Origin of the sequence: Nonomuraea sp. PA05 (genome assembly GCF_008086045.1) — a bacterium.
GTDB classification, from domain to species: domain Bacteria; phylum Actinomycetota; class Actinomycetes; order Streptosporangiales; family Streptosporangiaceae; genus Nonomuraea; species Nonomuraea monospora.
In genome coordinates, this window is sequence record NZ_VSEY01000016.1 from 169,855 (window position 1) to 224,548 (window position 54,694).

54 protein-coding genes (2 of these 54 running past the window's edge) are annotated in these 54,694 nt (G+C 71.7%); 25 read left to right on the top strand and 29 right to left on the bottom strand.

All coding sequences use genetic code 11. The features are described 5' to 3' along the window. The 3 genes in view from FXF51_RS25455 to FXF51_RS25465 are tightly spaced (at most 52 nt apart) and all read right to left on the bottom strand, a layout consistent with a single transcriptional unit that may run on beyond the window. Positions 1-1,412, bottom strand: the 5' portion of a protein-coding gene (locus FXF51_RS25455; RefSeq protein ID WP_148437167.1) for a CYTH and CHAD domain-containing protein. The gene continues 67 nt to the left of window position 1, outside the view; 1,412 of the gene's 1,479 nt are visible here — the first part of the coding sequence; the start codon lies at positions 1,410-1,412; its stop codon lies beyond the left edge, outside the window. A 52-nt stretch (positions 1,413-1,464) separates the two neighbouring features. Beyond that, entirely contained in the window at positions 1,465-1,815 is a 351-nt protein-coding gene (locus tag FXF51_RS25460) for a VOC family protein (RefSeq protein ID WP_148437168.1), read from the bottom strand. Further along, positions 1,812-2,582: a trans-aconitate 2-methyltransferase gene (locus FXF51_RS25465; protein ID WP_262379829.1), complete on the bottom strand. Its 771-nt coding sequence runs from the start codon at positions 2,580-2,582 to the stop codon at positions 1,812-1,814. The genes FXF51_RS25460 and FXF51_RS25465 overlap by 4 nt, the downstream gene beginning before the upstream one ends. 57 nt (positions 2,583-2,639) lie before the next feature. Between FXF51_RS25465 and FXF51_RS25470 the strand changes: the two genes are divergently transcribed. Continuing rightward, the gene (locus FXF51_RS25470; RefSeq protein WP_148437169.1) at positions 2,640-3,146 is read left to right on the top strand and encodes a MarR family winged helix-turn-helix transcriptional regulator; all 507 of its coding nucleotides are present in this window, start codon (positions 2,640-2,642) and stop codon (positions 3,144-3,146) included. Between the two features lie 26 nt (positions 3,147-3,172). Here the strand turns inward: FXF51_RS25470 and FXF51_RS25475 are convergent, their stop codons facing one another. From FXF51_RS25475 to FXF51_RS25485, 3 genes are all read right to left on the bottom strand, one after another. Continuing rightward, positions 3,173-4,978: an ABC-F family ATP-binding cassette domain-containing protein gene (locus FXF51_RS25475; RefSeq protein ID WP_148437170.1), complete on the bottom strand. Its 1,806-nt coding sequence runs from the start codon at positions 4,976-4,978 to the stop codon at positions 3,173-3,175. Between the two features lie 346 nt (positions 4,979-5,324). Continuing rightward, on the bottom strand, positions 5,325-6,227 hold the full coding sequence (locus FXF51_RS25480; RefSeq protein ID WP_148437171.1) for a 4-(cytidine 5'-diphospho)-2-C-methyl-D-erythritol kinase: 903 nt from the start codon (positions 6,225-6,227) through the stop codon (positions 5,325-5,327). Between the two features lie 155 nt (positions 6,228-6,382). Beyond that, entirely contained in the window at positions 6,383-7,105 is a 723-nt protein-coding gene (locus tag FXF51_RS25485) for a TetR/AcrR family transcriptional regulator (RefSeq protein WP_148437172.1), read from the bottom strand. Between the two features lie 88 nt (positions 7,106-7,193). Between FXF51_RS25485 and FXF51_RS25490 the strand changes: the two genes are divergently transcribed. Further along, complete coding sequence (locus FXF51_RS25490) at positions 7,194-7,934, top strand: SDR family NAD(P)-dependent oxidoreductase (protein ID WP_148437173.1); 741 nt, start codon at positions 7,194-7,196, stop codon at positions 7,932-7,934. Positions 7,935-7,995: 61 nt separating this feature from the next. Here the strand turns inward: FXF51_RS25490 and rsmA are convergent, their stop codons facing one another. Further along, positions 7,996-8,856, bottom strand: coding sequence for a 16S rRNA (adenine(1518)-N(6)/adenine(1519)-N(6))-dimethyltransferase RsmA (rsmA, locus tag FXF51_RS25495; RefSeq protein WP_222871450.1), 861 nt, complete (start codon positions 8,854-8,856; stop codon positions 7,996-7,998). A 46-nt stretch (positions 8,857-8,902) separates the two neighbouring features. Between rsmA and FXF51_RS61990 the strand changes: the two genes are divergently transcribed. Together FXF51_RS61990 and FXF51_RS25505 are read left to right on the top strand one after the other, a co-directional pair. Next, a complete protein-coding gene (locus FXF51_RS61990; RefSeq protein ID WP_411268377.1) occupies positions 8,903-11,131 on the top strand; it encodes a serine/threonine-protein kinase in 2,229 nt (742 codons plus the stop codon). Further along, positions 11,131-12,459 (top strand): FG-GAP repeat protein, encoded by a 1,329-nt coding sequence (locus tag FXF51_RS25505; protein ID WP_148437174.1) that lies wholly within the window; start codon positions 11,131-11,133, stop codon positions 12,457-12,459. Before FXF51_RS61990 ends, FXF51_RS25505 begins: the two co-directional genes overlap by 1 nt. Before the next feature lie 169 nt (positions 12,460-12,628). On the opposite strand, the gene FXF51_RS25510 is transcribed toward FXF51_RS25505, so the two are convergent. From FXF51_RS25510 to FXF51_RS25525, 4 genes are all read right to left on the bottom strand, one after another. After that, positions 12,629-13,549, bottom strand: a complete 921-nt coding sequence (locus tag FXF51_RS25510) for a resuscitation-promoting factor (RefSeq protein WP_148437175.1) — start codon at positions 13,547-13,549, stop codon at positions 12,629-12,631. Positions 13,550-13,630: 81 nt separating this feature from the next. After that, the gene (locus FXF51_RS25515) at positions 13,631-14,488 is read right to left on the bottom strand and encodes a TatD family hydrolase (protein WP_148437176.1); all 858 of its coding nucleotides are present in this window, start codon (positions 14,486-14,488) and stop codon (positions 13,631-13,633) included. Positions 14,489-14,563: 75 nt separating this feature from the next. After that, entirely contained in the window at positions 14,564-16,348 is a 1,785-nt protein-coding gene (gene metG, locus FXF51_RS25520) for a methionine--tRNA ligase (RefSeq protein WP_148437177.1), read from the bottom strand. A 92-nt stretch (positions 16,349-16,440) separates the two neighbouring features. Then, positions 16,441-17,661 carry a glycosyltransferase family 2 protein gene (locus FXF51_RS25525; protein WP_148437178.1) on the bottom strand — a complete coding sequence of 407 codons (1,221 nt, stop codon included), beginning with the start codon at positions 17,659-17,661 and terminating at the stop codon, positions 16,441-16,443. A 99-nt stretch (positions 17,662-17,760) separates the two neighbouring features. On the opposite strand from FXF51_RS25525, the gene FXF51_RS25530 reads away from it, so the two are divergent. Then, positions 17,761-19,308, top strand: coding sequence for a hypothetical protein (locus tag FXF51_RS25530; protein ID WP_262379830.1), 1,548 nt, complete (start codon positions 17,761-17,763; stop codon positions 19,306-19,308). On the opposite strand, the gene FXF51_RS25535 is transcribed toward FXF51_RS25530, so the two are convergent. Further along, the gene (locus FXF51_RS25535; protein ID WP_262379831.1) at positions 19,244-20,830 is read right to left on the bottom strand and encodes a dolichyl-phosphate-mannose--protein mannosyltransferase; all 1,587 of its coding nucleotides are present in this window, start codon (positions 20,828-20,830) and stop codon (positions 19,244-19,246) included. The genes FXF51_RS25530 and FXF51_RS25535 overlap by 65 nt on opposite strands. A 10-nt stretch (positions 20,831-20,840) precedes the next feature. Further along, positions 20,841-21,710, bottom strand: a complete 870-nt coding sequence (gene rsmI / locus FXF51_RS25540; protein WP_148437179.1) for a 16S rRNA (cytidine(1402)-2'-O)-methyltransferase — start codon at positions 21,708-21,710, stop codon at positions 20,841-20,843. A gap of 57 nt (positions 21,711-21,767) precedes the next feature. On the opposite strand from rsmI, the gene FXF51_RS25545 reads away from it, so the two are divergent. Beyond that, positions 21,768-23,402: a dolichyl-phosphate-mannose--protein mannosyltransferase gene (locus FXF51_RS25545; RefSeq protein WP_148437180.1), complete on the top strand. Its 1,635-nt coding sequence runs from the start codon at positions 21,768-21,770 to the stop codon at positions 23,400-23,402. Positions 23,403-23,514: 112 nt separating this feature from the next. Then, positions 23,515-24,729 carry a hypothetical protein gene (locus FXF51_RS25550; protein ID WP_187414560.1) on the top strand — a complete coding sequence of 405 codons (1,215 nt, stop codon included), beginning with the start codon at positions 23,515-23,517 and terminating at the stop codon, positions 24,727-24,729. Positions 24,730-24,747: 18 nt separating this feature from the next. Here FXF51_RS25550 and FXF51_RS25555 read toward each other — a convergent pair whose 3' ends face one another. Beyond that, on the bottom strand, positions 24,748-25,146 hold the full coding sequence (locus FXF51_RS25555) for a MerR family transcriptional regulator (RefSeq protein WP_148437181.1): 399 nt from the start codon (positions 25,144-25,146) through the stop codon (positions 24,748-24,750). 47 nt (positions 25,147-25,193) lie between these two features. Here FXF51_RS25555 and FXF51_RS25560 point away from each other — a divergent pair, with 47 nt between their 5' ends. Both FXF51_RS25560 and FXF51_RS25565 read left to right on the top strand, forming a co-directional pair. Then, positions 25,194-25,988, top strand: a complete 795-nt coding sequence (locus FXF51_RS25560; RefSeq protein WP_148437182.1) for an MBL fold metallo-hydrolase — start codon at positions 25,194-25,196, stop codon at positions 25,986-25,988. Between the two features lie 41 nt (positions 25,989-26,029). After that, on the top strand, positions 26,030-26,965 hold the full coding sequence (locus tag FXF51_RS25565; protein WP_148437183.1) for a DUF5996 family protein: 936 nt from the start codon (positions 26,030-26,032) through the stop codon (positions 26,963-26,965). A gap of 196 nt (positions 26,966-27,161) precedes the next feature. On the opposite strand, the gene FXF51_RS25570 is transcribed toward FXF51_RS25565, so the two are convergent. Then, a complete protein-coding gene (locus tag FXF51_RS25570) occupies positions 27,162-27,602 on the bottom strand; it encodes a MerR family transcriptional regulator (protein WP_148437184.1) in 441 nt (146 codons plus the stop codon). Between the two features lie 71 nt (positions 27,603-27,673). Between FXF51_RS25570 and FXF51_RS25575 the strand changes: the two genes are divergently transcribed. Continuing rightward, a complete protein-coding gene (locus FXF51_RS25575; protein ID WP_148437185.1) occupies positions 27,674-28,273 on the top strand; it encodes an AAA family ATPase in 600 nt (199 codons plus the stop codon). On the opposite strand, the gene FXF51_RS25580 is transcribed toward FXF51_RS25575, so the two are convergent. After that, positions 28,220-29,494 carry an RNA polymerase sigma factor gene (locus tag FXF51_RS25580; RefSeq protein ID WP_148437186.1) on the bottom strand — a complete coding sequence of 425 codons (1,275 nt, stop codon included), beginning with the start codon at positions 29,492-29,494 and terminating at the stop codon, positions 28,220-28,222. The two genes, FXF51_RS25575 and FXF51_RS25580, sit on opposite strands and share 54 nt — an antisense overlap. 5 nt (positions 29,495-29,499) lie before the next feature. Continuing rightward, complete coding sequence (locus tag FXF51_RS25585; RefSeq protein ID WP_148437187.1) at positions 29,500-29,907, bottom strand: YciI family protein; 408 nt, start codon at positions 29,905-29,907, stop codon at positions 29,500-29,502. Between the two features lie 91 nt (positions 29,908-29,998). On the opposite strand from FXF51_RS25585, the gene FXF51_RS25590 reads away from it, so the two are divergent. From FXF51_RS25590 to FXF51_RS25610, 5 genes are all read left to right on the top strand, one after another. Next, on the top strand, positions 29,999-30,775 hold the full coding sequence (locus tag FXF51_RS25590) for an alpha/beta fold hydrolase (RefSeq protein ID WP_148437188.1): 777 nt from the start codon (positions 29,999-30,001) through the stop codon (positions 30,773-30,775). Between the two features lie 241 nt (positions 30,776-31,016). Continuing rightward, positions 31,017-32,189: a Cmx/CmrA family chloramphenicol efflux MFS transporter gene (locus FXF51_RS25595; RefSeq protein ID WP_148437189.1), complete on the top strand. Its 1,173-nt coding sequence runs from the start codon at positions 31,017-31,019 to the stop codon at positions 32,187-32,189. Positions 32,190-32,194: 5 nt separating this feature from the next. Continuing rightward, the gene (locus FXF51_RS25600; protein WP_148437190.1) at positions 32,195-32,992 is read left to right on the top strand and encodes a maleylpyruvate isomerase family mycothiol-dependent enzyme; all 798 of its coding nucleotides are present in this window, start codon (positions 32,195-32,197) and stop codon (positions 32,990-32,992) included. A gap of 15 nt (positions 32,993-33,007) precedes the next feature. Further along, a complete protein-coding gene (locus FXF51_RS25605; RefSeq protein ID WP_148437191.1) occupies positions 33,008-33,808 on the top strand; it encodes a helix-turn-helix domain-containing protein in 801 nt (266 codons plus the stop codon). A gap of 38 nt (positions 33,809-33,846) precedes the next feature. Continuing rightward, positions 33,847-34,482 carry a LysE family transporter gene (locus tag FXF51_RS25610; RefSeq protein ID WP_148437192.1) on the top strand — a complete coding sequence of 212 codons (636 nt, stop codon included), beginning with the start codon at positions 33,847-33,849 and terminating at the stop codon, positions 34,480-34,482. Positions 34,483-34,498: 16 nt separating this feature from the next. Here the strand turns inward: FXF51_RS25610 and FXF51_RS25615 are convergent, their stop codons facing one another. After that, complete coding sequence (locus tag FXF51_RS25615; protein ID WP_148437193.1) at positions 34,499-34,951, bottom strand: DUF2000 domain-containing protein; 453 nt, start codon at positions 34,949-34,951, stop codon at positions 34,499-34,501. A gap of 114 nt (positions 34,952-35,065) precedes the next feature. Here FXF51_RS25615 and FXF51_RS25620 point away from each other — a divergent pair, with 114 nt between their 5' ends. After that, positions 35,066-35,560, top strand: a complete 495-nt coding sequence (locus tag FXF51_RS25620; RefSeq protein WP_148437194.1) for an Lrp/AsnC family transcriptional regulator — start codon at positions 35,066-35,068, stop codon at positions 35,558-35,560. Between the two features lie 62 nt (positions 35,561-35,622). Here the strand turns inward: FXF51_RS25620 and FXF51_RS62765 are convergent, their stop codons facing one another. Genes FXF51_RS62765 through FXF51_RS25630 form a run of 3 tightly spaced genes read right to left on the bottom strand, consistent with a single transcriptional unit; the run spans position 35,623 to position 37,368 of the window. Then, entirely contained in the window at positions 35,623-35,754 is a 132-nt protein-coding gene (locus FXF51_RS62765; protein WP_262379834.1) for a hypothetical protein, read from the bottom strand. Positions 35,755-35,803: 49 nt separating this feature from the next. Beyond that, entirely contained in the window at positions 35,804-36,766 is a 963-nt protein-coding gene (gene pip / locus FXF51_RS25625; RefSeq protein WP_148437195.1) for a prolyl aminopeptidase, read from the bottom strand. Between the two features lie 44 nt (positions 36,767-36,810). Continuing rightward, complete coding sequence (locus tag FXF51_RS25630; RefSeq protein ID WP_222871451.1) at positions 36,811-37,368, bottom strand: DUF6624 domain-containing protein; 558 nt, start codon at positions 37,366-37,368, stop codon at positions 36,811-36,813. A 120-nt stretch (positions 37,369-37,488) separates the two neighbouring features. On the opposite strand from FXF51_RS25630, the gene FXF51_RS25635 reads away from it, so the two are divergent. Both FXF51_RS25635 and FXF51_RS25640 read left to right on the top strand, forming a co-directional pair. Next, a complete protein-coding gene (locus tag FXF51_RS25635) occupies positions 37,489-38,718 on the top strand; it encodes a hypothetical protein (RefSeq protein ID WP_148437196.1) in 1,230 nt (409 codons plus the stop codon). An 88-nt stretch (positions 38,719-38,806) separates the two neighbouring features. Continuing rightward, a complete protein-coding gene (locus FXF51_RS25640; RefSeq protein ID WP_148437197.1) occupies positions 38,807-39,844 on the top strand; it encodes a hypothetical protein in 1,038 nt (345 codons plus the stop codon). 36 nt (positions 39,845-39,880) lie between these two features. Here the strand turns inward: FXF51_RS25640 and FXF51_RS25645 are convergent, their stop codons facing one another. Further along, complete coding sequence (locus FXF51_RS25645) at positions 39,881-40,270, bottom strand: RidA family protein (protein WP_148437198.1); 390 nt, start codon at positions 40,268-40,270, stop codon at positions 39,881-39,883. Between the two features lie 72 nt (positions 40,271-40,342). Here FXF51_RS25645 and FXF51_RS25650 point away from each other — a divergent pair, with 72 nt between their 5' ends. Then, positions 40,343-41,284, top strand: coding sequence for a LysR family transcriptional regulator (locus FXF51_RS25650; RefSeq protein WP_148437199.1), 942 nt, complete (start codon positions 40,343-40,345; stop codon positions 41,282-41,284). 12 nt (positions 41,285-41,296) lie between these two features. Here the strand turns inward: FXF51_RS25650 and FXF51_RS25655 are convergent, their stop codons facing one another. Then, entirely contained in the window at positions 41,297-41,569 is a 273-nt protein-coding gene (locus FXF51_RS25655) for an antibiotic biosynthesis monooxygenase (RefSeq protein ID WP_148437200.1), read from the bottom strand. 84 nt (positions 41,570-41,653) lie between these two features. On the opposite strand from FXF51_RS25655, the gene FXF51_RS25660 reads away from it, so the two are divergent. Then, positions 41,654-42,307 (top strand): TetR/AcrR family transcriptional regulator, encoded by a 654-nt coding sequence (locus FXF51_RS25660; RefSeq protein WP_148437201.1) that lies wholly within the window; start codon positions 41,654-41,656, stop codon positions 42,305-42,307. On the opposite strand, the gene FXF51_RS25665 is transcribed toward FXF51_RS25660, so the two are convergent. Beyond that, entirely contained in the window at positions 42,241-43,458 is a 1,218-nt protein-coding gene (locus FXF51_RS25665; RefSeq protein ID WP_187414562.1) for a cytochrome P450 family protein, read from the bottom strand. The genes FXF51_RS25660 and FXF51_RS25665 overlap by 67 nt on opposite strands. A 170-nt stretch (positions 43,459-43,628) precedes the next feature. Between FXF51_RS25665 and FXF51_RS25670 the strand changes: the two genes are divergently transcribed. Then, complete coding sequence (locus FXF51_RS25670) at positions 43,629-44,870, top strand: MFS transporter (RefSeq protein ID WP_148437203.1); 1,242 nt, start codon at positions 43,629-43,631, stop codon at positions 44,868-44,870. Positions 44,871-44,881: 11 nt separating this feature from the next. Here the strand turns inward: FXF51_RS25670 and FXF51_RS25675 are convergent, their stop codons facing one another. Beyond that, positions 44,882-46,411: an N-acyl-D-amino-acid deacylase family protein gene (locus tag FXF51_RS25675; protein WP_148437204.1), complete on the bottom strand. Its 1,530-nt coding sequence runs from the start codon at positions 46,409-46,411 to the stop codon at positions 44,882-44,884. Between the two features lie 334 nt (positions 46,412-46,745). Here FXF51_RS25675 and FXF51_RS25680 point away from each other — a divergent pair, with 334 nt between their 5' ends. Then, entirely contained in the window at positions 46,746-48,575 is a 1,830-nt protein-coding gene (locus FXF51_RS25680; protein WP_148437205.1) for a rhamnogalacturonan lyase, read from the top strand. Between the two features lie 20 nt (positions 48,576-48,595). Further along, positions 48,596-48,982: a hypothetical protein gene (locus FXF51_RS25685; protein WP_148437206.1), complete on the top strand. Its 387-nt coding sequence runs from the start codon at positions 48,596-48,598 to the stop codon at positions 48,980-48,982. A 1-nt stretch (position 48,983) separates the two neighbouring features. Here the strand turns inward: FXF51_RS25685 and FXF51_RS25690 are convergent, their stop codons facing one another. Both FXF51_RS25690 and FXF51_RS25695 read right to left on the bottom strand, forming a co-directional pair. Then, positions 48,984-49,997, bottom strand: a complete 1,014-nt coding sequence (locus tag FXF51_RS25690) for a B12-binding domain-containing protein (RefSeq protein ID WP_148437207.1) — start codon at positions 49,995-49,997, stop codon at positions 48,984-48,986. Next, positions 49,994-51,562, bottom strand: coding sequence for a PP2C family protein-serine/threonine phosphatase (locus FXF51_RS25695; protein ID WP_262379836.1), 1,569 nt, complete (start codon positions 51,560-51,562; stop codon positions 49,994-49,996). The genes FXF51_RS25690 and FXF51_RS25695 overlap by 4 nt, the downstream gene beginning before the upstream one ends. A gap of 313 nt (positions 51,563-51,875) precedes the next feature. Between FXF51_RS25695 and FXF51_RS25700 the strand changes: the two genes are divergently transcribed. After that, positions 51,876-52,376, top strand: a complete 501-nt coding sequence (locus FXF51_RS25700) for a SigE family RNA polymerase sigma factor (protein WP_148437208.1) — start codon at positions 51,876-51,878, stop codon at positions 52,374-52,376. Next, complete coding sequence (locus tag FXF51_RS25705; protein WP_148437209.1) at positions 52,373-53,125, top strand: hypothetical protein; 753 nt, start codon at positions 52,373-52,375, stop codon at positions 53,123-53,125. The genes FXF51_RS25700 and FXF51_RS25705 overlap by 4 nt, the downstream gene beginning before the upstream one ends. 7 nt (positions 53,126-53,132) lie before the next feature. Here the strand turns inward: FXF51_RS25705 and FXF51_RS25710 are convergent, their stop codons facing one another. Both FXF51_RS25710 and FXF51_RS25715 read right to left on the bottom strand, forming a co-directional pair. Next, positions 53,133-54,095, bottom strand: coding sequence for a TIGR04500 family putative peptide maturation system protein (locus tag FXF51_RS25710; protein WP_148437210.1), 963 nt, complete (start codon positions 54,093-54,095; stop codon positions 53,133-53,135). Between the two features lie 25 nt (positions 54,096-54,120). Further along, on the bottom strand, positions 54,121-54,694 hold the 3' portion of the coding sequence (locus FXF51_RS25715) for an MvdC/MvdD family ATP grasp protein (protein ID WP_148437211.1). The gene runs 404 nt beyond the window's last position; the window shows 574 of its 978 coding nt (coding positions 405-978); its start codon lies beyond the right edge, outside the window; it ends in the stop codon at positions 54,121-54,123.

Here is a 54,694-nt window from a genome sequence, read left to right on the forward strand (position 1 = left end):
TCGGCGGTGTTGCGCTCGATCCCGATCAGCAGCCCGTAGGTGAAGGTGTCCTCGCCCGCCTGGCGGGCGCTCTCGGCCTCCTTGGCGAGCGTCTCCTGCGCGACCACGCCGTCCTGGTGTGCTCCCAGCACCTCCTGGACGTTCTCGGCCAGCTTGGCGAGCTTGCCCATGTCGGAGCCCAGGCTCGGCTCCAGCGCCTCGGCCGTGTAGCGGGCGCGCTTGGCCGCCTTGCGCACGTCGTGCATGGCGATCTCGCGGCGCTCCAGGTCCTCGATCGCCTGGGCGCGGTCGTAGGCCTTGGTCACCCGGCCCCAGTTCGAGGCGGCGACGGTGTGCAACTGCTCCTGCGCGGGCTTGGCCGCCGCCTTGCCCAGCGACGGGCCGGCGACGAGCCGGTCGAGGGCGTCGAGCAGCAGGTAGTAGCGGTCGCCGCTGAGCGCCTCCTTGATCCGCCCGTACGCCTCCTCCTCGCGCTTGTGCAGGTCGGAGCCGAGGCGCGCCTGGATAGGGCCCGTGACCAGCTCAGGCGCCAGCCCCGCCAGCGTCTTGGCGAACCTGGCCCTGATCACCTCCAGGTCGCGGGCCTCGCCGAGCACGTTGCCGAGCCAGCGCAGCTCCTCCTGCACCTCGCCGGTGTCCGTCACGACGGTCTTGAACGCCTTGAGCGCGCTGCGCAGCCGCCTGGCCGCCACGCGCATCTGGTGGACGGCGTCCTCCTCGGCCCTGCGTACCCGTGGATCCTGCGAGAGCAGGGCCTTGACCTGGCCGGACAGGTAGCCGACGACGATCTCACCGGCGCTGCCCTGCTGCGTGTCGGCCGTGGGGAGGGGGGCGGGTTCGAGGAGCCTGGCGAGCTTGCTGCTGGACTCGGAGGGGGTCGCGCCGGCCTTCCTGAGCCGTTTGCCCACCTTGGCGAGGAAACGTTCGGTGCCGCCGTCGAGCAGCTCGGCCTCGACCTCGCGCCAGCGGATGATCGTCGGCACGTCGCCGTACACGGTGCCCTTGACCCGGTCGTCGGCGATCTCGACCAGCCCGGTCTCGCCGTCCTTCAGCAACGTGACGTTCCTGCGGGTCTCCAGCTCCGCGACGACCTTCAGCTCGGCGCCGCGGGTGTAGGCGCGCACGAGCTCGGCGAGTTCGAGGGGGACGACCTTGGTGCTTCGGGTGAGCGGATGCGTGATCTCCTGGCGCACGCCCTTGGCCTTGGGCAGTTTCAGGTGCCAGCCGGGATCGGAGCCGCCCCGTCTTCGCCTGAGCGTGACGCCGCGCGCGGCCAGCCGCAGGTCAGGCGTGTCGAAGTAGAGAGCCACGAGCTGGTGGCTCTTCGGGCCGACGACGTCCGCCAGACCGGAGAGGTCCGGAATCTCGTACTCGGGGGGGACGTCGAACTTGTCCTCGATCTCGATGCCCACTACACCTCACAAGTGTCCGATTTCGGACCATGATGCCACCGCAAGGTGAACATCACACGGCTTGCAGGAGTTCGATTCTGTTGCCTACTGGGTCGGAGACGTAAATGCGTCGATACCCGGGAAACAGATGATCAGGCCGCGCGCCGGGAAACCGGTCCGCGTACGCGTCCAGATCGTCCACCAGGAAGGCGGGATGGGCCTTGCGCGCGGGCCGGAAGCCCTCCTCGACGCCGAGGTGGATCTCCACCCCCTCACCCCTGAACCAGACGCCGCCGCGCCTGGCCAGCTCGGGCGGCTTGGGCACCTCGCGCAGGCCGAGCACCCCGGCGTAGAACTCCCGTAAGGACGCCTCGCTGCCCGCGGGCGCGGCGAGCTGCACGTGGTGCAGGGCCTTGATCGTCACTTCTGCACCACCACGAAGACCCTCCTGAACGGGAAGGGCGTGCCGTAGCTCCTGGCCGGGTACGCCTCGGCGAGCGGCTTGGCCAGGTCCTGCTTGAAGCGCCGCTGCTCGTCGGGGTCGAGGCGGTCGAGTATGGGCCGCAGGGCGGTGCCGGAGACCCAGTCGAGCACCGGGTTCTCGCCGTGCAGGACATGCACGTACGTGGTCTCCCACGCGTCCGCCTGCGAGCCGCCGTCGTTGAGCAGGTCGAGGTACTCCAGCGGCTCCGCGACCGGGTTGCCCCTGGTGAAGTCGCCGAGCCGGTCCGACCAGGCGCGCGAGGAGCACAGCTCGCGGATCGCGACGTGGCTCGGCGCGTCGAAGTTGCCCGGCACCTGGAAGGCCAGCCAGCCGCCCGGGGCCAGGTCCTCCACCCAGTGCTCCAGCACGGCGCGGTGCTCGGGCACCCACTGCAGGACCGCGTTGGAGACGATCACGTCCACGGGCCGGTCGGGCCGCCACATGGCGACGTCGGCCACCGCGAACCTGACCCGCGTCTCCAGCTTGCGGGCCTTGGTGATCATCGCCGGGGAGGAGTCGAAGCCCTCGATGGTGGCGTTCGGCCAGCGGGCGGCCAGGTCCACCGTCAGCTCGCCGCTGCCGCAGCCGGCGTCCACGACGTAGTCGGGCTCGACGGCGCCCACCCGGGAGATCAGCTCGATGAACGGCCGCGACCGCTCGTCGGCGTAGACCGCGTACGTGACAGGGTCCCAAATATCTCTTGACATAGAGATAATTGATATCGAGAGAGATATCTCGATGTCAAGACAGTACACTCTTGTGTCATGACGGAGGATGCTAGGGACGAGGTCGATCGCCTCGTCGCGGCTTGGCGAGCGGAGCGCCCCGACCTTGACGTCGAGCCGCTCCAGGTGCTCTCTAGAGTGTCACGACTCGCCAAGCATCTCGACCGTGCGCGGCGGGCGGCGTTCGCCGAACACGATCTGGAGCCGTGGGAGTTCGACGTGCTCACCGCCCTGCGGCGAGCCGGCAAGCCCTACGAGCTCAGCCCCGGAGCCCTGCTGCGGGCCACTTTGGTGACTTCCGGCACGATGACCAACCGCATCGACCGGCTCGCCCAGGCCGGGCTGGTGCGGCGGCGTCCCGACCCGGAGGACCGGCGTGGCGTGCTGGTCTCGCTCACCGACCCGGGGCTGGCCCGGGTGGACGCCGCCTTCGACGACCTGCTGCGGCGGGAGCGGGAGCTGCTGTCGGGGCTGGAGACGGCGGATCAGCGCGCCCTGGCGTCGCTGCTCCGCACGCTCCTCACACCCTTCGACTCCCCGCTCTGACCCGCCTCCAGTTCTTCGGTCTTTCCTCAGTCGCCCAGGCGGTCGGCGACCTCCAGCCACTCGGCCTCGATCGTGTCCTTCTGGGCGGTGATCTCGCGGAGCTGCGCGTCCAGCGAGCCGAGCTTGCCGTAGTCGCTGGCCGCGTCGGCCATGGCGGCGTGCAGCTTGGACTCCTGGTCGCTCAGCTTGTCGAGCTGGCGCTCCAGGCGGTTGAGCTCCTTGCGCAGCTCGCGCTCCTCCTTGGCGGACAGTCCCGCCTGCTCCGGACTTGGCGAGTCGACCGGCACGCCCGCCTCCGCGGGCGCAGCAGCGCCCAAGCGGGCGGTCACCGCGGTGCCTGCCGCGCGCCGTTCGAGGTACTCGTCCACCCCGCCAGGCAGCATCGACAGCCTGCCGTCGCCCAGCAGCGCCACGCACTTGTCGGTGACCCGCTCCAGGAAGTAGCGGTCGTGGCTGACCAGGATCAGCGTGCCCGGCCAGCCGTCGAGCAGGTCTTCCAGCTCGTTCAGCGTCTCGATGTCGAGGTCGTTGGTCGGCTCGTCGAGCAGCAGGACGTTGGGGTCGTCCATGAGCAGCCGCAGCAACTGCAGCCGCCGCCGCTCGCCGCCCGACAGGTCGCCGATCACCTTCCACTGCGCGTCGCCGCGGAAGCCCAGACGTTCGAGGAGCTGCGAGGCCGTCCACTCGCGCTTGCCGAGCTGGAGGTACTTGCGCACCTCCTCCACCGACTCCAGCACGCGCCTGGACGGGTCGAGCTCGCCGAGCTCCTGCGACAGATGCGCCAGGCGCACCGTGCGGCCCCTGACCACCCGGCCGGAGTCCGGCTTGATCGTGTCGGCGAGCAGCCGCAGCACCGACGACTTGCCCGACCCGTTCACGCCGATCAGGCCGATCCGGTCGCCGGGCCCGAACTGCCACGTCAGGCGGTCGAGCACCAGCGGGCCCGTGCCGGGGCCGCCCGCGTGCAGCGTGACGTCCTCAAGGTCGTAGACGGTCTTACCGAGCCGCGCGGCGGCGAACCGCATCAGCTCGACGGTCTCGCGCGCCGGCGGCTCGTTCGCGATCAACGCCTGCGCGGCCTCGATCCGGAACTTCGGCTTGGACGTGCGCGCGGGCGGGCCACGCCGCAGCCACGCGATCTCCTTGCGCATCAGGTTCTGCCTGCGCTCCTCGGCGGCCTGCGCGATGCGCGCCCGCTCCGCCTTGGCCAGCACGTACGCAGCGTAGCCGCCCTCGTAGCGCTCGACCCGGCCGTCCACGACCTCCCAGGTGCGGGTGGAGACGGCGTCGAGGAACCACCGGTCGTGGGTCACCACCACGACCGCGCTCTTCCTGCCCGCCAGGTGCCCCGCCAGCCACGCGATGGCCTCGATGTCGAGGTGGTTCGTGGGCTCGTCGAGCATGATCAGGTCGTGGTCGTCGATCAGCAGCTTCGCCAGCGCCGTACGCCTGCGCTCGCCGCCCGACAGGTCGCCCGCCCTGGAGCCGAGGTCGAGGTCGCCGATCAGGTTCGCGAGGATCTCGCGTACGCGCTGGTCACCCGCCCACTCGTGCTCGGCCAGTCCGCCGAGGACGATCTCGCTGATGGTGGCGGCGGGGTCGAGGTCGTCCTGCTGCGACAGGATGCCGACGCGCAGGCCGCGGTTGTGCGTGACGCGACCGCTGTCGGGGCTCACCGTGCCCGCCAGCACGGACAGCAACGTCGTCTTGCCGCCCCCGTTGCGGCCGACGACACCGATGCGCTCGCCCGCCTCGACCCCTAGGGAGACGTCGCTGAGCAGCGGTTTGGGGCCGTAAGCGTGGGAAACGGACTCAAGATTGACCAGATTCATGGCCTACCCAGGGTATCGGCTCCCCACCGGCCTCCCGGCCGTCCGATCAGACGCGCCCGATCGGGGCGGCCGATCGGGCGCATGGGTACGCCTGACCGAGCACGCCAGCCTCAACGCACCTGGCCGAGCACGCCTCCCTCAGCGCACTTCGCTGAGCACGCGAGCCTCGACGCGTGCCGCTGAGCACGCCTGCCTCAGCGCCTCGCCGAGCACGTCTACTGAGCGCCTCGCTGAACGCGCCTGCCTCAGCGCCTTGCTGAGCGCCTCGCTGAACGCGCCTGCCTCAGCGCCTTGCTGAGCGCCTCACTGAACGCGCCTTGCTGAGCGCGGTCAAGTCAGCGCGCGCCTAGATGAGCACGGCGCCCTGTACGGGGCCGTGCGCCGCCACCGCGGTGTGGGCGGCGCCCGTCGCGGTCAGGCTCTGCGCCAGGTCGCGGGCGTGGGTGGCGTCGATCGCGAGGAACGCGCAGGTGGGGCCGGAGCCCGAGACGATCGCGCCGAGCGCTCCGTGCTGACGGCCCGCGTCGAGCGTCGGCGCCAGCTCCGGGCGCAGGTTGAGGGCGGCGGCCTGGAGGTCGTTGCTGAGGTTCGAGCCGAGGGCGTACGCGTCGCCGGTGCCGAGTGCCTCCATCAGCGAGTCGTTGAGCTGGGGCCAGGGCACGTCGGCCGCCGCGGCCTGCCTGAGACGGTCGCACTCGGCGTACACGCTGGCTGTGGAGAGCCCGCCGTTCGCCAGCGCGAACACCCAGTGGAACGTGCCCCCCGTGGGCAGCTCGCTGAGCTGCTCGCCACGGCCGGTGCCGACCGCCGTGCCGCCGAGCAGCGAGAACGGGACGTCGCTGCCCAGGTCTCCGGCGATCTCCATCAGGTCCTCGAACGGCAGCCCGAGACCCCACAGCTCGTTGCAGGCCACCAGCGCGCCGGCCGCGTCGGCGCTGCCTCCCGCCATGCCGCCGGCGACGGGGATGTCCTTCTGGATGACGAGGTCGGCGCCGTAGCTGCGGCCCGCGTGCTTGGCCAGGGCGCGGGCGGCCCGGATGGCGAGGTTGCTGTCGTCGACGGGCACCTGGTCGGACCACTTGCCGTCGATCTGGACGGTGATGGACTCGGACTCCTTCGCCACCACCTCATCGAAGATCGATACCGCGTGGAAGACGTTGACCAGGTCGTGGTAGCCATCTTCCCTGAGCGGGCCGACAGAAAGCTGCACGTTGACCTTCGCGGGCACACGTACGGTCACCGAACTCATCGATCTTCTGCCACTCTCATCGCTTGCCGGGGTCAAGGACACTCGATGTTATCCGGGCTCGCTGGCCTGACATGCAGTTCTGGAAATATGAACCGCTGTGCCTGACAGCCGTCCGACACAGAGAGTCAAGTTGGTGGGCATTTGCCGGGCGGCGATCACGCGGGGGGCTGGGCGGGCAGGAGCTGGGCCGCGTCGGCGGACAGCGGCCGGGCCTCCTCGCCAGGCACGGGCGGGGCCGCCTCGCCAGGCACGGGCGGGGCCGCCTCGCCAGGCACGGGCGGGGCGGCCTCGGCGGGCAAGGGGTGGGCCGCCTCGGCGCGCAGGCCGTCCAGGAAGAACGCCAGGCAGCGGCGCCAGGCGTCCGGTGCGGTGCCCATGGACTCGCGGATGACCTGCGACATCGCCCAGATCAGCGTCACCAGGTCCTGGGAGCAGAAGTCGGCGCGCAACCGGCCGCCCGCCTTGGCCCGCTCGATGATCCGTTCGGCGTCCAGAAAGCCCTGGTGACATGCCTGGCTCACGTCGGTCGCCAGCGTGAAGCCCTGTGTCAGCGCGTCGTTGAGCCCGTGATCCTCGGCCTGCAGCGCGAACAGCCCGTCGAGGAACCCGGCGAACCCGTCCCACGGGTCAGGGTCGGCCAGCGCCTCCGCGGTGATCCGCTCCAGGGCCGCCAGCCGCTGCGGCATGACCGCCCCCAGGAGCGCCTCGCGGGTGGGGAAGTGGTTGTAGAGGGTGCCGATGCTGACTCCGGCACGGCGGGCGACGTGCTCCAGGGGCACGTCCAGGCCGCGTTCGGCGAAGAGCTGGGTGGCCGCGACCAGCAGTTTGTCGCGGTTGCGCGCGGCATCCGACCGCAGCGGCTTGGTTCCGGCTGCCATCTCTCCATCATATGAAATTGAGGATGCCCTCAAGTTGTGTGCTAACTTGAGGGCTCCCTCGATTTACTGCAGGAAGGAAGGCACCGTCATGTCCGCAGCAGCACGCAGGACCGCCGTCGTCATCGGGGCAGGGCCGGGGCTCGGGATGTCCGTCGCGCACCGGTTCGGGCGCGAGGGGTACGCCGTGGCGCTCGTCTCCCGCAGCGCCGGCCGCCACGCCGGTTATGTCGCGTCCCTGGCGGGGGCGGGGGTGGAGGCGGCGGCGTTCACCGCCGACGTGCACGACCGCGACCGGACCGTGGCCGCCCTGGACGCGATCCGCGAGCGGTTCGGCACGATCGACGTGCTCTACTACGGCCCGGGGGCCGCCGATCTGGACGTCGCGCCCGCGTCCATCACCGGCATCGGCGCGGCGGACGCCCGGGAGGCGATGGAGATCGTGTATCCGGCGGTGGACCTGGTCGGGCAGGTGCTGCCCGGCATGATCGAGCGGGGCGAGGGCGGGCTGCTGTTCGCCGGCGGGCTCAGCGCCGTCATGCCGATGCCCGCCCTGGGCGGGCTGGCGATCGCCTCGGCCGCGCTGCGCAACTACGGGCTGACGCTGCACTCGGCGCTGGCGGGGCAGGGGGTCTACGCCGGGAATCTGATCATCGGGGGGCTGATCGAACGGGGTGACATCCACGCGCACGTCGTCTCGCAGCCGGAGCGGTTCGGTGACGTGGGCGGCAGCACCCTCGACCCGGACGCGATCGCCGATGGCGCCTGGGAGCTGTACACCAAGCGGGACCGGCCGGAGGCGACGTTCAGCGCCTTCGAACTCCCCGTCTGATCACCTGGGCTCCGGCCTTCGAACACCCCCCGCTGATCGCCCCGCTGACGCCCTCCGGTGGTCAGGGCCTGAGCTCGGCGATGCGCGCGAAGGCCGTCACGTCGAGCTGCTCGCCTCGCGCCGACGGGTCCACCCCGGCCGCGCGCAGCGTGCGCTCGGCGTCGGCGGCCGTCCCCGCCCAGGACGCGAGCGCCGCCCGCAACGTCTTGCGGCGTTGCGCGAAGGCCGCGTCCACCACCTCGAACACCTCCTCGCGGGACGCCGACGTGACCGGCGGGTCGCGGCGGACCAGCGAGACGAGACCGGAGTCCACGTTGGGGGCGGGCCAGAAGACGGTACGGCCCACGGGCCCCGCCCTGCGCACGTCGGCGTACCAGGCGGCCTTGACCGACGGCACCCCGTACACCTTCGAGCCGGGACCCGCCGCCAGCCGGTCGGCCACCTCCGACTGCACCATGACCAGGCCCTTGCGCAGCGACGGCAGGGCCTCCAGGACGTGCAGCACCACCGGGACGGCCACGTTGTACGGCAGGTTCGCCACCAGCGCCGTGGGGATGTGACCGGACAGATCGTCGAGAGTGATCTTCATGGCGTCGGCGTTGACGACCGTGAGCTTGTCGGCCGCCTCGCGCTCGGCCACCGTGATCGGAAGCTGCCCGGCCAGCACCGGGTCGATCTCGACGGCCACCACGTGCGCGGCCGGCTCCAGCAGCGCGAGCGTCAGCGAGCCGAGGCCGGGGCCCACCTCGATGACCACGTCATCGGGCGAGAGGTCGGCCACGCGGACGATGCGACGGACGGTCCCCGCGTCGATCACGAAGTTCTGGCCCAATTTTTTTGTCGGACGCAAATTTAGCTTGTCCGCCAAAATACGTATTTCCGCAGGGCCCAACAGCCTCATCATCCAACCAGTCTCCCGCATCGAAGAACGTGCGATGGCGGATGGGGAGACCAGAGGAGAGGATGGCGTGGAACAGGAAGGGACGTCGCTCATGGAACCAACGGGCGCCGCGCCGCTCCGGCCGACCGACCTGCGCGCGATCGGGCCGTACCGGCTGCTGGGCCGATTGGGCGAGGGCGGCATGGGGACCGTGTTCCTCGCGCGGGCGCCGACGGGACGGTTCGTCGCGCTCAAGGTGGTCAAGGCGGAGTTCGCCAATCAGGACGGGTTCGCCCAGCGCTTCCACGTGGAGGTCGACAACGCCCGCCGCGTGGCGTCGTTCTGCACGGCCCAGGTGCTGGACAACGGCAACACCGGCGACGGCCGGCCCTACATGGTGACCGAGTACATCGCCGGCACTCCCCTGTCGGACCAGATCTCGAAGTACGGCGCGCTGGAACCGGGGCCGCTGCACGGCGTCGCGCTCGGCGTCGCGGCGGCACTGGCCGCCATCCACGTCGCGGAGCTGGTGCACCGCGACCTCAAGCCGGCGAACGTGATCCTCTCGTTGTCCGGGCCCCGCGTGATCGACTTCGGCATCGCCAGGGCGCTCGACCGCGAGACCGGCTTCACGCTCTCCGGCGAACTGCTGGGCAGCCCCGGCTGGTGGGCGCCCGAGCAGGTGCGGGGCGAGCTGATCAGTCCGGCGGTCGACATCTTCGCCTGGGGCTGCCTGGTGGCCTACGCGGGGAACGGGCGGCATCCGTTCGGGCGCGGCGACCCCATCACGATGGCCTCCCGCGTCCTCAACACACCGCCTGACCTTGGGGCACTGCCCGCGCCGCTGAACGAGCTGGTGCGGCGGGCCACGTCCATGGACCCGGCGCTGCGGCCCACCGCGCAGGACCTGCTGATCGCGCTGGTCGGGGGGAGCGCGCCGATGCCGGCGACGGCCGATCCGCCCACGCTCGTGGCGACCGAGATGCTCAGTGATTGGCAGCCGCCGCAGAACGTGGTGGACGAGCCGGACATCACGGCCACCTTCACGACTCCGCCGCCCAGTGACGCCACCGGGCGGAGGGGTGTCGTCCCCGCATCGCCCTCCGGCGCTTCGAACCCTGGCGCTCCCACTGGCGCGCCGGGTGCTTCCGGGGTGACCGGCTCCGCGACCGCGCCCGGAACTGCGGCGGGGGCCGCGGGCATGTCCGGGCCTGCGAGCGCGCCCGGCTTCACCGGGGCTGCGAGCGCGCCGGGCTTCACCGGAGCGGCCGGGCCCGCGAGCGCACCTGGCTCTGCCGGAGCGGCCGGCGGGGCGCCGTCCCTGGAGGAGCGGGCTCGCTGGGAGGAGGAGGCCGCCAAGGAGGAGCTGGCCCGCTGGCAGGTGCCTGGGCAGGTGGAGGCGCCGAAGCGGCGGCTCGGGCTGTTCGGGGGCAAGGCCTCGAAGCAGGCGTCTGGGCCCTCGCAGACGGAGAGCGCGCAGTCACGGCAGGACACCGGGCCGGGTGCCGGCTCGGGGCAGGTGGCGCAAGAGAGCAGCTCGGGGCCCGCGACCAGAGGAGGCGGCCCAGGTGCTCCAGGCGGCGGCTCGGGACCTCTGACCAGCGGCTCGGGACCTTTGACCAGCGGCTCGGGACCTCTGACCAGCGGCTCAGGACCTCTGACCAGCGGCTCAGGACCTCTGACCAGCGGCTCGGGGGCGGTGCCGCAGCGGGGCGGCTTAGGCGCCGACACGCATCCGGGCACGATCGGCTCCCCCGCCGAACGCGACGCCGACTCCGACACCATCGGCGGCACCCGCACAACCGGCACCCGATGGCTCATCGCCGCCGGTGCCGCCGTGCTGGCCATCGTGGTGACCGTGGCGGTGCTGATCGCCACCTCGGCCCGCGACACGACCACCATCGCCACCCAGAACACCCCGACCCAGGCCACGGGCCGCCCCAGCCCGAACGACGTGGGCCGCCGCTTCGCCCTCGGCGCGAACTTCGACGACCCCGTCGCCATCGTGACGGGAACGCCGGAGTGCGGGCTGAAGGAGTACGAGGGCATCACGTCCGCCAAGGGCCAGCTCTGCGTGATCCGCTGGACGATGCTCAACCCGGGCGGCGAGCGCAGAGTGCTGGTCCAGCCGGTGGTGACCATGGTGGATGACCGGGGCGGCGAGCACGACCCGTCGCCCATCACGCTGCCGCCGGCGATCCTGCCCGGCGGGCGGGTGGACAGCGCCTTCGTGTTCGACCTGGCCATGTACCGCAAACCCATGAAGATGACGGCGACCCTGCTGGAGAACGGCAAGCTGATCGAGGTGGCGCTGTGATGATCAGAGCTACCCTCGCCCTCGTGGCGGGAACGATCACAGCCACCGTGGCCTCCGCCGCGATCCCAGCCACCGCCGCGGCCTCTGCGGTCGTTGCGGCTTCCGGCACCGCCGCTGCTTCCGGCACCGCCGCGGCCTCCGCGATCACTGCGGCTTCCGCCATCACCGCAGCTTCCGGCACCGCCGCAGCTTCTGGCACCGCCGTGGCCTGCGGCGGGGCCGCTGACTTCGACGGTGACGGGGTGGACGACGTCGCGGTGGGCGACCCGTTCGCGGACGACCAGAAGGGCGCCGTGCATGTGTTGTCCGGCGGCAAGGTGGTGCCGGTCAGCGTTCCCGGGCCGGCCAGGGGCGATGGTCTCGGCTGGTCCGTCCGGCTCGCGAAGGTGAACGGCGACGCCTGCGCCGACCTGGTGATCGGCGCCCCGTACACGGACGTGGACGGCACCGAGGACGCCGGCGCCGCGTACGTGGTCTACGGCGGCAACGCGGCGCCCCCGCAGCAGCTGACCGCGCCGCAGCCCCAGCGGTTCGCGCACTTCGGCTGGTCGATCGCCGCGCGCGGTGACCTGGTGGCGATCGGCGCGCCGTACGAGGACGAGGCCCGGCTGCTCGACGTGGGCGCCGTCTACGTGCGCCAGGGCGCGGGCGAGCTGCGCAGGATCAGCCAGGAGACCGTGGACGTGCGCGGCAACAGCGAGGTGGGCGACCAGTTCGGCTGGTCGATGGCGTTCGGGCCGAAGAACGGGCTGGTCGTCGGCGTCCCGTACGAGAACGACGACGGGGCGGGCCGTCAGGTGGAGGCGGGCAAGATCGACTCCGGCTCGGTCGTGTTCATCGACGACGTGCTGGCGCCGCGGATCACCTCGTTCAAGCTGGACTCGCCGACGAACGCCTCCGGTGACCGGTTCGGGTACGCGGTCGCGTACGCCGAGGGGTCCGGTTACGCCGTCGGCTCGCCGGGGCCTGGTTACGTGCAGCTTCTCGATCCCGCGCGCAAACCCATGAGGAGGGTGACGCAGGGAGGTAAGCAGGCGTTCGGCTTCTCGATGGCCGTTTCGACGGACGGGCGGCTGGCGATCGGGGCTCCCTATGGGGGTGGTGTCCGGATCGTCTCGTGGAAGAGCGCTGACGAGGAGCGGAAGCTGGCCACCGCCGATGGGCTGTTCGGGTGGTCGCTGACCTTCAGCGGGAACAAGCTGTACGTGGGGCAGCCGGATGCGGCGCCGTCCGGGAAGGTCGCGGTGAGCGCCCGCAACGACGAGACGGCACAGCAGCCGCTGCAGCCGCCGAAGGGAGCCGACTTCGGGGTCTCCCTGGCCGGCTGAGGCTGACCACACCGCCGACGGGCAGAGGCCTGTGGGTGCGGCGTGCGAGGCAGGCGCGACGGGCCGCCGGCGCGGAAGGCAGGCGGCCCGGCAGGCAGGCGGCGGCGGGGGGTGGCAGGCAACGCGGCGGGTGGCGCGACAAACAACGGGAGACGCGGCGGGAGTGGGGTTAGCGGGCGTTCATGGTGAACAGGCGGTCGCCGCAGTGCGGCCACTGTCCCTGCCATCGCCCGCCCACCTGCTGGTAGAGGAGCTGCGCCCGATAGGTCTGCTCCTCCTCCGGCCAGGACGTCGGCGTGTCCATCCCCCCCACCGCCTGCCACATCGGCAAACTGAACTGGTACAGCCCGTAGTAGGGCCCATCCGCGTTGAAAGCCTCGGGGTTGCCCCGCGACTCGCACTCCGCCAAGGCCTCCCAGTCGAGCTGCAGGATCTCCGGCTGGATCTGGACGGTCCGGGGCGGGGTGACGGTGATGACGGTGCCGTCCTTGGGGAAGCTGCCGAGCGGCGGGTTGACCAGGTAGCCGCGCCGCAGGGCGATGCGCTTCTGTTTGAGCACCTCGCGCACGGTCCGGGCCGTCGTGCGGGAGGTCACCCGCGTGGTGCCGGCCACCACGTACACCTTGCGCCTCGTGTAGACGGTCAGTTCCATGCCCTCCAGCGGGACTCTGTGGCCGGGCGGGGCGGAGAGCTTGCCGGCGGTGGGGGCGATGTCCAGCTCGGTGAGGGCGTCGTGGACGTTCGTGGCGGTGACGAGGTGGGTGCTGGTGTGGCCGTCGAGCGTCAGGGTGAGGGGGCGGGCGCGCCGCACCTCGATGGTGGCGCCGTCCTCGACCACGTTCTGCGTGGACGGGCGGACGACGTCGCCGTACCCCACGGAGACCTCCGCGTCGGCGAGCACCTCCTGGACCGTTCCACCGAACGCGCGGACGTGCGTGCGCTCGCCGTCGACCACCACGATGACCTCTTTGACGAGGAACGAGACCACCACGAGCGCGCCGACGGCCACCGCCCCGGCCACGCACACCACCGGCGTCCACGGGGAACGCCAGGGTATGGGCGGGCGGGGCGCACGCCTCTTTCCTCGCACGGGCCACCTCCGGTGTGGGGCAGGACGGCCCGAACGTTACGCTGGTTCTGTTCCCGTATCCACAGGTTCACCAAAAGTTGGTCACCACTCGCCGAAAACTGTGACTCCGTTGGCGCTGATCGCCTCGCACAACTGATCCGGGTGGACGTTCTTGACCTCGGCCAGGCAACGAAGAGTGAGAGGGATGAGGTACGGGGCGTTCGGCTTGCCGCGGTGCGGGACGGGCGGGAGGTAGGGGGCGTCGGTCTCGACCAGCATGAGCTCGGCGGGAGCGACTTCGGCCGCCTCGCGCAGGTAGCCGGCGTTCTTGTACGTCACCGGCCCGGAGAATGACATGAAATATCCGGCGTCGGTGCACTTCTTGGCCATCTCGGCGTCGCCGGAGAAGCTGTGGAAGACCACCTTGCCGGGGGCGCCCTCGGCGGCCAGCACCTTCAGCACGTCGTCGTGCGCCTCGCGATCGTGGATGACCAGCGCCTTGCCGGTGCGCTTGGCGATCTCGATGTGCGCGCGGAAGCTGGCGTGCTGGTCGTCCCTGCTCGCCCAGTCGCGGTAGTAGTCGAGGCCCGTCTCCCCCACCGCCCGCACCTCCGGACGGCCGGCCAGCGCCTCGATCTCGGCCAGGACCTCCGGGGTGGCCTCGTGCGCCTCGTTCGGGTGGATGGCCACGCCGGCGTACACGCCCTCCTGCTGGGCCGCCATGTCGGCGTTCCAGCGGGAGGACGTCAGGTCGTAGCCGATGGTGACGAGCCTGGTCACGTTGACGGCCCGGGCGTCGTCGAGGATGCCGCGTACGGTCGCCGAGGCCGCCTGCGCGGCCTGCGCCACCGGGTCACCCGACGACGCCTGCCTGTTGCCGACCATGATGTCGAGGTGGCAGTGGCTGTCGAACACGGGCGCGGCGAGCGCCTCAGGCGCGGCGGGAAGCTTGGTGGTCACGCCATCAAAGCCTAGCCGCCGCCGAAAGCCGGCCCACCGTACGGGAGCCGACCCGCAGTGCCGGGGCCGCCGCGGTCACTCGCCCAGCCGGGCCAGCTCCTCGTCGATGACCTTGGGGTCGAGCTTCTTGAACAGCGGCACGGGCGGCGCCAGCGGCGTGCCCGGCCGGATCGGCCGGTGCTCCCACCGGGCGGCCCCCTCGGCGTAGTCGCCGGTGATCACCGGGTACGGAGTGCCGCCGTCCTCGTCGACCTCGCGGATCTCCGGCATGCCCGACCACACCCCCTCCCCGCCCAGCATGGCGAAGACCTTGTTGGAGGAGCTGGGCAGGAACGGCGTGAGCATCGTCTTGGCGTCGTCGACGACCTGAAGCGCGACGTGCAGGATGGACTTCTGCCGCTCGGGGTCGTCCTTGAGCTTCCACGGCTCCTGGTCGGCGAGGTACTTGTTGGCCTCGCGGACCACGTCGAACGCCTCCGTGATGGCGTTCTTGAAGCGCGAGCGCCCCAGCTCCGCCCCCACGGGCGCGAAGGCGTCGCGCGAGCGCTGCAGCAGGGCCCTGTCGGCGTCGGTGAGGTCGCCCGGCTCGGGCACGGCGCCGAAGTTCTTGGCCGCCATCGAGATGGACCGGTTGACCAGGTTGCCCCAGGCGGCCACCAGCTCGCCGTTGTTGCGGTTGACGAACTCCTGCCAGGTGAAGTCGGTGTCCTGGTTCTCCGGGCCGGCCACGGCGATGTAGTAGCGCAGCGCGTCGGCGTCGTAGCGGGCCAGGAAGTCGCGTACGTAGATGACGACCTGCCGCGAGGAGGAGAACTTCTTGCCCTCCATCGTCAGGAACTCGCTGGAGACCACCTCGGACGGCACGTCGAGGGCGCCCAGCGCGCCGGGGGAGCCGCCGCGCGCGCCGATGCCGCTGTAGCCGAACAGCATGGCGGGCCAGATCTCGGCGTGGAAGACGATGTTGTCCTTGCCCATGAAGTAGTAGCCGCGGGCGTCGGGGTTCTGCCACCACTGGCGCCACGCGTCGGGGTCGCCGGAGCGCCTGGCCCATTCGATGGAGGCCGACAGGTAGCCGATGACGGCGTCGAACCACACGTACAGCCGCTTGTTGGGCTGGTCGCGCCAGCCGTCGAGCGGGATGGGCACGCCCCAGTCGAGGTCGCGGCTGATCGCGCGCGGCTGCAGGTCGCCGAGCAGGTTGAGGGCGAACTTGAGCACGTTGGGCCGCCACTCGCCCTGCTTGGACTGCAGGTAGGTGCCGAGCACCTCGGCGAAGGCGGGCAGGTCGAGCATGAAGTGCTCGGTCTCGACGAAGACCGGCGTCTCGCCGTTGATGCGGCTCTTGGGGTTGACGAGCTGGATCGGGTCGAGCTGGTTGCCGCAGTTGTCGCACTGGTCGCCGCGCGCGCCGTCGTAGCCGCAGATGGGGCAGGTGCCCTCGATGTAGCGGTCGGGCAGGGTGCGGCCGGTGGAGGGCGAGATGGCGCCCATCGTGGTCTTGGGGAAGATATAGCCGTTGTCGTAGAGGCCCTTGAAGATCTGCTGCGTGACGGCGTAGTGGTTCTTGGTGGTGGTCCTGGTGAACAGGTCGTAGGACAGGCCGAGGCCGGTGAGGTCTTCGGCGATGACGCGGTTGTAGCGGTCGGCCAGCTCTCTGGCGCTCACGCCCTCCTTGTCGGCCTGCACCTGGATAGGGGTGCCGTGCTCGTCGGTGCCGGAGACCATCAGCACATTGTTGCCCGCCATGCGCTGGTAACGACTGAAGACGTCGGACGGCACGCCGAACCCCGAGACGTGCCCGATATGACGAGGCCCGTTCGCATACGGCCACGCCACGGCGGTGAGAATGTGCTGGGTCATGCGTCCCAGCCTACGGGTTGCTGAGATTCATCTGTTACGCGCCACCGCCGCTCCCGCGGGCGATGCGGGGCGGCGGCGACGCGTACGGGATGTCAGTGCTTGGAGTCTTCGAGGGTGATGGCGGCGGCGGCTTCCTCGGCCGCGGCGGCGGCGTTGTCTATCGGCGTCTCGCGGGTGCGGCGGATGCCGAGGATGCTGATGAACAGCGCCGCGAAGATCGTCTGGAAGCTCATGATGAGCGCGGTCGCGGACGGCACCACGATGCGCAGCGACTCGCGCGGGTCCAGCTCGCCGAAGTCGCGCACCTGCCAGTGCACCAGCGACATGACCAGGCCGACGAGGCCGGCCAGGGCCAGCAGCCCGCCGACGACGAGCCCCTTCTCCAGGCTCACGATGTCGATCAGCCGCCGGATGCGCGGCGACTCGGGCAGGAAGCCCTCCTCGGCCGCGTACACCTTGGTGAAGACGGCGAACAGCGCCGCCTGGAAGCCGATCACCACCAGGGCCGCGGAGCCGACCAGGGTGTCGACGTCGAAGGCCAGCTCGCCGATCTCGACGGGGCCGAACACCAGCGCGGTGCCCGCGACGAGCCCGATGATCATCATCAGCACGCCGGGGTAGAAGAACAGCCACTTCGGGCTGTAGAGGAGCAGGAAGCGCAGGTGGCGCCAGCCGTCGCGCCAGGAGCGCAGGTGCGGCGGGCGGGAGCGGCCGTCGGGCGACAGCGTGGTCGGCACCTCGCGCACGTCGAGGCCGGCCAGGGTGGAGCGGACCACCATCTCGGAGGCGAACTCCATGCCGCCCGTCTGGAGCTGCAGGCGCAGGATCGAGTCGCGCCGGAAGCCACGCAGGCCGCAGTGGAAGTCCTTGATCGCGGAGGGGAAGAACAGCCGCCCGATGAACGACAGCACCGGGTTGCCCAGGTAGCGGTGGAGCGGCGGCATGGCGCCCGGCGAGATGCCGCCCCTGAAGCGGTTGCCCATCACCAGGTCGGCGCCTTCACGGAGCTGCTCGACGAACGGCAGCAGCGCGGTGAAGTCGTAGGAGTCGTCGGCGTCGCCCATGATGACGTACTTGCCGCGCGCCGCCCTGATGCCGCCCATGAGGGCGTTTCCGTATCCCTTCTCGTCCACGTGGACCACGCGGGCCCCGGCATCTCGGGCGAGCTGTTGCGAGCCGTCCGTGCTGCCGTTGTCGGCGATCAGCACTTCGCCCTCGATGCCGTGCTCCTCCATGCACGCCAAAGCCTTGCGTACACAGACTTCCACGGTCTCCGCCTCGTTGAGGCAGGGCATGACCACCGTCAGTTCCACGTGTCTACCCTTCAGTTAAGGCTCTTCCAGTGAACCATCATGCCCTGAACGCGCCCGTGCTCGGGCACAGACCTGAAAACGACTGGCATTCTTTACAGCATGGTGAGCGTCGCGGAGATTACCCCTGTGGACCCCTCCGCCCCTGGCAGGACGGCCCGTTTGCTGGCCATGGTGCGCAGGCATCGGGTGTTCGCCGCAGCCTTCGGCGCAGGCGCCGTGCTGCGGCTCATCGCCATGCTCGGCTACGGCCCGGCCATGTGGTTCAACGACTCCTACGAGTACGTCTCGGTGGCGCTGCACCCGCGGCCGCACCCGATCAGGCCCGACGGCTACAGCTTCTGGCTGATGCTGCTCCAGCCGTTCCACAGCTTCACCCTGGTGACCTTCACGCAGCACCTGATGGGCCTGGCCACGGCCTGCCTGATCTACGCGTTGCTACGGATCAAGTTCCGGCTGCCGAAGTGGGGGGCCACGCTGGCCGCGGCGCCGGTGCTGTTCGACGCGTACCAGATCCAGCTTGAGCAGATGGTGATGTCCGACACCCTGTTCCTGCTGCTCGTGGTGGGCGTGATCACGCTGGTGCTGTGGAAGCGGCGGCTGACCTGGAAGGCGGGCGCGGTCATCGGCCTGCTGCTGGCGCTGACCTGGCTGACCCGCTCGATCGGGCTGCCGATCCTGGCGCTGGTGGTGCTCTACCTGCTGGTCAAGCGCACCGGCTGGCGGCCGATCGCAGCCGTGATCACGGCCTGCGCGATCCCGGTGATGGCGTACATGGGGTGGTTCGCCTCGGCGTACGGGAAGTTCGCGATGACCAACAGCGACGGGCTCATCCTCTACATGCGCACCGCCATCTTCGCCGACTGCAACAAGATGGACATCGACAAGTACAAAGAGGTCCAGCTCCTGCTGCTGTGCATCAACGACCCGGTGAGCCAGCGCAAGGACTACGCGCAGTGGTACCTGTGGGGCCAGGGCAACGGCGACGGCACCGGCACCGGCGAGGTGCTGCACCGGTGGGGCATCAACAAGAAGTGGAGCGAGATCACCAACGACGCGGCCAGCAAGTTCGCCACCCGGGCGATCCTGTCGCAGCCGGGTGACTACCTGGAGGTCGTGGCGCGCGATTTCTTCCGCTCCTTCCACTGGGCACGTCCACGCTTCCCCGACGAGTCGACCTACAACATGTACCAGTTCAAGCCGTACGTGGAACTGGACGACACCGGCCAGCCCAAGCGGCTGCCGAAGTGGTCGTCGTACGCGGGAGGCCGCACCGACACCGACGCCTTCAGCTACGAGCAGGGCCCGCCGGAGACCCGGATCGTGCAGCCGTGGGCGACCATCATGAGCAACTACCAGAAGATCTTCTACCTGCGCGGCATCATGCTCGGCGGCATCCTGCTGATCGGCCTGTACGGCGTGGTCGTGCGCTGGCGCAAGTTCGGCGGCCCGGTGGTGCTGCCGTGGCTGGGCGCTGTCGGGCTGCTGCTGGCCCCGGCGGCCACGGCCGAGTTCGACTACCGGTACGTGCTGCCCGCCGTCCCGCTGGCCTGCGTCGCGGCGGCGATCACGCTGCGCCGCGGTGTCACTTGGGCGCGGCGGTCACCCAGGAGCTCATCAGCATCCGAGCCCACCACTGTGCGTGCGTGATCGTCTCGGCGGTCAGCACCGGCTGGAGCCACCAGAAGTTGATCAGCACGACGAGCGTGAACGCGCCCACGACCGCGGCCCCCGTCGCCCTGCGGCCGGCGGGGGCGTCCTGCCTGCCGAGGACGAGCCCGGCCATGAGCACGAGCGCCAGCACCATGAACGGCACCACGGGGATCATGTAGAACAGGTACATCGTGCGGTTGTCGGCGATGGCGTAGTAGAACCACGGCAGCCAGCCCACCGCGAAGCCGAGCAGCGTCGCCCCGGCCCGCCAGTCGCGGGCGGAGACGTACCAGGCGACGAGGCCGAGCAGCGCGAGCGCGGCGGCGTACCAGAGTGCGGGGGTGCCGACCCCGAGCACGGCCTGGGAGCACTCGTCGGCGCCGCAGGCCGACGGCGGCAGGCCGGTGGGGTAGTGGAAGGAGACGGGCCGTAACAGCAGCGGCCACTGCCACGGCTCCGACATGTACGGGTGGTAGTCCTCCAGGCCGCTGTGGAAGCCCAGCACCTGCGTCTGGTACTGCACCCACGACCGCACCGAGTCGAGCACGAAGAACCCGGGCCCGGCGGAGGTGGCGCGGTCCCAGTTGCGTCCCCAGCCGTCGGCGGAGGCGAACCAGCCGGCCCACGACGCGGTGAAGACCAGCGCGGGCACCAGCGCCATGGCGCCGAACCCGCCGGGCAGGTCGTACGTCAGCGCCCCCCGGTACGGCTCGCGCAGGCCGAGCGCGCGCCGCGCCCCCAGGTCCCAGACGATCGACAGCACGGCGAACGCGATGAGGAAGAAGATCCCCGACCACTTGACCGCGCACGCGGCGCCCAGGCAGGCGCCCGCCGCCAGCCGCCAGGGCCGCAGCCCGAGCCGGGGGCCCAGCTCGGTGACGGGCGCGCTCTCGTACCAGGCGACCAGCTTCTCGCGGGCCTGGTCGCGGTCGGCCACCAGGCAGGCGAACCCGCACAGCACCCAGAACATCAGGAAGATGTCGAGCAGCGCCGTGCGGGACAGCACCAGGTGCAGCCCGTCGAGCGCCAGCAGCAGCCCGGCCAGGCAGCCGAGCAGCGTGGAGCGGGTCATCCGGCGCGCCACCCTGACCATGACCAGGATGGACAGGGTGCCGGCCAGCGCGGCGGCGAAGCGCCAGCCGAACGGGTCCATCCCGAACAGCCACTCGCCGAGGCCGATCATCCACTTGCCGAGCGGCGGGTGGGCCACGAAGGAGGCGCACTCGGACGGCTGGCCGCACTGCTTGAAGATGTCCAGGTTCCCGGCGATGAGGCGCCGGTCGGCGATGGGGTTCTTGGCGTCGCCGAGCGTGGCCATCTCGACGCCGTGGATCAGCAGCGAGTAGGCGTCCTTGATGTAGAAGGTCTCGTCGAAGACGACGGCCTTGGGCTCGCCCAGCCTGACGAAGCGCAGGATGCCGCCGAAGAGCGTCACCGCCAGCGTCGCCACCCAGCTGAGGAGGGCGCCTTCCTGCATGGGCGGGATGAGCCGCCGTGCCGACACCCCCTGCTTTCTCACGATGCGCACCCTATGGCGTGGCGGTCCGCCTGTGAACCAGGTCGTACAGCTCTCGCCGGGGCACGCCCGCGCCCTTGGCCACCTCGGCCACGGCCAGGCTGCGCCGCTCCCCCGCCGCGACCCTGCGGTCCACCTCGGCCGCCAGCGCGTCGAGGTCGGGCTCGTCGTCGCCGGGCGCGTGGCCGGCGACGACGATCGTGATCTCGCCCTTGACTCCCGGCGCCGCCCATTCGGCCAGCTCGGCGAGCCCGCCCCTGCGCACCTCCTCGTAGGTCTTGGTCAGCTCCCTGCACACCGCGGCCCGCCGCTCGCCGCCGAACGCCTCGGCCATCGCCCTCAGGGACTCCGCCAGCCGGTGCGGCGACTCGAAGAAGACCATCGTGCGTTCCTCGGTGGCCAGCGCGCCCAGGCGGCGGCCCCGGTCGCCGCCCTTGCGCGGCGGGAAGCCCTCGAAGCAGAACCGGTCGCTGGCCAGCCCCGACACGGCCAGCGCGGTGGTGACGGCGCTCGGGCCGGGCAGCGCGGTGACGACGATGCCCGCCTCGACCGCGAGCTGCGTCAGGCGGTAGCCGGGGTCGGACACGCCCGGCATGCCCGCGTCCGTGATCACCACGACCGTGCGGCCCTGTTTCAGCGTCTCGACCAGCTCCTGGGCGCGGGCCACCTCGTTCTGGTCGTAGTAGGACACCACCCGGCCGGTGAGCTCCACGCCGAGGTCGGCCGCGAGCCTGCGCAACCGCCTGGTGTCCTCGGCGGCCACCACGTCCGCCTCGGCCAGCAGCTCGCGCAGCCGCGGTGAGACGTCTCCGACCTGGCCAATAGGGGCTCCTGCCAGCACCAACCTGCCGTTCCCAGTCACCTGACCATTGTTGCAGGGCATCCCAAATACACCGTGTTTCCTTGGTAATGACCGCTCTGGGGCCCGTACGATGTCCGAATGGCGGTGACCGATTCCCCGTACCAGGCCTACGAGAGCTCGGAGGTCGGCGAGAGCCATCCCAGGACGCGGTCCGTACGTGACCGGGTCGTGCCCCCCATGCGCGGCAGCGTGTTGTGGGGATGGGTGGGGCCACTGCTCGTCACCCTGTTCGGCGGGATACTCCGCTTCGTCGGCCTCGGTCATCCCAAGGCCGTGGTGTTCGACGAGACGTACTACATGAAAGACGCCTTCTCGCTGATCACCCACTGGGTCGAGAAGGTCACCGTCAAGGACGCCGACAAGGCGATCCTCGCGGGCAACACCGACATCTGGCAGTCGTGCACGGCCGCCGACCTCGACAAGTGCGCCTCCTACGTGGTGCACCCGCCGCTGGGCAAGTGGATGATCGGCCTCGGCGAGTGGATCTTCGGGCTCAACCCGTTCGGCTGGCGCTTCGCCGCCGCGGTCGTCGGCACGCTGTCCATCCTCATCCTGGCCAGGGTGGCCCGCCGGATGACCCGCTCGACGCTGCTCGGCTGCTTCGCGGGCCTGCTGCTGGCGCTCGACGGCCTGCACTACGTGCTCTCCCGCACGGCGCTGCTGGACATCTTCCTGATGTTCTGGGTCCTGGCCGCGTTCGCCTGCCTGGTGGTCGACCGTGACCGGGCCCGCGAGAAGCTCGTCACCTGGTACGAGAGCTCGCCCCTGTCGCCGCAGGGCCCGTCGCTGGGCATCAGGTGGTGGCGGATCGCGGCCGGGGTGTGCCTGGCCTTCTCGATGTCGGTCAAGTGGTCGGGCCTGGCGTTCGCCGTCGGGTTCGCGATCATGTCGCTGCTGTGGGACTTCGGCGCCCGACGCGCCGTGGGGCTGCGCAGCCCCTATCTGGGGGCGTTCAGCAAGGACGTGCCGCAGGGCGTCCTGGCGTTCGGTGTCGTGCCGTTCGTGGCGTACATGGCCACCTGGGCGGGCTGGTTCCTCAGCGCCGGCGGCTACGGACGCAACTGGGACCGGGCCACGGAGCCGGGCAACCCGATCTTCTTCGTCTTCGACTCGATGCGGTCGTGGGTGCAGTACCAGTGGCAGGTCTTCACCTTCCACAGCGGGCTGGAGACCTCGCACCCGTACATGTCGGAGCCGTGGTCCTGGCCGCTGCTGCTGCGCCCCGTGGCCTTCTTCTACGAGGGCAAGCAGAACACGTGCGGCGTCAAGGACTGCTCGCAGGCCGTGCTCGGCGTGGGCACGCCGGTGATCTGGTTCGGCGCGGTGGCCGCGCTGGTGGCGCTGGTGGCGTGGTACTTCTCGGCGCGCGACTGGCGGGCCGGGGCGGTGCTGCTGGCGTACGCGATGGCCTGGCTGCCGTGGTTCTACTTCGCCATCGCCGACAACCGCACGATGTTCTTGTTCTACGCCATTCCGATGGTGCCGTTCATGGTGCTGGCCATCACGTTGTGCGCCGGGTTGCTGATCGGTCCGTCCGCGCCGGCGGTCAAGGGGGCCATGCCGATGCGGCGTACCCTCGGCGCCGCCGTCGTCGGGGCGTTCGCCCTGCTCGCGCTCATCAACTTCTGGTGGCTGCACCCCATTCTCTCCGCCGAGCTGATCCCGTACGTGGACTGGAAGGCCCGCATGTTGTTTGAGAAACGGTGGATATGATCACGTTACAGTCGGCTCAATAGGGGTTTTTTAGGTAGTCGCTGTGCAAGACCCAATACGCACCGGATTCGGTCATCGTCAGGCCCGGGGTCGATACGGCAAACTTCGAGGCATGAGTGCACCGGATGTCACCGCCCTTCTCGCCGAGTTGGAGCGATCTCACCCGGATCTGGCCGAGGAGGCCAGGACCGCCGTCGAATGGTTGACGGGTGGGGAGCCGCTGGAGACGGTGACCCAGCTCGACGTCTGCGAGTTCCTCTGGTACACGTTGCCGCTCAAGGTCGCGCCGCCCAACGCCGGTACGCCGAAGGGCAGCGGCGACATGGAGCGCCTGGCTCGTTCCCTGGGGCGGTTGCTCCAGCTCGGCGGCATGGACAGGTACGCCGCCATGTGTGTGTCCCCGACGACCGTACAGATCCTGCGCACCTACGCCCGCGAGGGCGACGACGCCGGCACGACCGCCTACCAGCAGGCGCTGGAGGCCACGGGAGTGCTCCCGCCCGACGTGCCGGAACTGCAGTGGAGCATGATCATGGGGCCGGAGGAGCTGGGCGCGCACATCGCCTGCTCCGCCGCCCTGGAGCTGGCGATCGTGGCCGGCGAGACCGTCGACCGCACCGCCCTGACCCGGCGCTGGCTCACCGAGCCGCGCGCCGACCTGGGCGGCGACAGCTGGCTCAACCGCGTGCACGGCGAGCGGCTCAACCGCTGGGTGCTGGGGCGCGGCCCGGCCAGGCGGGAGCTGGCGCAGCCGTTCGAGGTGCGGTTGCACGCCCCCGTGGCCCCGCAGCCGCTGCCGGCGCTGCACCGGCTGCTGTCCGTGGCCGCCTCGGGGGAGACGCTGCCGCTGCGGCTGGCGCCCTCGCCCGAGGCCGCCAGGCTGCGTGACCTCGCCGAGCGGGAGCTGGGCGCGATCCGCCGCGACGGGGCCAAGCTGGCCATCACCGACTACGGGCTGCGGCTGCTGAAGTCGAAGTCGGCCATGTGGTCGGCGGTCACCCGGCTGCTGCTGGCCAGGGGCGAGCACGAGTTCGAGGTGTCGGCCAGGGAGGCGGCGCTGATGCTGCTGGCCGACGGCGCCCTGATGTCGCCCGCCAAGCTGCGCGAGCGGGTGGCCGAGGTGGTGGGCGGCGAGGGCTGGCATCCGACGACGAGCCTGGAGGACGTCACGGGGCCGGTGATCGATCTGGTGTCGCAGCTCACGGCGCTGGGGCTGGCGTTCAGCGACGAGCTGGCCGTGCGCATGGACCGGCCGGGGCAGTTCGCGGCCCTGGCGGCGCTGCGGGCCCACGCCCTGCGGCCGAGGAAGTACGTCAGCTCGGCCTGACCTCTGAGTACGGCGGGTTCAGCCCCTGGGGACCCGCCGTACGGCCTGCTTGAACTCGGGGCACTCCACCAGCGGGTCGTGCGTGCAGATCACCGCGTGGCGCAGGCTGTCGCGCAGCCGGGTGAGCTGGTCGACCCGCTCGGAGACCTCGCGCTCCTTGGCCGCCATGTGCTTGCGCAGCCGCTCGTCGGACGGCCCGGCCCGCAGGAACTCGCCGATCTCGGAGAGCGAGAACCCGGCGTCGCGGGCGCAGGAGATCAGCGCCAGCCGCTCCAGGGTCTCCGGCCGGTACGCGCGGCGCAGCCCGTTGCGCCCCTCGGCCTGGATGAGCCCCTTGCGCTCGTAGAACCGCAGCGCGGAGGCGGCCAGCCCGCTCTGCCTGGCCACCTCGCCGATGTCGATCAACGTGTCGTCCACGCCTGGCTCCTTGACTTGAACCGCACTTCAAGTCGCAGTCTAGCCGCATGCGAATTCACCATCTGAACCTCGGCTCGATGCGCGAGATCGACTCCCCCGACGGCCGGGCGCCCGCGCGCGCCGTCTGCCACGCGCTGCTCGTCGAGACCCCGTCCGCCGGGCTGGTCCTGGTCGAGGCGGGCCTCGGCCTGGACGACGTGGCCGACCCCGCCGTGCACCTCGCGCAGGAGTGGACGGAGCTGGTCGAGCCGGTGCTGTCCCCCGGCGAGACGGCCGTGCGCCAGGTGGCGGCGCTCGGGCACGACCCCGCCGACGTGCGCCACATCGTCCTGACCCACCTGGACGTGGACCACAGCGGCGGCCTGCCCGACTTCCCGCACGCCCAGGTGCACGTCATGGAGGCCGAGCTGAAGGCGGCGCTGGCGCAGGGCCCGAGCCGCCGCTACCGGCCCACCCACTGGGCGCACACGCCGCACTGGGTGACGTATCCGGGCACGGGCACCCGATGGCTGGGCGTGGACGGCGTGCGCCCGCTGACCGGCCTGCCGGAGGAGGACTTCCTGTACGTGCCGCTCGACGGGCACACGGACGGGCACGCCGGGGTGGCGGTCAGGGACGGCGACCGGTGGCTGCTGCACGCCGGCGACGCGTACTTCTACCACGGCGAGCTGGCCCGCGAGCCGCGCCCGCATCCGCTGATGGACCTCGTGCAGCTCGACGCCCAGGTGGACGCGGCGCGGCGGCTGTCGAGCCAGGAGCGCCTGCGCTCGCTCGCGCACGACCACGGGGTGGCGGTCTTGTCCGCACACGACCCCTGGGAGCTGGCCGAATACTCACAGTAGTTACGATTGTCGGGAAATGCTCTACGTCGGAGGGGGCCGTCATGGAGTTGTTCCCGGCCATGCCGCTCGCGGAGTGGACAGAGGCCAAGGAGACCTTTCACCGGTTCGCGCAGATCGTGGGGAAGATCCGGCTCGCGTCGAGCAATCGGCGCAACCACTGGTGGCAGGTGCCGTTCCACCCGACCGGGCGCGGGCTCACCACCCGGCCGATGGGCGGGCTGGGCGAGCAGCCGCTGTTCTGCGTCGACTTCGACCTCGTCCGCCACCGGCTGGTGGTGGACGTCTTCGACGGCCGCAGCGCCGAGTTCAGCCTGATCGGCAGGTCGGTGGCCTCGTTCCACGACCGGCTCTTCGAGACCCTGGCCGGGCTGGGGATCCGGCCGGAGATCTGGGCCGTGCCGTTCGACATGAGCGACGACACGCCGTTCGCCGAGGACACCCTGCACGCCCGGTACGACCCGGTGCTCATCAACCGGTACTGGCGGATCCTGTCGCAGGTGGTGCAACTGCTGGACCGGTTCGCCGCCGACTTCGCCGGCAAGACGAGCCCCGTGCACCACTTCTGGCACACCTTCGACATCGCGGTCACCCGGTTCACCGGGCGGGTGGTGAAGGTGGCGCCGGAGACCGACCCGGTCACCCGCGAGGCCTACAGCTGGGAGGTCATCAGCTCGGGGTTCTGGTTCGGCGACAAGGAGCGGCCGTGGCCGGCCTTCTACTCCTACACCGCGCCCGAGCCGGAAGGGCTGGAACGGGAGCCGCTGCGGCCGGCCAGGGCCGAGTGGATGGCCGCCAGGGGCAGCCATCTGGCCGTGCTGCGCTACGACGACGTGCGGGGCATGGAGGACCCGGTGGGGGCCGTGCTGGAGTTCCTGGACAGCGCCTACCAGGCGGGGGCGCGGCTGACCGGGCTCGACTCCGAGGCGCTGGCCTCTCCCGGCGGAGTCACGGACCCGTACCTGCGTACACACACGTGAGCGCCCGCCCTCCGAGGAGAGCGGGCGCCCTACGAGTGCGTACCGGTGTGCGTGTCGCCTCTCGGCGAAAGGCACAACACGGCTCCAGCCGAACGGTAGTCCGTGAAGGCAATAGGTGAGGCCCGGGGACACTGGGCACACCGGCCACGATGTATGTAACCACACCCCGGCGGGATCCATTCCCACGCCACGACGATTATTTTCTCGCGTCCGAGCTGATGTGCTCAGCCAGTAGTTCGACCGAGGAGCCGTCGATGAGCCGGTCCAGCATACCGATGGCGACCTCGCACTCCACGGCCGGATGCTCCTCCTGGCAGCGCAGCCCGTGCCGCAGCACCTCCTGCGCCAGCCTGGCCCTGGCGATCTCGGCCTCCAGCTCGCCGATCCGCTCCCGCACCGCCGCCCGCCACCGCTCGCCCGGCTCGTCCATCATCGCCCTGGCGGTGTCCAGGGGCACGCCGAGCCGCTGCATCGTGCGCAGGAAGACCAGCCGGCGCAGCTCCTGCCTGCCGTAGACCCGCCGCCCCTGGCGCCGGCGCACGGGGGCGACCAGGGCGCGCTCCTCGTAGTAACGCAGCGCGGAGGCGTTCACGCCGAGCAGGCGGGCGGCCTCGCCGATCGGGATCGTCTCGTCCATGTCCTCCATTCGACGCCATGTCCGCGCCGAACATGAGAAGTCTCACCACCTTCCGCCCTAAGCTGAGCCGCATGCTCGTGTGGATCAACGGCACGTTCGGGGTGGGCAAGACGCAGACCGCGTACGAGCTGCACCGCAGGCTGCCGGGGAGCGTGGTGTGCGACCCCGAGTACGTCGGGATGGGCCTGCACAAGATGACCCCGCCCGCGCTGCGCACCGACTTCCAGCTCCACCCGGCCTGGCGACAGGGCGTGTTCGAGGTGCTCGACCTGGTGCTGAGCAAGCACGAGGGCGTGGTCATCGCGCCGATGACGCTGACCGAGCCCGCATACCACGACGAGATCCTGGGGCGGCTCGGGGAGTCCGGCCACGACGTGCGCCACTTCGCGCTCCTGGCCGGCCGGGAGACGGTGCTGGCGCGGCTGCGGGAGCGCTCGCTGAGCCGGAGCCTCAAGCGCGAGGCGTTCGCGGTCGCCAAGCTCGACGGGTGCCTGGAGCGGCTGCGCACGCCGAAGTTCGCCGAGCACGTCGAGACCGACCGGCTGACGGTGCCGCAGGTCGCCGAGCGGATCGCCGGCGCCGCCGGGCTGAGCCTCACCCCCGACGGCGACGGCCCGCTACGCCACCGGCTGCGGCGGATCGGGGTCACCCTCCGGCACATCAGGTTCTAGCCCGGCTGCCTTGGCGTTCAGGTAGCGCTGCTGGGGCAGGCTCATGGCGCGTCGCGCGGCCTCCTGGTACGCCGCGAGAGCCCCCGCGTGCTCCCCTGACATCTCCAGCAGGTGCGCCCGCACCGCGTACAGCCGGTGGTCGCCGGACAGCCGCTCGTCCCCGGCGAGCTCTTCGAGCAGGTCGAGCCCCGCACGAGGGCCGCGCGCCATGGCCACGGCGACGGCGTGGTTGAGCGCGATCATCGGGTTGGCCGAGCCGCGCAGCAGCAGCTCGTACAGCGCCGCGATCTGCGGCCAGTCGGTCTCCGCCGCCGTCGGCGCCTCGTCGTGCAGGGCGGCGATGGCCGCCTGGAGCTGGTAGGGCCCGGGCGTGCCACGGGAGAGCGCGGCCGTGACGAGCTCGACGCCCTCGGCGATGAACGCGGCGTTCCACAGCGTGCGGTCCTGCTCGGCCATGGGGATCAGCGCGCCGTCCCGGCCGGTGCGGGCGGGGCGGCGCGCGTCGGTGAGGAGCATGAGGGCCAGCAGCCCCGCCGCCTCGGCGTCGCCGGGCAGCAGCCGGTGCAGCATGCGCGCCAGCCTGATCGCCTCGGCCGCCGGCTCGGCGCGGTGCAGGTCGGGCCCGGACGTGCTGGCGTACCCCTCGTTGAAGATCAGGTAGAGGGTGTGCAGCACCGCCCTGGTCCGCTCCGCCCGCTCGGCGGCCCCCGGCAGCCGGAACGGCACGCCACTGTCCTTGACCCGCTGCTTGGCCCGCGTGATGCGGCGGGTCATGGTGGCCTCGGAGACCATGAACGCGCGCGCGATCTCCGCCGTGGTCAGGCCGCCGACCGCGCGCAGCGTGAGCGCGAGCTGCGACGGCGGCGACAACGACGGATGGCAGCACATGAACAGCAGCACCAGCGTGTCGTCCGACGCCTCCGGCGGCCGGTCGGCGGGCGGGGACAGCCAGTCGTCCGGCAGCGCGCGGGCGGCGACGGTGTCCTCGCGGCGGCGGCGCGCCTGCTCGGCGCGGAGCAGGTCCGTCAGGCGGCGGGCGGCCACCGTGACGAGCCAGGCCCGCGGATCGTCCGGCACGCCGTCGCGCGGCCACTGCGTCGCGGCCGCGAGCAGCGCCTCCTGCACCGCGTCCTCGGCGAGGTCGAAGTGCCCGTAACGGCGCACGACCGCGCCGAGGACCTGCGGCGCCAGCTCGCGCAGCAGATCCTCGGACGCACCCATGCCGATCAGAACCCCATGTCGTCGGCCGACTCCATGACGGGCCTGATGTCGGCGTAGGCGTTGGCGTAGCGGCCCGCCGGGGCCGGGCACTGCCCCAGGCGGCCGGCGATCTCCAGGGCCCTGTCGAAGCTCTCGCACTCGACGATCCAGTAGCCGGCCAGCACCTCCTGCGTCTCGGCGTACGGGCCGTCCGTCACGTACGGGACGCCGTCCCGCGTGCCGACCCTGCGGGTGTGCACGGGCGCCGCCAGGCCGCGCGTCTCGACCAGCTCGCCCGACTCCTCCAGCTCCTTGTTGACGACCGTCATGAACGTCGTCATGGCCACCAGGTCGTCCTCCGGCCAGGGCCCGCGACCGGCGTCCTTGCCGGACATCTCGTCGTAGTCCTGCTGGGACGCGTACGAAAGGATCATGTACTTCACGGTTGTCGACCTCTCTCTCGTCGGGCTCTCAGCAGGGACGTCGGAGCCGAGGCGGCGCACCGGACATGGCACCATCGAAGACGTGCCCTACGCAACGACCCCTTCGGGTGTGAAGCTGTCCTACCAGGTCCGAGGCCATGGAACGCCTCTCGTGCTGTTGCAGGGGCAGGCCAACGACCACCGCTGGTGGGGCTCCGTACGCGACGACTTCGGGGCGTACCGGACCATCACCCTCGACTACCGGGGCACCGGCGACAGCGACAAGCCCGACGAGCCGTACAGCACGCGCGGGTTCGCGCGGGACGTGCTGGCCGTGCTCGACGAGATCGGGGTGGAGCGGGCGCACGTGTACGGCACGTCGATGGGCGGGCGGGTCGCCCAGTGGCTCGCGGCCGATCATCCCGGCCGCGTCGGGGCGCTGGTGCTCGGCTGCAGCTCGCCGGGCGGCGCCCACGGGGTGGAGCGGAGCAACGAGGTGCGCAGGTCGCTGGCCCAGGCCGACCGGGCCGCCGCCGAGCGGGCGCTGCTGGAGCTCATGTACACGCCCGCCTGGCTGGCCGCTCATCCCGGCCCGTTCCACACGATCGGCGACCCGCACATGCCCGCCCACGCGCGCCGCCGCCACCTGGCCGCCAGCGCCGGGCACGACGCCTGGGAGGCGCTGCCCGCCATCGCCGCGCCCACGCTGGTCGTGCACGGCACCGACGACATCTTCAACCCGGCGGCCAACGCGCCGTTGCTGGCCGGGCGCATTCCGGGGGCCGAGCTGCGGATGATCGACGGGGCCCGGCACGCCTACTTCGAGGAGTTCAGGCAGGTGGCGAGCCCGCTGGTGCTGGAGTTCCTGAGCCGTCACTGATCTTCCAGCTCCACGGAGCGGCACGCCCCCGTGCTAGATTGACGTGTATGTCCAGCCCTGAGGCATCCAGACGCTAGCCACCGGTCGTCCGGTGGCCTCTTCGCGCTGCCCACTCTTCCCGGGCGCTCTCGCCATCCGGATCACCGGCTCACGGGCCCATCCAGCCTGACTTCTTCGGGCTGATTCATCACGAGCAGGACTGGTTCTTCCGTCCTGCTCGCATTCCTGTGAGAGCTGTCTGATGCCTTTCGCTGTCTACCTGCTCGGGCTGGCCGTCTTCGCCCAGGGCACCTCCGAGTTCATGTTGTCCGGGCTCGTGCCCGCCATCGCCCGCGACCTCGGCGTGTCCATCCCCGCCGCCGGGCTGCTCACCTCGGCGTTCGCCGCCGGCATGGTGGTGGGGGCGCCGCTCATGGCCGCGCTCAGCCTGCGGCTGTCCCGGCGGGCCGCGCTGCTCGCCTTCCTCGTCGTCTTCCTCCTCGTGCACGTGGTCGGCGCGGTCACCACCAGCTACGAGGTGCTCGTCGTGACGCGCGTCGTGGCGGCGCTGGCCAACGCCGGGTTCCTGGCCGTGGCCATCGCCACCGCCGTCGCCCTGGCGCCCGCCGACGCCAAGGCGCGCGCCACCTCCGTCCTGCTCGGCGGGGTCACCATCGCCTGTGTGGCGGGGGTGCCCGCCGGTGCGCTGCTCGGGCAGTTGTGGGGGTGGCGGTCGGCGTTCTGGGCGGTGGCCCTGGCGCTGGTGCCCGCCGTGCTCGCCGTCCTGCGATCAGTGCCCGGTGGGGCTCCCGAGGGCGGCGCCGACCGCGTGCGGGGTGAGCTGCGGGTGCTGCGCCGGCCCCGGCTGCTGGTGCTCCTGCTGCTCGGCGCCCTGGTGAACGGGGCCACGTTCTGCACCTTCACGTACCTGGCGCCGGTACTCACCGGAGTCACCGGGATCGGCTCCGCCTGGATGCCGGTCATGCTCGCCCTGTTCGGCCTCGGCTCGTTCGCCGGGGTGACGATCAGCGGGCGCGTCGCCGACCGGCGGCCCGTGCCGCTGCTGGCCGCCGGCGGGGTGGCGCTGGTCGCGGGCTGGGCCACGTTCGCGCTGACGGCCGGGGCGGCGGTGCCGGCGATCGTGCTGGTGCTCGTCCAGGGCGCGCTGTCGTTCGCCGTCGGGTCCACGCTGATCTCTCAGGTCCTGTACGCGGCCGGCGGCGCTCCCACCCTGGGCGGCGCCTACGCCACGGCGGCGTTCAACGTCGGCGCCACGCTCGGCCCCTGGCTGGGCGGCCTGGCCATCGACGCCGGGCTCGGCTTCCGTTCGCCGCTGTGGGTGAGCGCCGCCATGGCGGGGGCCGCGCTGGCCATCGCGGGGGTCGCCGCGTGGCGTAATCGGATGGAGGTCGATCTCCGGGGTGCGGCACAGTGATGGCCATGGATGCTGCCGCACATTTCCACCGGGAAGTACGCGCCTTCCACGACGCCGCGCGAAAGGCGGCCGAGGCGGGCGACGCGCCCACCGTGCCGTCCTGCCCGGACTGGACGATGTCCGACCTGGTGTTCCACCTTGCCTCGGTGCACCGGTTCGTGATCGCCATCATCAGGGACCGGCTCGACGGGATGCCCGACCCCGTCGCGCTGGCCAAGGCCGAACTGCCCGCCGACACGACGGGCTGGCCGGCCCCCGACCGTTCGCCCACCCCTGGCCCGATCCCGGCCACCCTGCTGGACGCCTTCGAGGAGGGGGCGGACCGGCTCGAAACCCTGTTCAGGGAGCGTCCTCCGGACGATCGCGTGTGGACGTGGTCGCGGGAGCAGACAGTCGGGTTCTGGCTGCGGATGCAGGTCATCGAGGCCGCCGTGCACCGCTGGGACGCCGAGAACGCCATCGGCGCGCCCGGCCCGATCCACGAGGAGATCGCGGTGGACGCCGTCACCCAGACGTTCGAGGTGATGGCGCCGACGCGGCGCGCCTGGACGTCGGCGCCGCCTGGCGCGGGCGAGCGGTTCCGGTTCGTGCGGACGGACGGGTCCGGGGTCTGGGCGGTGTGCTTCGACGGCGAGCGGGTACGGCTCGGCGACGGAACTCCCGACGCCTCCGATGTCCAGCTGGCGGGGACGGCTTCGGATCTGATGTTGTTCCTCTGGCAGCGGATCCCGGCCGAGGCGTTGTCCGTGCAGGGGGACAAGGCCGTACTCGACCGCTACTTCGAGCTGGTTCCTCCCATATGACCTAATCTGGCCGACATGCAGGTCAGGGAGGTCAACGGCACCCAACTCGCCGTCGTCACACCGGCGTCCGGCGGATTCGCCCGGCACAGCCACGACGAGTACGTCATCAGCGTCAACGTGCGCGGGCGGGAGCGGGTGCGGCTGGACCGCGCCTCGTTCGAGGTCGATCTGGACGAGGTGACCGCGTACAACCCGGGGCAGGTCCAGTCCTGCACCACCCGGACGCCGGGCGGGACGGCGTTCACCTGCGTGAGCTGGTACGTACGGCCGGAGGTGCTGGGCGGGCTCGTCGGGGGCCCGCCCCCGGACTTCTCCCGTCCCGTGGTCCGCGCGCCTGAGCTGCGACGGGAACTGCTCCGCGCGGCCCGCCACCTCGGCGAGGCGAGGGACGGCGCCCTCATGCTGGTCGAGGAGCGCCTGACGCTCTTGCTCCTGCGCCTGCTCGACCTCGCCGCCCCGGCCCGTCGCCCACCCGGGCCCGGGTCCGCGCCCGCGCCGGGGGACGTCAGGATCGCCGCCGTCCTGGACCGGCTCCGGGCCGACCTCTCCCGCGCGCCCAGCCTGGCCGACCTCGCGGACGAGGCCGGGATGTCCAGGGAGCACCTCGTCCGCTCCTTCACCAGGGCCACCGGCTGCCCGCCGTACGCGTGGCACCTCCAGGCCAGGCTGGCCGAGGGGCGGCGCAGGCTGCGCGGCGGCCAGGCGGTCGCCGAGGTGGCCCACGGGCTGGGGTTCGCCGACCAGGCCCACTTCCACCGGCACTTCACCGCCGCCTACGCCATCACCCCAGGCCGGTACCGGGCCGTCAACATCTGACAAGACGCGGCCCGTGGCCCGGCAGCAGAGTGAACGCCATGTCCGAGATCTTCACGCTGGCCCTCTGGATCGGGCTGGTGTTCAACGCGGCGCCCGGAGCGGTGTTCAGCGAGTCGTTGCGCCGGGGGGTGCGGGGCGGGTTCTGGCCGGCGTTCGCGGTGCAGGCCGGGTCGCTGGCGGGGGACGCCGTGTGGGCGGTCCTGGGGCTGGCGGGGGTGGGGGCGCTGTTCGCGGTGCCCGTGCTGCGGGTGCCTATGACGGTCGGCGGGTGCTTGCTGCTCGCCTGGCTGGGGGTGACCGGCCTGCGCGACGCCGCCTTCCCCCGGCCGTCATCGGCCGGTCTCCCCCGTGAGAACCGGTCCGGCCGGGGGGCGGTCGCGGTCGGCGCCGCCATGTCGCTGGGCAACCCCTGGAACGTCGTCTACTGGTCGGGCGCGGCGGGCGCGGTCAGTGCCGTGCTGGGCGAGGACGCGGGCGCCGGGAGCCTGGTCGTGTTCTTCGCCGGATTCATGGCGTCCTCGCTCGCCTGGTGCTTCGTCTCGGCGGGGCTCATCGCCGGGCTGCGCGGGGCGTTGCCGCCGGTGGGCGTACGGGTGCTGGAAGCGGCATGCGGGGCGGCGTTGATCGTCTTCGCCGTCCTCCTCGCGGCCAGGCTGCTGCCGGGCACCCCATGAGCCACCGCTGAGCCATTCACCGCAACAACGGCAACCGCCCCGTGAGCCGCTCCACGACCCCTCGCGGCCCGAAGAGGCTGACCGCGTAGTACGACGGCTCCTCCGTCCGCGCCAGCTCGGCCAGGTACTCGTCGTAGACGTTGGTCCGCTGCGCGACCGCCGCCATGTCGGTCACCACCAGGCCGGCCTCGGTGGCGGCGTCCTTCCTGATCCGCCCCACGATGGCGCCCGGCGCCCCCAGCACCGTGCAGCCCGTCCAGGGCAGCCCGGCGTGCGCGAGGCCGGAGGCGTCCGTGCCGCCCGACCCGACGATGGCGGGCACGGCGACCCCGACGGAAGCGGCCAGGCAGGCGGCGGCGTTGGCCTGCAGTCCCCTGGGCAGGTCGCGGTCGATCACGATGACCCACTTGACCGCGAGCTCCTTGGTGGGCAGATCGGTACGGCGTTCGAGCTCGTCCAGCACCGTCATCAACACATCCCTCCTCCGAAGTTCTGCCAGAACACTCACACCGACTCCGCCTTTTGACCAAATGAGAAGCTGTTTTTCCGCAGATAATTCGGAAAGACGTGCCAAGCTGCGTACGTGGACGAACTTGATACGGCGATACTCGCCGAGCTGCAGCGCGACGGCCGCCAGACCAACCGGGAGCTGGCCGAGCATCTCGGCATCGCCCCCTCGACCTGCCTGGAGCGGGTGCGGTCGCTGCGCGCGTCCGGCGTCATCGAGGGCTTCCACGCGGAGGTCAGCCTCGACGCGATCGGCCGCCCGGTGCAGGCGCTGATCAACGTGCGCCTGCACCCCAAGATCCGTGAGGCGGTGGAGGGCTTCCGCGACTACGTGACCGCGTTGCCGGAGACGCTGGCCGTGTTCGTCGTGTCGGGCGGCGACGACTTCATCATCCAGGTCGGCGTGCGCGACGCGGGGCACCTGCGCGACTTCGTGCTCGACCACGTCTCGCGGCACCGCAACATCGCCGACGTACGCACGTCGCTGGTCTACGACCACATCCGCAAGACGTCGGTGGAGGTGCTGCCGCCCGAACGCCCCTCACGCCCCCGCACCGGCCGCAAGCGCTGAAGGCTCGCATGCCCGCCGCGAACGCTAAATAAGTGGTGGCCGAATGGGCGGCCCGGTTACGGTTACGGCAGGTCAGCGAGCGGACAGGGCGTGGCGATGTCGCTGGCGGCGCCTCGCCGCGCCCTGTCCGCCTGCCAGCCGGAGAACCCGCGGCTCACCCGTACGGAGTCGTCCGACGGCGAGGCGATGGTCACCAGGGGCACCGTCCGAAACCCCCGAGATGATCGCGAAGGAGCCGCGGGTTCACCTCTGCGGCGAGAAGCTTTCGATGGCCTCGTGCAGTACCTTCCTGAACGTCTGGCTGCCGGTGTGCCCGGAGTCCTCCACCACGTGCAGCCTGGCGTCCTTCCAGACCTTGGTCAGCTCCCAGGCCGTGTGCAGCGGCCCGCCCATGTCGAGGCGGCCGTGCACCAGCGCGCCGGGGATGCCGGCCAGTCGTCCCGCGTCCCGCAGCAGCGCGCCCTCCTCCAGCCAGGCGGCGTTGGAGAAGTAGTGGGCGCAGATGCGGACCATGGCCATCTGCGCGTCGGCGGGCCGGTCGCTGTAGGCGTTGGGCTTGCCGTTGACCTCCTGGGAGATCACCGCGTCCTCCCAGGCGATCCAGTCCTGGCAGGCCCGCTCCCGCACCTCCCTGTCGGGGTCGGCCAGCAGCCGCGAGTACGCCGCCAGCACCTGGAACACGTTCCCGTCACGGTCGGCCTCGGGCACCCCGCGCAGGAACCGCTCCTGCGCCTCGGGGAAGAACCTGCCGACGCCCCGGTAGAGCCACTCGGTCTCGGAGCGCCGCGTCATCGTGACGGCGGGGATGACGATCTCCGACACCCGCTCGGGGTGGGTCTCGGCGTAGGCCAGGATCAGCGTCGAGCCCCACGACCCGCCGTACAGCAGCCACCGGTCGATCCCGAGGTGCTCGCGCAGCGACTCCATGTCGGCGATCAGGTGCTGGGTGGTGTTGTGCGTCAGGTCGGTGGCCGGGTCGCTGGCGTGCGGGCGGCTGCGGCCACAGTTGCGCTGGTCGAACAGCACGATGCGGAAACGTTCCGGGTCGAACGTGCGGCGCATGTTGACCGAGCAGCCCGACCCGGGGCCGCCGTGCACGACCACGGCCGGCTTGCCGTCCGGGTTGCCGCAGACCTCCCAGTAGACGAGGTTGCCGTCGCCGACGTCGAGCATGCCGTGCTCGTACGGTTCGATCGCGGGATACAAGGGGGCTCCTTCCACAGATGTAACAGCGCTTCAATATACCGCTGTCACCCTGCCGACTTGAGCTCCTCCAGGTACTCCGCCAACGGCTTCAGCCCGGCCTCCGCCCGCCGCTCGTCCACCCTCGCCTCGTCCTCGATCGGCGTGCGCGGCCGCCACGCGCCCTGCGGATCGGTCTCCCACTGCGTGCCGTACACCTGCGGCTTCTTCTCCGCCACCCGCACCCGATCCACCAGGAACGCCAGGTCGGACGGGTCAGCGTCACCCTTCTCCGCGGCCCGCCGCATCAGCTCCAGGCCGCGCTTCTGCAGCTCCAGATCGCGGTCGGCGTGCTGGATGAGCGCCCACGCGGCCCGCGCCCCGTCCTCGCCGACCAGCTCGTACCCGGGCCAGCCGTGCTGGTCGAGAACCTGGCGCATGCGGTCGGTGTTCGCCTTCTCCACGCGGTCCCAGTCCTCCTGGGACGCCTCCAGCGTCCTGACCTCCTGGTCCAGCTTGAGCATCGCGAGCAGCTCGGTACGCAGGGCCGGGTTGGCCGGCGCCGCGTCGGCGCAGGCGGTGATGAGGGCGAGGGTCGCGAGCAGAGAAATGAGGAACGGCCGCATGATCCGGCTCCTTCTGCGACGCCAGTCGTAAAGAGGGCTAGATCCAACTATGAAGTAATTGAACCACCACTAAGGGTACTGATCGCAGCGATAACTAGATCATCATCCTCAGGGAGCATCATGTACCGGCATGCCCTTGCCGTAGCCACCGCCACCTCCGCCGCCCTGCTCGCGACCGCCGCGCCGGCGATCGCCGACGACACCAAGAGCGAGACCGCCACCCAGTGCAGCAACCGGGACGTGCTGAGCATCAACGTCTCACCACCTCCACCGCTCGCCGGGAGCGTCACCGCCGAGGACATCAAGGGCCTGATGGACGCGGTCGTCGCCGGCACCCGGCTGCAGGGGTTCTTCTCCGCCGGGGCGGGAGCGCCCGCCGTTCCCGCGGTGCCGTACGTCGCGCCCGCGTTCCCGTACGTCATGCCCGGCGGGCAACTGGCCGCGCCCTACGATCCGCGCCATGCCCTGCCGTACGACCCGCAGCAGGCCCTGCCCGGCCAGCCGCAGCAGGCCGTTCCCGCGCAGCCGCAGCATGCCCTGCCTGACCAGCCCCAGAGCGCCGCCACCATGCAGCCCGGCGCCGGCGCCACTGACCCGAACCAGCCGGGAGTCGGCGGCTCAAGCCCCGTCCAGCCTGGCGTGGGCGGCGCCGCTCCGGTTCAGCCTGGTGTGGGTGGGGCCGCTCCGGTTCAGCCCGGTGTCGGGGCTCCGAGTCCCGTTCAGAGTCAGCCCGGTGTCAGCGGCCCGAGCCCGAGCCTGCCGCCGCTGCCCAGCCCGAGCCGGCCGTCGGGCCCCAACCCGAGCCCGTCCGCCGCCCCGAGCTCCTCGGCCTCCGCCGCGCCGAGCGCCTCCGCGTCCACCGCGCCCAGCTTCGGCCCCTCCCCGCTCAGCGCCGACGGGGCGACGGTCTCGCCGGTGCAGGCCATGTTCGAGGACCTGATCGGCCAGGTGCTGGTCTGCGCCCGCGCCACAGCGGCACCAGGCACGCAAGCAGACGCAGAAGCAGACACAGAAGCAGACACGAAACCGGAGGCGGGCACGGAGCTGCCGTCGCTCGCGGAGATCGACACGGCCCAGATCGCCCAGTACCTCGAAGCGCTCGTCGCCGGCCTTCCCGGCGCCTGCGCCCCCGCCGGCTCACCCTCCGCGGCGGCCGGCCCAGCCCAGAGCCCGGCCACACTGATGGACGCCGTCGGGGTGAGCCAGATCCTGAGCACCCTGACCGGCTACCCGCCGGTCTGCGCGAACCCGTCCACGGCAGCGGGCGGCACCTCGGTCTCCATCTCGACCTCCGCCTCGCTCCTGGACTCGATCGGCGTCACGAGCCTGCTCAAGGCGCTGACCGGCTGACGTCCGCCGCGCGGGGCGGCGTTTCTGTCGGACCCGGCTGGCACGCTGGCACGGTCGCCGCAGCCGTCCGCGCCTAAGGAGCCGCCGCATGAGCACGTCCGCCAGGGCCGAGGTGTACGTGAGCTATCACCAGCTCCTGATCCAGGAGCAGGGCGACGAAGTCGCGCCCTTCGACGTGCCCAACCGGCTGACCGCGTCGGCGCCCGGCGCCGCCGTCATCCTGACCGGCCTGCACACCGGCGTCGTGGACGTCACCGTACGACTCGTCGACGCCCCGCCCACCGAGCCCGACGAGCCCTCCGGGGGGTGGGACGAGGTGCATGACGTCCAGCTCGTCAGCTTCACGGGCGAGATGCGCCTCGGCGGCTTCGGCATGGGCCTGGCCGACAGCCTGCCGGTGCTCACCGCGCACGGCCCCGGCCGCTACGGCATGCGGGTGCACGCCCGCGGCAGGGACGTCGCGGAAGACGCCGTGTCCGGGGTGCCGGCGGAGTTCTACCAGGTGACCGTGTGGCCCATCGACGTCGGGCCGCAGGCCCACGCCCGGCTCGGCATCGGCGTGGCGCAGGAGCTGGGGCTGCCCGACAAGTCGCGCGAGATCCGCGAGTGGGCCAAGCAGCACGGCCTGCCGCAGAGCGAGCGCGGCCGGATCGCCGGCGCGCCGCCGCCTCAGCACGTGCCCTCGCCCGTGCGTGGCGTGGCCGTGGCCGACGGGCACCGGTTACGCGTCGTCAACCCGTTCCAGGACACGGCATCCGTCCCGGAGCTGCCCGCCGGTCTCGTCGCCACCGCTCCCGACTCGCTGGTCATCCGCACGCTCAAGCGCAGGGGCACGGTGGACGTGCTCATCAACTGGCAGCCGACGGCGCCCCGCTTCCCGGCGGAGAGCTGGGAGGAGTCCGAGGAGGTCGAGTTCGTCACGACGACCGGCGTCATGCAGGTCGTCAGCATGTCCTCGGACGAAGACCAGCGGCCCAACCTGACCTACCAGGGCGCCGGCCGCTACGGCCTGCGCGTCCACGGCCGTGCCCGCGGCGGGCGGCTGTCCAACCGGCCCCGCGAGTCGTACCTGCTGGTGGTGTGGCCCATCGAGCTGGGGCCGGCGGCGGCTCGCGTGCCAGGGTGATCATGCGGGTGACGCCCAAGGCCGGGTCCGGGCTGGTCAGGTCGTGTGCCGCCGCGCGTACACCTCGATCTCGATCTTCATCCGCGGGTCCGACAACCCGCACATGAGCATCGTCGCGGCGGGCCGCACCGCACCGAAGCACTCCCGCAACACCGGCCAGCACGGCTCGAAGTCGTCCCGGTCCGGCAGGATGTAGCGCACGCGGACGACGTCGCCGAACCCGCACCCCGCCTCCTCCAGCGCCTGGCCGATGTTGCGCAGGCACTGCCTGGCCTGCTCCACCACGTCGTCGGAGATGGTCATCGTCGTGTAGTCGAACCCGGTGGTCCCCGACACGTGCACCCAGTCGCCGTCCACCACGGCCCTGGCGTATCCGATCTGCTCCTCGAACGTGGATCCGCTGAGGATGGCGCGTCGCTCCGTCATGCGCAGAACGGTACGTGACCAGCCCCGATACGTCTAAGACGGGAAGCTGGCTGACCTGATATCTCTGGAGGTATGGATCGCCCGGAACTGCCGCTGGCACAGTTGCACGCGTTCGTGGTGCTGGCCGAGGAGTTGCACTTCGGTCATGCCGCCGACCGGCTGGGCATCGCGCAGCCCCCGTTGAGCCAGCAGATCCGCCGGCTGGAGGGCAAGGTGGGGCACGCGCTGTTCAGCCGGACGCCTGGCCGGGTGGCGCTGACGCCCGCCGGGCGGGAGTTGTTGCCGGCCGCGCGCCGGGCGCTGGACGAGCTGGCGGGCGGGCTGGCGGCGGCGCGGGCCGTGGGCAGCGGGCGGGCGGGGCGGATCCGGCTGGGGTTCGCGGCGTCGCTGGCGTTGACGATCCTGCCGGAGCTGCTGAGCGCCTACCGGGAGCGGTTCCCCCGGGTGCGCATCGAGATTCACGAGATGACGACGGCGCCGCAGCTCGCCGCCCTGCGCGAGCGGCGGATCGATGTCGGGCTGCTGCGGGAGCCGCCGGATGACGAGCCTGAGCTGGCGTTCGCGACCGTGCTGCGCGAGCCGTTCGTGGCCGTGCTGCCCGCCGCGCACCCGCTCGCCGCCGGGCGCGCGGTGGAGCTCGCCCGGCTGGCGGGCTCGCCGTTCGTGTTGCTGCCGCGCGAGCACGGGCCCGGCTTGTACGACCGGATCGTGGGGATGTGCGGGGACGCCGGGTTCGTGCCCGAGGTGGCGCAGCACGCGGTGGAGTGGCAGACCGTGTGTGCGCTGGTGGAGGCCGGGCTGGGCGTGTCGGTGGCGCCCGCGAGCATCCGCCGCATCCGGCTGAAGGGGGTGGCCTTCCGCCGCCTGGCGCCGGATGCCGGACGCAGGAACGGGGCGGCGGGCGCCGACCGCACGAGCGGAGCGGCGGATGACGGACGTACGAGCGTGGCGGTGGCCTGGCGGGTGGGCGACGCCGACCCACTCGTCACCGGCCTCCTGGAGACGCTGCTCTGACGCGACCCGCCGTCACCGCGGAAGCAGCACGCTGGCCTGATTGCTGCCCGGCACCACCCCCGCCTTCCGATGCGCCTCCTTGAGCGCGTCGGAGGCGAAGTGCTGCCGCATCGCCCGCGCGTCCTCGCACTCGAACAGCACGACGGCCTCCTCGGGACGCTCGGCGTCGACGCTGACCAGGACGGTGCGCATGCCCGCCGCCGCCCGCACCTCCGCCAGCTCCTCGAACGCCGCGCGCCAGGTGTCGTAGTCGGTGAACCGCTGCCTGATGAGCAGGTACTCCATGGCCGGACCCCTCAGAAGAAACTCAACGCTGTTGAGTTAAACCGTAGCACGACTAACTCAACAGTGGTGAGTTACGCTGATCGCATGCCACGACAACCAAGGGCGGGCGGCCGGCGGCCCGGCGCGACACGTACGCGCGAGGAGATACTCGAAGCCGCGCAGCGCAGCTTCGCCGGCTCCGGCTACGACGGCACCACGATCCGCGGCGTCGCCAGGGAGGCGGGCGTCGATCCCGCGCTGGTGCTGCAGTTCTTCGGCAGCAAGGACGGGCTCTTCGACGCCGCCCTGCGCGCCGACCCGCCCGTGCGCGACCTGGTGACGCTGGCCGGCGAGGGCGAGGTGGCCGACCTCGGCGTCCGCCTCGCCCGCCGCTACCTGGAGTTGTGGGAGGACCCGCACTCAGGGCCCAGGATGCTGGCCGTGGTACGGGCGGCAGCGGCGGCGCCGAGCGCGTCGGCCATGGTCACGGCGTTCATGACGGACGCCGTGATGTTGCCCCTGGCCAAGGCGATCGACGCCGACGAGCCCGAGCTGCGCGCCGCCCTGGCCGGCGCCTACCTGCTGGGCGTGGCCACGGCCCGCTACGTGCTGCGCATCGGGCCGCTGGCCGCGCTGTCGAGGCAGGACGCCGCGTCCGTCCTGGGCCCCGTCGTCCAGCACCACCTCACCGGTCAGCTCCGGGGGCCGAGCACCACGGGCAGCCGTATGGGCCCCTCGGTGATGAGCGAGGGCGTGTAGTCGATGTCGTCCATCCCGATCGCGAGCCGCAGACCGGGGTGGCGGCCGAACAGCGACGACAGCGCGATCCGCATCTCCAGCCTGGCCAGCGGCGCGCCCAGGCAGAAGTGCGGGCCGCGACCGAAGCCGACGTGCACGTCCGGCTCGCGCGAGGCGTCGAACCTGGCGGCGTCCGGGCCGTACCTGGCCGGATCCGTGCCCGCCCCGTCGAGCGCGACCACGATCGGCACGCCGGCCGGGATCTCCGTGCCCAGCACCCGCACGTCCTGGAGCGGGTAGCGGAACAGCACGTTGATCACCGAGCTACGGCTGCGCAGCGCCTCCTCCACCACCCGCTCCCAGGCCTCCTGATCCTTGGGTCCCGGCAGCTGGGCGCGGTCGCCGCACAGGGCGATGACGGTGTTGGCGAGCATGTGCACGGTGGTCTCGTGACCGGCGATGAGCACCAGCCACAGGATCCACAACATCTCCTCGTCCGACAGCCGGTCTCCGTCGTCCTCCTGCACCTTGATCAGCCCGCTGGTGAGGTCGTCGCCCGGCTCGGCGCGCTTGCGCTCGATGAACGCGCCCAGGTACGCCAGCATGTCGCCCGCCGCGGTGGCGGCCTCCTGCGGGCTGGCGGTGTGGAAGAGCAGCACGTTCGTCCACTCGCGGAGCTGGTAGCGCTCCTGTTCCGGCACGCCGAACAGCTCGCAGATCACGGCGATGGGCAGCGGCTCGCTGAAGTGCCGCACCAGGTCGACCACCTCGCCCTCGGCTGCCAGCCGGTCGAGGAGCCCGTCGGTGATCTGCTGGATGCGCGGCGCCATGGCGGCCACCCGGGCGGGCGTGAACGCGCGGTTGATGAGGCCGCGCAGCCGGCGGTGGTCGTCGCCGTCCTGGGTCAGCAGGTGGTCGCCCTCGACGAGCTGGCGCAGCGGCCAGTCAGGGGGGATGGTGCCGTCGTTCAGGGCGGGGCAGTTGCGGGAGTTCTTGCTGTAGAGGGTGCCGTCGTTGAGCAGCACCTCGCTGACGCTGTCGTAGGAGCACACCATCCAGGCGCTGACCTTGCCCGGCAGCTCGATGGGCACGACGGGGCCGCCTTCGTCCCTGAAGCGGCGGACGGTCTGTGAGGTTCGCTCACCAGGGGCCGGAATCGGCAGGGGTTCCATGCGCAGTCTCCCGTGTCGGAGGGACTTCAACTGTCCGCTCTGCAAACGACCCCGGCCATACCGCTTCGGCGTCATGTCACCACGCGGTCGGCGACACCTGCCGCCGCGGCTACAAAACGCTACGGAACGACTTCAACAAAGAGTCATCGGCGTTGTAGGAAGATGTCCGGATGATCAGTTCCAGCCCGTTACGTCCGCGGCGGCTTCCGCTGTTCGGCCTCGCCGCCGCCCTCTTCTCTCTCCTCCTGACGTACAGCGTTCCGGTCCTGTTCGGGCTGCGGGATCTGCCGATGGGCGTGTACAGCCTGCGCAGCGTGACGATGCTCGTCGCGGCGGTCCTGGTGGCGCCGCTGCTCGGGACGCTCGTGGACCGGGCGCGCAGCCGCCGTACCGCGGTGGTCGCGCTGGCGCTCGTGGGCGCGGTCGCGCTCGCGGCGGCCACCGGCGCGGCGCAGGGCCCCGACGCGGTGAGCGGCCCGGTCATCACGGCCGTGCTGGTGACGATGTCCGCCGTGACGGCTCTGGCGCCGGTCGGTGAGCAGGCGTACCTGCCGTCGATCGTCGGCCGCGACCGTCTGGTGACCGCGAACGCCGTGCTGCACGTGCTGCCGCTGCTCCTCATGATGGCGATCGGGGCCGCGCTGTCCTGGGCCGACGGCGACGGCCTGACGCTCGCCGTCGCCGTCGGCGTGGCGGCGGCCTGCGCGGCGGCGGCCTACCGCGGGGTCCAGGCGGACGAGGAGCCGCCACTGCCCAGGACCGGGCTCTGGCGGGAGACGATGGAAGGGCTGCGGTTCACCTTCCGGGAGCCGGTGCTGCGCGCGATCGCCCTGTGCGTCATGGTGACCAGCCTGACCGGCGGGTTCGCCGAAGAGATGGAGGGGGCGGCGCGCGGCGCGCTGGCGGACTACTGGAACCTCTCGCTGTCCATGATGGTCACCCTCTACGGCGCGACCGCCCTGGGGGCGCTGGTGGCCGTGCTGCTGCACCGCAGGCTCGGCGCCTACCGGCTGGCCATCGCGGCCCTGCTGGCGAGCCAGCCGTTCATCCTGCTGCTCGCCTTGTCCGGCGGGCCCGGCGGGTGGTGGTGGTACACGCTCGGCAACCTCGTCCCGACGGCAGGTCTGATCGTCGTCAGCATCGCGCTGCTGAGCCACCGCCAGGCGATCACGCCCGACCGGCTGCTCGGCCGGGTGGGCGGCACGCTGGTCGCCCTGGTCATGCTGGGTGAGATCGCGGGCACTCTGCTGCGCCTGCCCGGCGACTGGCTCGCCGAGGACGCCTCCTCGCCGCTGCCTCTGCTCACCGGCCTTGTCCTGGCCACGGCGCTGGGCATGGCCGCCGCCGTCCCACTGCTGCGCGCCCGGCACCTCGCGACGACGCCGCGCGAGCCGGAATCAGCGCTGCCATAGGACGCGGGGAGTCAGCGCTGCCGCAGGACGCGGCCTCTGCGCTCGCCCGTGAACTCGCCGGACTCCACCACCACCCGCCCTTCCAGCAGCACGTGCACGATCCCGGTCGGCCGGACGGACGGGGCGGCGTAGGTGCCCGCGTGACCGATGGTGGCGGGGTCGAACACGCAGATGTCGGCCCAGGCGCCTGGGCCCAGCCAGCCTCTCCCGCGCAGGCCGAACTGGTCGGCGTTCGCGGAGGTCGCCTTGCGCACGGCCTCCTCCCAGGAGATCACCTGGCGTTCCCGCACGTACGTGCCGAAGAAGCGCGGGAAGCAGCCCCACGTACGTGGGTGCTCCAGCCCGGCGGGCAGCCCGTTGTCGGAGCCGATGCCGATGAGCGGGTCGGCCATGATCTCGGCCAGGTCCTCCTCGGCCATCAGGAAGGCGACCATCGTGGCGGCGGGGTCGGCGGCCACCAGCGCGCAGGTGGCCGCCCATGGGTCCACCTCCAGCTTGCGGGCGATCTCGGCCAGCGAGCGGCCGGTGTAGGAGGGCTCGGCGTGCGCGGTGACCCGCACGTCGGCCGGTGTGACGTCCTGCCACAGGCCCGCTCCCGTCCCGCCGGCCTCGGCCACGGCGCGCAGCCGGTCCCGCTCGGCGGGCACCGCGAGCGCCTCGCGCACCCGGCCGCCGGCCAGCGCGGACGGCGGCAGCAGGGCGGCCAGCACGGTCGCGCCGGCGACGTAGGGATACTGGTCGCCGCGCACGTCCACGCCGCGCGTCCGGGCCTCGCGCAGCCGGTCGAGCAACACCCTGGCCCGCCCGTGGTTGGCCCGGCCGGCGACCTTGCAGTGCGACACCTGCAGCCGCACGCGGGCCCGCCGCGCCACCTCGACGGCCTCGTCCAGCGCCGCGGCCAGCCCTGCGCCCTCGTCGCGCAGGTGCGTGGCGTACGGCACGCCGAACCCGTGGGCGACGGCGGCCAGCGCCACCAGCTCGTCGGTGCCCGCGTACCCGCCTGGTGGGTAGATCAGCCCGCTGGACAGCCCGCACGCGCCCGCCGTGAAGGCGGCCGTGGCGAGGTCGCACATCCTGTCGAGGTCGCCGTCGCGCAGGCGCTCGTCGAACCCGGCCACGGCCGCGCGCAGCGTCGAGTGCCCGACGAGGGTGGCCATGTGGTTGGTCGGCCCGGCGGCGGTGATCGCCTCCAGGTACTCGGCGAACATCCAGTCGGGCACGGCCGCGCCCGTCACCTCGGCCAGCACGGAGGCGTCGGGCGCGTAGGAGAAGCCGCAGTTGCCGTTGATCTCGGTGGTGACGCCCTGCAGCAGCTTGAACGGCTGCGGCTGCGCCATCAGCGGCACCAGGTCGGAGTGCGCGTGGGCGTCCACGAACCCGGGCGCGACGGCCAGGCCCGTGACGTCGATCACCCGGCGCGCGCCGCCGAGCCGCCGTCCCGTCTCCATCACCCAGCCGCCTGAGACGGCGACGTCTCCGATGAAGGCCGGGGAGCCTAAGCCGTCGTACACGGTGCCACCGCGAAGGATGAGATCGACCATGCAATCCGCCCTGGAGTAAGAAATCTTGTCACGTACTACAACGCCGGACGCCGTTGGAGGTTCCACGGCCGCCGTGACACCGAAGTCAAGAAGCAGCAAGGACGCTCTTGCGGATCGGATACCGGCTGGCTTTAAATACGCCCTGGCGCTGACCCAGCCACCCCTGCCGCCGACAAGGAGCCCCTGTGACCATCCCCGCAGGTCGGGCATCATTTTCCACCGCCCGCAATCTCCGCGCCAGCCTGTTAGCGCTATCACTTGCCTCGCCGACCCCATGAAACTTTCTTTTCGTCTATCGGGAAAGCGCTTACCCGCTGCTGTGAAGGAAAAAGTCATGCGCTTACACCTGGCCGCCGCGGCCACCGCCCTGGCCCTGACCGCGATCACGATCCCCACCGCCCCCGCCCAAGCCGCGCCGCCGACCAAGCAGATGGAGGACCTGGACCGAGGGCTGATCAGCGTACGATCCGGCTCCGGCAACCTCGTCTCCTGGCGGCTGCTCGGCACCGACCCCGACGGCGTCTCCTTCAACCTCTACCGCGGCTCCACCAGGATCGCCACCGGCCTGACCAGCTCCACCAACCACCTCGACAGCGGCGCCGCGGCCGACGCCTCCTACACCGTCCGCGCCGTCGTGAACGGGGCCGAGCAGGCCGCCTCGCCCGCCTCGCTGCGCTTCACCGGCGGCACCTACCTGGACGTGCCCATCCAGCCGCCGTCCGGCGGCACCACCCCCGACGGGGTCGCCTACACCTACAGCGCCAACGACGCCAGTGTCGGCGACGTGGACGGCGACGGGCAGTACGAGATCGTGCTCAAGTGGGACCCGTCCAACGCCAAGGACAACTCCCAGTCGGGCTACACCGGCAACGTGTACGTGGACGCGTACCGGCTGAACGGCACCCGCCTGTGGCGCGTGGACCTGGGCCGCAACATCCGCGCCGGAGCGCACTACACGCAGTTCCAGGTCTACGACTACGACGGCGACGGCCGGGCCGAGGTGGCCATGAAGACCGCCGACGGCACCAGGGACGGCGCGGGCACGGTGATCGGCAGCTCCAGCGCCGACCACCGCAACTCCAGCGGGTACGTGCTCAGCGGCCCCGAGTACCTGACCATGTTCAACGGCCTGACGGGCGCCGCGATGTCGACCGTCAACTACGACCCGCCGCGCGGCACCGTCTCCTCGTGGGGCGACAGCTACGGCAACCGGGTGGACCGCTTCCTGGCGGGGACCGCGTACCTGGACGGCGAACGGCCCTCGCTGATCATGGCGCGCGGCTACTACACCCGCAGCGTCATCGCCGCCTGGGACTTCCGCAACGGCGCCCTCACCAAGCGCTGGACGTTCGACAGCAACTCCGCCGGCTCGCAGTACGCCGGGCAGGGCAGCCACAGCCTGTCCGTCGGCGACGTCGACCAGGACGGTCGCGACGAGATCGTCTACGGCGCCATGGCCGTCAACGACAACGGCACCGGCATGTGGAGCACCCGCACCGGCCACGGCGACGCCCAGCACCTGGGCGACCTCGACCCGGCCAGGGCCGGCCTGGAGTACTTCAAGGTCAGCGAGTCCGCCTCGCAGCCCGGCTCCCTCTACATCGACCCGCGCAACGGCTCGATCCTCTGGTCCACCCCATCCGGCTCCGACAACGGCCGCGGCGTGGCGGGCGACATCTCGACGGTCAGGGTGGCCGGCGAGTTCTGGTCCGCCGCCGACACCCAGCTACGCAGCGTCACCGGCAACAACGCCGGGCGCGAGCCGTCCTCCGTGAACTTCCTCATCTGGTGGGACGCCGATCCCGTCAGGGAGCTGCTCGACCAGACCCGGATCGACAAGTACGGCACCACCGCCGACACCCGCCTGCTGACCGCCTCCGGCGTGCACTCCAACAACGGCACCAAGGCCACCCCCTCGCTGTCGGCCGACCTGTTCGGCGACTGGCGCGAGGAGGTCATCTGGCCGACCAGCAACAACACCGCCCTGCGCGTCTACTCCACCACCACGCCGACGGACCGGCGGATCTACACGCTGATGCACGACCCGCTCTACCGCGTGTCGGTGGCGTGGCAGAACACCGCCTACAACCAGCCGCCGCACACCGGCTTCTTCCTCGGCGACCGCATGCCCGCGGCGCCGCGTCCCGACATCTACGTGCGCTAGGGATCCTGTACGTTGAGGCGATGGACGAGCGGATCGCTCCCGTGCAGGGTATGAAGATCAGCGTCCGGACCCGCCGCGACGTGGTGATCGTGGACCTGGAACGCTTCCTCGCGACCGCCCGCGCGGCCTACCGCGAGCAGGATCCGAGGGCGACCGAGGAGGACGCGGCCGAGTTCGTCGGCGACGTCCACGACGCGATCTGGCTGCTGCTCGACCGGGACGGCGAGCTCGCGCCCGGCGAGCCGCGGACGCGGGCCGAGCAGCCGTCGCGGGACCGCCCCGACGGGCTGCTCCTGGCGGGCGAGGTGCAGCACATCTCGCTCGACGACCCGCTGCCGCTGCCCGGCAGTCACTGCTTCGAGCTGGACGATCCGGAGGACTACTTCGCCCTGCCTCCCGAGCGGTAGCTCACGGGCGCCTGGCTCGTGCCACCATGTCGAGGGCGCGCGGGAACCCTTCGAGGCGTCCGGACAGCGCGTCCAGCGCGGCCGGCAGCAGCGACTCGGGAATGTCGCGCGCCATGAGCACGTGCCGCATCCAGCCCACGAACGCCGAGAACAGCTTCGGGTCGTCCACGTACAGGGCGGCCCGGAGGAAGTCGACGAGGTAGGCCACCTGGTCCGCGAGCTGCCCGAACTGCTGCTCGGTGCAGCCCGCCGGATCGGGCCCGCGGGCCAGGTCCGTCACGATGCCGCCGACGACGTCCCCGGCGGAGCGGGTCAGCTCGGTGTACTCCCGGTCGGCCAGCCCCAGCGGCTCCTCGCGGGAGCCGGCCCGGCGCGGCAGCGGCCCGGCGGCCAGCAGGTCGGCGGCGGCGCGGGCGTCCGGCGCCCAGGCGTCGGCGCCGAGCAGACGTGCGTAGCGGCCGTCCGGCCCGAACGCGGCGCCTCCGGCCACCACCGGCGTGCCCGCCGCCTGGCAGGCGGTGATCGCCGCGTGCGCGGCCGGCAGCCGGATGGCCAGCGAGCTGGACAGCGCCACCGCGTCCGGATTCGTCAGGTGCAGGTGGGCGACCAGGTGCGGCGTGGGGACCTGGGCGCCCAGGTAGTCGACGTGCCAGCCGCGCACCCGCAGCACCTCGGCCAGCAGCCGCGCGGGGAAGGCGTGCCACTCGCCGTCGATGCACGCCACCATGATCCGTCCCCTGCCCGGACCGTCCTGACGGGGCAGGCGGTGCGCCAGCGCGGCGAGCACGCGCTCGTTGACCGCCGTGGCCGCGTGCTCCTGGGGGACGGAGAGGCGGTTGGCCGCCCATTCCCGGCCGACGCGGGCCTGCACGGCGGCCACGACCTCCAGCAGCAGGGTCTCCATGGGCATGCCCGCGTCGAGCGCGTCCGTCGCCGCGGCGGTGGCGGCGTGCTCATCACCGGCCATGGCCGCCGCCCACAGCGCCTCCACCCGCTCCTCGACGCCGTCCGTCATGGCTGTCCCTCTCCTGCTCTGCGGGGGGCCGAGATGGCGACGACCGCCATGTCGTCGTGCTCGCCCTCGCCGACCCACTCGGAGGCCAGCATCTGCACGCGCTCCGCCACCGCCTCGGGAGGCATGCCCGCGCTGTGCCGGAGCTGCTCGCTCAGCCGCTCCTCGCCGAAGAACTCGTGGCCGAGCGGGCCGCCCCTGGCCTCGATGATGCCGTCGCTGTAGAGCAGGCAGGTCTCGCCCGGCTCCAGCACCACCGAGTCGGTGACGCTGGTGATGTCGTCCAGCACGCCGATCAGCGTGCCGACGGCCGGGACGGTCTCGACGCGGCCGTCATTGCGCATGATCAGCGGCGGCGGGTGCCCCGCGCTGGTCAGCCGCAGCGCCACCCGCGTGCCGCAGTGCTGGAACGAGGCCAGCACCAGCGTGACGTACCGGGCCTGGTCGCTGTCGGTGACGAGCACCCCGTTCAGCAGCTCCAGCATGCGGTGGTGGTCGTCGGCCAGCGGCAGCAGGGCGCGCAGGGTGTTGCGGATCCTGCCCGTGAGCACGGCCGCCTCCAGCCCCTTGCCCGCCACGTCGCCGAGCACCACCAGCGACTCCTGTCCCGAGCCCGCCACGGGATAGACGTCGTAGAAGTCGCCGCCGACCCGCTCGCTGGGGCCCGCGGGCCGGTAGCGTGCCGCCAGCTCCACCCCGTTCAGCGCCGGCGTGGGAGGCGGCAGCAGCTCGGCCATCAGGGTCTCGGTGATCACCGCCTGCTCGACGTACAGGCGGGCGACCGAGATGGCGGAGCCCGCCCACTGGGAGAACAGCCGGACGAAGATCCGCTCGTCCTCCGAGAAGCCCGCCCGCGCGCCGCGCACCAGCACCAGCGCCCCCGCGGGCAGCCCGTGGCCCGGCAGGGCGGCCACCGCCACCGAGCCCACCCCGGCGCGCCTGTCCCCGAGCACCCAGCCGGGGGCCTCCTCCGGGTCGATCCAGCGGGTGGGCACCGGCGGGAAGCCCTGCAACGCCTCGGGCAGGCCGGGCAGCGTAGTGGGGTCGATGTCCGTCTCCCACGTGGCCGCCTCGCCCGCGGCGGCGCAGCGGGCGATCGCGTACCGGCGGCCCGCCCTCGGCAAAACCACCAGCGCGGCGTCCGCCAGGCGGCGGGCGGCCAGGCAGGCGGTCACCTCCAGGCAGCGGTCGAGGTTCAGCGAGGGCAGCAGCTCGTCGGAGGCCTCGGCCATGAACGCGGTCCACTCGCGCAGCGAGTCCATCGCGTGCTGCCTGCCGGTGACGTCGATGAGCCACCAGACGATCCGGTCGCCCGTCGCGTACACGGCATGGGCCTGGAACACCCGGCCGGCCAACTCGCCGCACGGCTCCTCACCGTCAGCGCGGCCTCCCGCGGCCAGCCTGTCGTGCGCCCGCGCCAGCCACTCGGGCGCGGCCCGCTCCAGCCGCTCGCCGACGCCGGTGCCGGACAGCAGCAGCCGGGCCGCCTTGTTCGCCTGCTCGACGACCCCCGCCGTGCTGACCGCCAGCATCGGGTACGGCGCGTCCTCCCACACCATCCCGACCATGGCACCATCCTGCGAGACCCCCGGATTGCTCACGCTACCGCCGGTGCACCGGGGCTCTCTTGCCGCCATATCGCTTCTTTGCAGGATCTTTCACTCTGGTGACCTGGGCGGCGCAGACCGCGCCGGCCACGTGGGCATGCCGGTGAGCCGCTACCGCAACCGCGTCCGGGTCAGCCGCGCGCTGGCCCGCCTGGACCAGGGCGAACAGGACCTCGCCCGGCTCGCGGCCCTCCTGCTCGAAAAGTCGCTGTAATCCGAATCCGCCCTCCAACCGGTAGTCATCACTGGATGGCCGACGAGACGGAGATGACGGATGGACGACGGGTTCGCCGAGTACGTGGCTCACCGGCAGCTACGCCTGTGCCGGATGGCGTACCTACTCACCCGTGACTGGGGCACGGCCGAGGACGTGGTGCAGACGGCGCTGGCGAAGGCCTGGCTGGCCTGGCGGCGGATCGAGGGCAACCCCGACCCGTACGTCTATCGGATCATCGTGAACACCCACACGTCGTGGTGGCGCAGGCGCTGGCGCGGCGAGGTGCCGGCCGAGGCGCTGCCCGAGACCGCCGATCCGCGTGACGCGGCGGCCGAGGTGGACGACCAGGCGGCGCTGTGGAGCGCGATCGGCGCGCTCTCGCCGCGCCAGCGGGCGGTGATCGTCCTGCACTACTACGAGGGACGCACGCTGACGCAGGTCGCGGAGATCGTCGGGTGCTCGCTGGGAGCGGTGAAGAGCCAGCTCAGCCGCGCGCTGAGCCGCCTGCGGGTCGATCCGGACATTCGGTGCATGAACGTGGAGAGGGTCAAGCGATGACGCACACCGAGAGCGACCTGCGAGAGCTGCTGACCAGGCGGGCCGGGGAACACGGCGGCGGTGCCGGGCTCGACGCGATCATCCGGCGCGGCCGCCGCGTCCGCCGCACCCGGCGGGCTTTCATGACGGGCGCGGCGGCGCTGGCCGTCACGACGGTCGCCCTGGCCGGCGTGCAACTGCGCCCGGCCGCGCCTCCTGTCGCCCAGCAGCCCGTGGACTCGGCGGAGGTCGAGCGGCCCGTCCCCGAGGTGCCGGCGAAGTTCGAGGTGCGGCTGGGGGCGAAGCAGTTCGACATGCCCCTCCTTCACTCCGAACGCTTCGACATGCTGGGCGCCCGCACCGTCACCTTCACCCCGACCAGCACCTACACCGGCTCCAAGGTGCTCTGCGAGGACCCGAGGGCCTGGGTCGTCACGACGGAGCGGCTCAAGGGCGGCGAGTCGGGCGGCGGCGCCGCACGGTGCGGTGACGGCAGGGGCGGCATGCACCACGACGAGCTGTCCGCACCCGGCGGCTGGCTGGATGGGCCGCAGACGCTGAAGGTCTGGGTCTTTCCCTCGGACGCCCCGGTCCGGGAGGTGGCGAAGGCGGTCACGGGCTGCCGGATGTTCGGCAAGGACACGGGCTGCGACGAGTCGGCCCAGCTCCACGCGCTGATGAACCCGAAGGTACGCGAGCGGCTCCTGGCCGAGCTGGGCGACCGTCCCGGCAGGTGGGCGGTCGGGATCTACGACCGTCCCGCCAGGTAGCGGGCGTTCAGAGCCAGTGCCAGGTGACCCGCGCCTGCTCGGCGGCGTCGGCCAGCCACTCCTCGAAAGCGTCCGCCCCCGCGGCGGCCAGCGTGGCCGCGTCCGCCACGGCTTCCTCCCGCTTGAGCACCACCCCGGTCAGGAAGCCTCCCTCGAACGGCACCGGTCCGACGGCGGACGCCTCGCGCAGCGGCTCGGGCAGCTCGCCCGCCCAGACCTGGGCCCTGGTGAGGCGCACGTCCCACCGGCCGTCGAGGGGGCCGTGCAGCTCGTCCACGCCGACCGGCTCGTCCGCCGAGATCGCCCACACGGCCCACACCCTGGCGAACCGCTCGCGGTGCCGGGCCAGGTAGCCGGCCGCCAGCTCCGCCCGCATCCGGGTGCGGAACCGCTCGTCCTTGGCGCCGGTGGTCATGTGGTCGTGGAACGCCTCGGCGCTCATGCCCATGCGTTCCAGCCACCTGCGCATCGCCTCGCCGCTGGTGAGGCCGTGGCGGCGGCGGAAGCCGTCCGCGGCGGCCTGGACGTCGTCGAGACCGACGTCCTCCTTGGCGGCGGCGTTGCGCAGGACGCAGAACCGGACCAGCTCCTCCTGCGGCGACAGCCCTGGGCGCGTGAGGGAGCGGAGCATCAGCATCGCCTCGGGCGTGGAGACCTGCATGCCGTCCACGGTCAGCAGGTTGCCCGCGGCCCAGTGGGTGGAGTGGTCGACCAGCCAGGACGCGCCGTCGTCCGGCTGCACGCCGAGCATGATGGTGCCGCCGGCGGGGTCGTCGATCAGCAGGTCGTAGTCGACGATCGGCGAGCCGGGGCGCGGGTTGGTGACGAGCTGGGCGGCGAGCTCGGGATGCGACGCGGCCCACGCGGCGGCGGCGCGGCGGGACTCCGCCACGGCGGTGCGCCTGCGGCTCAGCTCGCGCAGCAGGTTGACGCCGCTGTGGAGGACGGGGCCGAGGTCGGGTGCGGTCATGGCTCATCCACTCTCAAGGGTGCGGTCATGGCGCGTCCGTTTCTCCGGCCGTGAGCCAGTCGGCGACGGCGTCGCTGATCGGCAGGCCGGTCAGGTCCTCGATCCACGCCCACTGTCCGTTGGGGTTGATCTCGAGGAACACGTACTCCCCGTCCGGGGTCAGGATCAGGTCGATGGCCCCGAACGTCACGCCGAGCGCGGCGACCAGGTCGACGCACCGGCGGGAGACGTCGTCGGGCAGGTGGTGCACGCTGTGGCGGGCACGGTCGAAGTCGTAGTGGCGCCAGTCGTCGCGGGTGCGCGGGGAGTCCTGCGAGGCGATCTCGGCGGTGAAGACCTGCCGCCCGACGACGGTGACGCGCAGCTCGACGGCCTTGCGCACGTACGGCTGCAGGATGGTCGGCTCGTGGGCCAGCCCGGCGCGGCCGGCGAGGTCCCTGCGCTGCACCACGGTGGTGTAGACGGTGTGCCGGGCGCCGTCGATCTCGAACGGGGCGTACTCGACGGGCTTGGCGATCAGCCGCCCGCCGGCCCGCTCGTAGGCGGGCACCAGCTCGGCCGGGTCGTTGGTGATCACGGTACGCGGCACGGCGAAGCCC

Coding starts and splice junctions, on each gene's coding strand:
- FXF51_RS25465 (WP_262379829.1), bottom strand. CDS start 2,582: ATGTCAAGAGATATTTGGGACCCTGTCACGTACGCGGTCTACGCCGAC.
- FXF51_RS25470 (WP_148437169.1), top strand. CDS start 2,640: ATGACGGAGGATGCTAGGGACGAGGTCGATCGCCTCGTCGCGGCTTGG.
- FXF51_RS25475 (WP_148437170.1), bottom strand. CDS start 4,978: ATGAATCTGGTCAATCTTGAGTCCGTTTCCCACGCTTACGGCCCCAAA.
- FXF51_RS25480 (WP_148437171.1), bottom strand. CDS start 6,227: ATGAGTTCGGTGACCGTACGTGTGCCCGCGAAGGTCAACGTGCAGCTT.
- FXF51_RS25485 (WP_148437172.1), bottom strand. CDS start 7,105: ATGGCAGCCGGAACCAAGCCGCTGCGGTCGGATGCCGCGCGCAACCGC.
- FXF51_RS25490 (WP_148437173.1), top strand. CDS start 7,194: ATGTCCGCAGCAGCACGCAGGACCGCCGTCGTCATCGGGGCAGGGCCG.
- rsmA (WP_222871450.1), bottom strand. CDS start 8,856: ATGCGGGAGACTGGTTGGATGATGAGGCTGTTGGGCCCTGCGGAAATA.
- FXF51_RS25505 (WP_148437174.1), top strand. CDS start 11,131: ATGATCAGAGCTACCCTCGCCCTCGTGGCGGGAACGATCACAGCCACC.
- metG (WP_148437177.1), bottom strand. CDS start 16,348: ATGACCCAGCACATTCTCACCGCCGTGGCGTGGCCGTATGCGAACGGG.
- FXF51_RS25530 (WP_262379830.1), top strand. CDS start 17,761: ATGGTGAGCGTCGCGGAGATTACCCCTGTGGACCCCTCCGCCCCTGGC.
- rsmI (WP_148437179.1), bottom strand. CDS start 21,710: ATGCCCTGCAACAATGGTCAGGTGACTGGGAACGGCAGGTTGGTGCTG.
- FXF51_RS25545 (WP_148437180.1), top strand. CDS start 21,768: ATGGCGGTGACCGATTCCCCGTACCAGGCCTACGAGAGCTCGGAGGTC.
- FXF51_RS25550 (WP_187414560.1), top strand. CDS start 23,515: ATGAGTGCACCGGATGTCACCGCCCTTCTCGCCGAGTTGGAGCGATCT.
- FXF51_RS25560 (WP_148437182.1), top strand. CDS start 25,194: ATGCGAATTCACCATCTGAACCTCGGCTCGATGCGCGAGATCGACTCC.
- FXF51_RS25565 (WP_148437183.1), top strand. CDS start 26,030: ATGGAGTTGTTCCCGGCCATGCCGCTCGCGGAGTGGACAGAGGCCAAG.
- FXF51_RS25570 (WP_148437184.1), bottom strand. CDS start 27,602: ATGGACGAGACGATCCCGATCGGCGAGGCCGCCCGCCTGCTCGGCGTG.
- FXF51_RS25575 (WP_148437185.1), top strand. CDS start 27,674: ATGCTCGTGTGGATCAACGGCACGTTCGGGGTGGGCAAGACGCAGACC.
- FXF51_RS25580 (WP_148437186.1), bottom strand. CDS start 29,494: ATGGGTGCGTCCGAGGATCTGCTGCGCGAGCTGGCGCCGCAGGTCCTC.
- FXF51_RS25585 (WP_148437187.1), bottom strand. CDS start 29,907: ATGATCCTTTCGTACGCGTCCCAGCAGGACTACGACGAGATGTCCGGC.
- FXF51_RS25595 (WP_148437189.1), top strand. CDS start 31,017: ATGCCTTTCGCTGTCTACCTGCTCGGGCTGGCCGTCTTCGCCCAGGGC.
- FXF51_RS25600 (WP_148437190.1), top strand. CDS start 32,195: ATGGATGCTGCCGCACATTTCCACCGGGAAGTACGCGCCTTCCACGAC.
- FXF51_RS25605 (WP_148437191.1), top strand. CDS start 33,008: ATGCAGGTCAGGGAGGTCAACGGCACCCAACTCGCCGTCGTCACACCG.
- FXF51_RS25610 (WP_148437192.1), top strand. CDS start 33,847: ATGTCCGAGATCTTCACGCTGGCCCTCTGGATCGGGCTGGTGTTCAAC.
- FXF51_RS25615 (WP_148437193.1), bottom strand. CDS start 34,951: ATGACGGTGCTGGACGAGCTCGAACGCCGTACCGATCTGCCCACCAAG.
- FXF51_RS25630 (WP_222871451.1), bottom strand. CDS start 37,368: ATGCGGCCGTTCCTCATTTCTCTGCTCGCGACCCTCGCCCTCATCACC.
- FXF51_RS25635 (WP_148437196.1), top strand. CDS start 37,489: ATGTACCGGCATGCCCTTGCCGTAGCCACCGCCACCTCCGCCGCCCTG.
- FXF51_RS25640 (WP_148437197.1), top strand. CDS start 38,807: ATGAGCACGTCCGCCAGGGCCGAGGTGTACGTGAGCTATCACCAGCTC.
- FXF51_RS25645 (WP_148437198.1), bottom strand. CDS start 40,270: ATGACGGAGCGACGCGCCATCCTCAGCGGATCCACGTTCGAGGAGCAG.
- FXF51_RS25650 (WP_148437199.1), top strand. CDS start 40,343: ATGGATCGCCCGGAACTGCCGCTGGCACAGTTGCACGCGTTCGTGGTG.
- FXF51_RS25655 (WP_148437200.1), bottom strand. CDS start 41,569: ATGGAGTACCTGCTCATCAGGCAGCGGTTCACCGACTACGACACCTGG.
- FXF51_RS25660 (WP_148437201.1), top strand. CDS start 41,654: ATGCCACGACAACCAAGGGCGGGCGGCCGGCGGCCCGGCGCGACACGT.
- FXF51_RS25665 (WP_187414562.1), bottom strand. CDS start 43,458: ATGGAACCCCTGCCGATTCCGGCCCCTGGTGAGCGAACCTCACAGACC.
- FXF51_RS25670 (WP_148437203.1), top strand. CDS start 43,629: ATGATCAGTTCCAGCCCGTTACGTCCGCGGCGGCTTCCGCTGTTCGGC.
- FXF51_RS25675 (WP_148437204.1), bottom strand. CDS start 46,411: ATGGTCGATCTCATCCTTCGCGGTGGCACCGTGTACGACGGCTTAGGC.
- FXF51_RS25680 (WP_148437205.1), top strand. CDS start 46,746: ATGCGCTTACACCTGGCCGCCGCGGCCACCGCCCTGGCCCTGACCGCG.
- FXF51_RS25685 (WP_148437206.1), top strand. CDS start 48,596: ATGGACGAGCGGATCGCTCCCGTGCAGGGTATGAAGATCAGCGTCCGG.
- FXF51_RS25690 (WP_148437207.1), bottom strand. CDS start 49,997: ATGACGGACGGCGTCGAGGAGCGGGTGGAGGCGCTGTGGGCGGCGGCC.
- FXF51_RS25695 (WP_262379836.1), bottom strand. CDS start 51,562: ATGGTCGGGATGGTGTGGGAGGACGCGCCGTACCCGATGCTGGCGGTC.
- FXF51_RS25700 (WP_148437208.1), top strand. CDS start 51,876: ATGGACGACGGGTTCGCCGAGTACGTGGCTCACCGGCAGCTACGCCTG.
- FXF51_RS25705 (WP_148437209.1), top strand. CDS start 52,373: ATGACGCACACCGAGAGCGACCTGCGAGAGCTGCTGACCAGGCGGGCC.
- FXF51_RS25710 (WP_148437210.1), bottom strand. CDS start 54,095: ATGACCGCACCCGACCTCGGCCCCGTCCTCCACAGCGGCGTCAACCTG.